At 54.6% G+C, this 54,883-nt stretch carries 62 protein-coding genes, 1 tRNA gene and 2 pseudogenes (2 of these 65 running past the window's edge); 35 read left to right on the forward strand and 30 right to left on the reverse strand.

Annotated elements, in window-relative coordinates; all coding sequences use genetic code 11:
• The 3 genes from ACZ1HV_RS24840 to ACZ1HV_RS24850 all read right to left on the reverse strand — a co-directional run.
• Positions 1–24, reverse strand: the 5' end (the start) of a protein-coding gene (locus ACZ1HV_RS24840; protein WP_472716633.1) for a hypothetical protein. Its footprint begins 354 nt before the window's first position; only the first 24 of its 378 coding nucleotides appear in the window; it begins with the start codon at positions 22–24; its stop codon lies beyond the left edge, outside the window.
• Positions 25–156: 132 nt separating this feature from the next.
• Positions 157–1,842: a DUF4166 domain-containing protein gene (locus tag ACZ1HV_RS24845; protein WP_472716634.1), complete on the reverse strand. Its 1,686-nt coding sequence runs from the start codon at positions 1,840–1,842 to the stop codon at positions 157–159.
• On the reverse strand, positions 1,835–2,272 hold the full coding sequence (locus ACZ1HV_RS24850; protein WP_472716635.1) for a thiol-disulfide oxidoreductase DCC family protein: 438 nt from the start codon (positions 2,270–2,272) through the stop codon (positions 1,835–1,837). The genes ACZ1HV_RS24845 and ACZ1HV_RS24850 overlap by 8 nt, the downstream gene beginning before the upstream one ends.
• A gap of 163 nt (positions 2,273–2,435) precedes the next feature.
• On the opposite strand from ACZ1HV_RS24850, the gene ACZ1HV_RS24855 reads away from it, so the two are divergent.
• Positions 2,436–3,650, forward strand: coding sequence for a GTP-binding protein (locus ACZ1HV_RS24855; RefSeq protein WP_472716636.1), 1,215 nt, complete (start codon positions 2,436–2,438; stop codon positions 3,648–3,650).
• Positions 3,647–4,273: a DUF1826 domain-containing protein gene (locus ACZ1HV_RS24860; RefSeq protein WP_298822259.1), complete on the forward strand. Its 627-nt coding sequence runs from the start codon at positions 3,647–3,649 to the stop codon at positions 4,271–4,273. The genes ACZ1HV_RS24855 and ACZ1HV_RS24860 overlap by 4 nt, the downstream gene beginning before the upstream one ends.
• Positions 4,274–4,317: 44 nt before the next feature.
• Here the strand turns inward: ACZ1HV_RS24860 and serA are convergent, their stop codons facing one another.
• The gene (serA, locus tag ACZ1HV_RS24865; RefSeq protein ID WP_298822260.1) at positions 4,318–5,562 is read right to left on the reverse strand and encodes a phosphoglycerate dehydrogenase; all 1,245 of its coding nucleotides are present in this window, start codon (positions 5,560–5,562) and stop codon (positions 4,318–4,320) included.
• A 153-nt stretch (positions 5,563–5,715) separates the two neighbouring features.
• Positions 5,716–6,048: a helix-turn-helix domain-containing protein gene (locus tag ACZ1HV_RS24870; RefSeq protein ID WP_298822269.1), complete on the reverse strand. Its 333-nt coding sequence runs from the start codon at positions 6,046–6,048 to the stop codon at positions 5,716–5,718.
• Between the two features lie 56 nt (positions 6,049–6,104).
• Here ACZ1HV_RS24870 and ACZ1HV_RS24875 point away from each other — a divergent pair, with 56 nt between their 5' ends.
• Positions 6,105–6,521 (forward strand): SRPBCC family protein, encoded by a 417-nt coding sequence (locus ACZ1HV_RS24875; protein ID WP_298822261.1) that lies wholly within the window; start codon positions 6,105–6,107, stop codon positions 6,519–6,521.
• A gap of 23 nt (positions 6,522–6,544) precedes the next feature.
• The gene (locus ACZ1HV_RS24880) at positions 6,545–7,000 is read left to right on the forward strand and encodes an SRPBCC family protein (RefSeq protein ID WP_298822264.1); all 456 of its coding nucleotides are present in this window, start codon (positions 6,545–6,547) and stop codon (positions 6,998–7,000) included.
• A 27-nt stretch (positions 7,001–7,027) separates the two neighbouring features.
• Here the strand turns inward: ACZ1HV_RS24880 and ACZ1HV_RS24885 are convergent, their stop codons facing one another.
• The 3 genes from ACZ1HV_RS24885 to ACZ1HV_RS24895 form a co-directional block, all read right to left on the reverse strand.
• Positions 7,028–7,852, reverse strand: coding sequence for an arylamine N-acetyltransferase family protein (locus tag ACZ1HV_RS24885; protein ID WP_472716637.1), 825 nt, complete (start codon positions 7,850–7,852; stop codon positions 7,028–7,030).
• Between the two features lie 82 nt (positions 7,853–7,934).
• Entirely contained in the window at positions 7,935–8,507 is a 573-nt protein-coding gene (gene ilvN / locus ACZ1HV_RS24890) for an acetolactate synthase small subunit (RefSeq protein ID WP_152500852.1), read from the reverse strand.
• Positions 8,508–8,533: 26 nt separating this feature from the next.
• Complete coding sequence (locus tag ACZ1HV_RS24895; protein WP_472716638.1) at positions 8,534–10,309, reverse strand: acetolactate synthase 3 large subunit; 1,776 nt, start codon at positions 10,307–10,309, stop codon at positions 8,534–8,536.
• Positions 10,310–10,955: 646 nt separating this feature from the next.
• On the opposite strand from ACZ1HV_RS24895, the gene ACZ1HV_RS24900 reads away from it, so the two are divergent.
• A tRNA-Lys gene (locus ACZ1HV_RS24900) sits at positions 10,956–11,031 on the forward strand.
• Positions 11,032–12,180: 1,149 nt separating this feature from the next.
• On the opposite strand, the gene ACZ1HV_RS24905 is transcribed toward ACZ1HV_RS24900, so the two are convergent.
• Complete coding sequence (locus ACZ1HV_RS24905; RefSeq protein WP_472716639.1) at positions 12,181–12,453, reverse strand: hypothetical protein; 273 nt, start codon at positions 12,451–12,453, stop codon at positions 12,181–12,183.
• Between the two features lie 127 nt (positions 12,454–12,580).
• Here ACZ1HV_RS24905 and ACZ1HV_RS24910 point away from each other — a divergent pair, with 127 nt between their 5' ends.
• From ACZ1HV_RS24910 to ACZ1HV_RS24930, 5 genes are all read left to right on the forward strand, one after another.
• Positions 12,581–13,060, forward strand: coding sequence for a hypothetical protein (locus ACZ1HV_RS24910; RefSeq protein WP_472716640.1), 480 nt, complete (start codon positions 12,581–12,583; stop codon positions 13,058–13,060).
• Positions 13,050–13,415, forward strand: a complete 366-nt coding sequence (locus ACZ1HV_RS24915) for a hypothetical protein (RefSeq protein WP_472716641.1) — start codon at positions 13,050–13,052, stop codon at positions 13,413–13,415. The genes ACZ1HV_RS24910 and ACZ1HV_RS24915 overlap by 11 nt, the downstream gene beginning before the upstream one ends.
• A 1,034-nt stretch (positions 13,416–14,449) precedes the next feature.
• Positions 14,450–14,743: a hypothetical protein gene (locus ACZ1HV_RS24920; protein WP_472716642.1), complete on the forward strand. Its 294-nt coding sequence runs from the start codon at positions 14,450–14,452 to the stop codon at positions 14,741–14,743.
• A gap of 70 nt (positions 14,744–14,813) precedes the next feature.
• Positions 14,814–15,167, forward strand: a complete 354-nt coding sequence (locus ACZ1HV_RS24925) for an SH3 domain-containing protein (protein WP_472716643.1) — start codon at positions 14,814–14,816, stop codon at positions 15,165–15,167.
• Between the two features lie 238 nt (positions 15,168–15,405).
• A complete protein-coding gene (locus tag ACZ1HV_RS24930; RefSeq protein ID WP_472716644.1) occupies positions 15,406–15,729 on the forward strand; it encodes a hypothetical protein in 324 nt (107 codons plus the stop codon).
• A 464-nt stretch (positions 15,730–16,193) separates the two neighbouring features.
• Here the strand turns inward: ACZ1HV_RS24930 and ACZ1HV_RS24935 are convergent, their stop codons facing one another.
• Both ACZ1HV_RS24935 and ACZ1HV_RS24940 read right to left on the reverse strand, forming a co-directional pair.
• The gene (locus tag ACZ1HV_RS24935; RefSeq protein WP_472716645.1) at positions 16,194–16,427 is read right to left on the reverse strand and encodes a hypothetical protein; all 234 of its coding nucleotides are present in this window, start codon (positions 16,425–16,427) and stop codon (positions 16,194–16,196) included.
• Positions 16,428–16,466: 39 nt separating this feature from the next.
• Positions 16,467–16,787 (reverse strand): hypothetical protein, encoded by a 321-nt coding sequence (locus ACZ1HV_RS24940; RefSeq protein ID WP_472716646.1) that lies wholly within the window; start codon positions 16,785–16,787, stop codon positions 16,467–16,469.
• A gap of 236 nt (positions 16,788–17,023) precedes the next feature.
• Between ACZ1HV_RS24940 and ACZ1HV_RS24945 the strand changes: the two genes are divergently transcribed.
• Positions 17,024–17,749, forward strand: a complete 726-nt coding sequence (locus ACZ1HV_RS24945; protein WP_472716647.1) for a LuxR C-terminal-related transcriptional regulator — start codon at positions 17,024–17,026, stop codon at positions 17,747–17,749.
• A 34-nt stretch (positions 17,750–17,783) separates the two neighbouring features.
• Here ACZ1HV_RS24945 and ACZ1HV_RS24950 read toward each other — a convergent pair whose 3' ends face one another.
• The 5 genes from ACZ1HV_RS24950 to ACZ1HV_RS24970 form a co-directional block, all read right to left on the reverse strand.
• Complete coding sequence (locus ACZ1HV_RS24950; protein ID WP_472716648.1) at positions 17,784–18,575, reverse strand: YeeE/YedE family protein; 792 nt, start codon at positions 18,573–18,575, stop codon at positions 17,784–17,786.
• A gap of 11 nt (positions 18,576–18,586) precedes the next feature.
• A complete protein-coding gene (locus tag ACZ1HV_RS24955) occupies positions 18,587–18,871 on the reverse strand; it encodes a hypothetical protein (protein ID WP_472716649.1) in 285 nt (94 codons plus the stop codon).
• Positions 18,872–19,052: 181 nt separating this feature from the next.
• On the reverse strand, positions 19,053–20,108 hold the full coding sequence (locus tag ACZ1HV_RS24960) for a YeeE/YedE family protein (protein ID WP_472716650.1): 1,056 nt from the start codon (positions 20,106–20,108) through the stop codon (positions 19,053–19,055).
• Positions 20,109–20,149: 41 nt separating this feature from the next.
• The gene (locus tag ACZ1HV_RS24965) at positions 20,150–20,533 is read right to left on the reverse strand and encodes an ArsR/SmtB family transcription factor (RefSeq protein WP_152500863.1); all 384 of its coding nucleotides are present in this window, start codon (positions 20,531–20,533) and stop codon (positions 20,150–20,152) included.
• Between the two features lie 76 nt (positions 20,534–20,609).
• On the reverse strand, positions 20,610–20,909 hold the full coding sequence (locus ACZ1HV_RS24970) for a hypothetical protein (RefSeq protein WP_472716651.1): 300 nt from the start codon (positions 20,907–20,909) through the stop codon (positions 20,610–20,612).
• Between the two features lie 81 nt (positions 20,910–20,990).
• On the opposite strand from ACZ1HV_RS24970, the gene ACZ1HV_RS24975 reads away from it, so the two are divergent.
• From ACZ1HV_RS24975 to hemA, 13 genes and pseudogenes are all read left to right on the forward strand, one after another.
• Positions 20,991–21,731 carry a cytochrome c biogenesis CcdA family protein gene (locus ACZ1HV_RS24975; RefSeq protein ID WP_298819191.1) on the forward strand — a complete coding sequence of 247 codons (741 nt, stop codon included), beginning with the start codon at positions 20,991–20,993 and terminating at the stop codon, positions 21,729–21,731.
• A gap of 16 nt (positions 21,732–21,747) precedes the next feature.
• The gene (locus ACZ1HV_RS24980; RefSeq protein ID WP_472716652.1) at positions 21,748–22,308 is read left to right on the forward strand and encodes a thioredoxin family protein; all 561 of its coding nucleotides are present in this window, start codon (positions 21,748–21,750) and stop codon (positions 22,306–22,308) included.
• Positions 22,309–22,460: 152 nt separating this feature from the next.
• Entirely contained in the window at positions 22,461–22,934 is a 474-nt protein-coding gene (gene soxX, locus ACZ1HV_RS24985) for a sulfur oxidation c-type cytochrome SoxX (RefSeq protein ID WP_472716653.1), read from the forward strand.
• 22 nt (positions 22,935–22,956) lie between these two features.
• Positions 22,957–23,379, forward strand: a complete 423-nt coding sequence (gene soxY, locus ACZ1HV_RS24990) for a thiosulfate oxidation carrier protein SoxY (protein ID WP_152500867.1) — start codon at positions 22,957–22,959, stop codon at positions 23,377–23,379.
• A 25-nt stretch (positions 23,380–23,404) separates the two neighbouring features.
• A complete protein-coding gene (gene soxZ, locus ACZ1HV_RS24995; protein ID WP_298819203.1) occupies positions 23,405–23,734 on the forward strand; it encodes a thiosulfate oxidation carrier complex protein SoxZ in 330 nt (109 codons plus the stop codon).
• A 39-nt stretch (positions 23,735–23,773) separates the two neighbouring features.
• Complete coding sequence (gene soxA / locus ACZ1HV_RS25000) at positions 23,774–24,625, forward strand: sulfur oxidation c-type cytochrome SoxA (RefSeq protein WP_472716654.1); 852 nt, start codon at positions 23,774–23,776, stop codon at positions 24,623–24,625.
• A 91-nt stretch (positions 24,626–24,716) separates the two neighbouring features.
• Entirely contained in the window at positions 24,717–26,414 is a 1,698-nt protein-coding gene (gene soxB, locus ACZ1HV_RS25005; protein ID WP_472716655.1) for a thiosulfohydrolase SoxB, read from the forward strand.
• Between the two features lie 20 nt (positions 26,415–26,434).
• Positions 26,435–27,706 carry a sulfite dehydrogenase gene (gene soxC, locus ACZ1HV_RS25010; RefSeq protein WP_472716656.1) on the forward strand — a complete coding sequence of 424 codons (1,272 nt, stop codon included), beginning with the start codon at positions 26,435–26,437 and terminating at the stop codon, positions 27,704–27,706.
• Entirely contained in the window at positions 27,690–28,985 is a 1,296-nt protein-coding gene (locus ACZ1HV_RS25015) for a c-type cytochrome (RefSeq protein WP_472716657.1), read from the forward strand. Before soxC ends, ACZ1HV_RS25015 begins: the two co-directional genes overlap by 17 nt.
• Positions 28,986–28,991: 6 nt before the next feature.
• Complete coding sequence (locus ACZ1HV_RS25020; protein WP_298819214.1) at positions 28,992–29,696, forward strand: c-type cytochrome; 705 nt, start codon at positions 28,992–28,994, stop codon at positions 29,694–29,696.
• A 22-nt stretch (positions 29,697–29,718) separates the two neighbouring features.
• Positions 29,719–30,977: pseudogene (locus ACZ1HV_RS25025) on the forward strand (FCSD flavin-binding domain-containing protein).
• 92 nt (positions 30,978–31,069) lie between these two features.
• A complete protein-coding gene (locus ACZ1HV_RS25030) occupies positions 31,070–31,504 on the forward strand; it encodes a DUF302 domain-containing protein (RefSeq protein ID WP_298959648.1) in 435 nt (144 codons plus the stop codon).
• Entirely contained in the window at positions 31,504–32,718 is a 1,215-nt protein-coding gene (hemA, locus tag ACZ1HV_RS25035; RefSeq protein ID WP_472716658.1) for a 5-aminolevulinate synthase, read from the forward strand. The genes ACZ1HV_RS25030 and hemA overlap by 1 nt, the downstream gene beginning before the upstream one ends.
• A gap of 9 nt (positions 32,719–32,727) precedes the next feature.
• Here the strand turns inward: hemA and ACZ1HV_RS25040 are convergent, their stop codons facing one another.
• From ACZ1HV_RS25040 to ACZ1HV_RS25055, 4 genes are all read right to left on the reverse strand, one after another.
• Positions 32,728–33,675, reverse strand: coding sequence for an MBL fold metallo-hydrolase (locus tag ACZ1HV_RS25040; protein WP_472716659.1), 948 nt, complete (start codon positions 33,673–33,675; stop codon positions 32,728–32,730).
• On the reverse strand, positions 33,675–34,589 hold the full coding sequence (locus ACZ1HV_RS25045) for an MBL fold metallo-hydrolase (RefSeq protein ID WP_472716660.1): 915 nt from the start codon (positions 34,587–34,589) through the stop codon (positions 33,675–33,677). The genes ACZ1HV_RS25040 and ACZ1HV_RS25045 overlap by 1 nt, the downstream gene beginning before the upstream one ends.
• A gap of 286 nt (positions 34,590–34,875) precedes the next feature.
• Positions 34,876–36,069 carry a GlxA family transcriptional regulator gene (locus ACZ1HV_RS25050; RefSeq protein ID WP_472716661.1) on the reverse strand — a complete coding sequence of 398 codons (1,194 nt, stop codon included), beginning with the start codon at positions 36,067–36,069 and terminating at the stop codon, positions 34,876–34,878.
• Between the two features lie 344 nt (positions 36,070–36,413).
• Complete coding sequence (locus ACZ1HV_RS25055; RefSeq protein WP_298819230.1) at positions 36,414–37,427, reverse strand: LacI family DNA-binding transcriptional regulator; 1,014 nt, start codon at positions 37,425–37,427, stop codon at positions 36,414–36,416.
• Positions 37,428–37,535: 108 nt separating this feature from the next.
• On the opposite strand from ACZ1HV_RS25055, the gene ACZ1HV_RS25060 reads away from it, so the two are divergent.
• The 4 genes from ACZ1HV_RS25060 (at position 37,536) to ACZ1HV_RS25075 (ending at position 43,522) form a co-directional block, all read left to right on the forward strand.
• A complete protein-coding gene (locus ACZ1HV_RS25060) occupies positions 37,536–39,863 on the forward strand; it encodes a DUF1989 domain-containing protein (RefSeq protein ID WP_472716662.1) in 2,328 nt (775 codons plus the stop codon).
• Between the two features lie 33 nt (positions 39,864–39,896).
• Positions 39,897–40,868, forward strand: a complete 972-nt coding sequence (locus tag ACZ1HV_RS25065) for an ABC transporter substrate-binding protein (RefSeq protein ID WP_298819235.1) — start codon at positions 39,897–39,899, stop codon at positions 40,866–40,868.
• A 73-nt stretch (positions 40,869–40,941) separates the two neighbouring features.
• A complete protein-coding gene (locus tag ACZ1HV_RS25070; RefSeq protein WP_298819238.1) occupies positions 40,942–41,991 on the forward strand; it encodes a quaternary amine ABC transporter ATP-binding protein in 1,050 nt (349 codons plus the stop codon).
• Between the two features lie 10 nt (positions 41,992–42,001).
• Positions 42,002–43,522, forward strand: coding sequence for an ABC transporter permease (locus ACZ1HV_RS25075; protein WP_472716663.1), 1,521 nt, complete (start codon positions 42,002–42,004; stop codon positions 43,520–43,522).
• 161 nt (positions 43,523–43,683) lie between these two features.
• Here the strand turns inward: ACZ1HV_RS25075 and ACZ1HV_RS25080 are convergent.
• Positions 43,684–43,809 (reverse strand): annotated as a pseudogene (locus ACZ1HV_RS25080) (LysE family translocator); the annotation flags it as partial.
• A 400-nt stretch (positions 43,810–44,209) separates the two neighbouring features.
• Between ACZ1HV_RS25080 and ACZ1HV_RS25085 the strand changes: the two are divergent.
• Positions 44,210–44,989 (forward strand): hypothetical protein, encoded by a 780-nt coding sequence (locus ACZ1HV_RS25085; RefSeq protein WP_298819242.1) that lies wholly within the window; start codon positions 44,210–44,212, stop codon positions 44,987–44,989.
• A 353-nt stretch (positions 44,990–45,342) separates the two neighbouring features.
• On the opposite strand, the gene ACZ1HV_RS25090 is transcribed toward ACZ1HV_RS25085, so the two are convergent.
• The 9 genes from ACZ1HV_RS25090 to ACZ1HV_RS25130 all read right to left on the reverse strand — a co-directional run bounded on the left by ACZ1HV_RS25090 (position 45,343) and on the right by ACZ1HV_RS25130 (position 50,798).
• Entirely contained in the window at positions 45,343–45,606 is a 264-nt protein-coding gene (locus ACZ1HV_RS25090; RefSeq protein WP_152500882.1) for a hypothetical protein, read from the reverse strand.
• Positions 45,603–46,067 (reverse strand): hypothetical protein, encoded by a 465-nt coding sequence (locus tag ACZ1HV_RS25095; RefSeq protein WP_298819246.1) that lies wholly within the window; start codon positions 46,065–46,067, stop codon positions 45,603–45,605. The genes ACZ1HV_RS25090 and ACZ1HV_RS25095 overlap by 4 nt, the downstream gene beginning before the upstream one ends.
• 206 nt (positions 46,068–46,273) lie before the next feature.
• Positions 46,274–46,849 carry a dihydrofolate reductase family protein gene (locus ACZ1HV_RS25100; protein WP_298959664.1) on the reverse strand — a complete coding sequence of 192 codons (576 nt, stop codon included), beginning with the start codon at positions 46,847–46,849 and terminating at the stop codon, positions 46,274–46,276.
• On the reverse strand, positions 46,846–47,304 hold the full coding sequence (locus ACZ1HV_RS25105; protein ID WP_472716664.1) for an SRPBCC family protein: 459 nt from the start codon (positions 47,302–47,304) through the stop codon (positions 46,846–46,848). Before ACZ1HV_RS25105 ends, ACZ1HV_RS25100 begins: the two co-directional genes overlap by 4 nt.
• Complete coding sequence (locus tag ACZ1HV_RS25110) at positions 47,301–47,675, reverse strand: ArsR/SmtB family transcription factor (protein WP_298959668.1); 375 nt, start codon at positions 47,673–47,675, stop codon at positions 47,301–47,303. Before ACZ1HV_RS25110 ends, ACZ1HV_RS25105 begins: the two co-directional genes overlap by 4 nt.
• A 183-nt stretch (positions 47,676–47,858) precedes the next feature.
• Entirely contained in the window at positions 47,859–48,140 is a 282-nt protein-coding gene (locus tag ACZ1HV_RS25115; RefSeq protein ID WP_472716665.1) for a hypothetical protein, read from the reverse strand.
• The gene (locus ACZ1HV_RS25120) at positions 48,137–48,916 is read right to left on the reverse strand and encodes an MBL fold metallo-hydrolase (protein WP_472716666.1); all 780 of its coding nucleotides are present in this window, start codon (positions 48,914–48,916) and stop codon (positions 48,137–48,139) included. The genes ACZ1HV_RS25115 and ACZ1HV_RS25120 overlap by 4 nt, the downstream gene beginning before the upstream one ends.
• 125 nt (positions 48,917–49,041) lie before the next feature.
• Positions 49,042–50,316: a malonyl-CoA decarboxylase gene (locus ACZ1HV_RS25125; protein ID WP_298819256.1), complete on the reverse strand. Its 1,275-nt coding sequence runs from the start codon at positions 50,314–50,316 to the stop codon at positions 49,042–49,044.
• 95 nt (positions 50,317–50,411) lie between these two features.
• Positions 50,412–50,798: a YciI family protein gene (locus ACZ1HV_RS25130; RefSeq protein ID WP_472716667.1), complete on the reverse strand. Its 387-nt coding sequence runs from the start codon at positions 50,796–50,798 to the stop codon at positions 50,412–50,414.
• 104 nt (positions 50,799–50,902) lie between these two features.
• On the opposite strand from ACZ1HV_RS25130, the gene ACZ1HV_RS25135 reads away from it, so the two are divergent.
• The 6 genes in view from ACZ1HV_RS25135 to ACZ1HV_RS25160 are tightly spaced (at most 30 nt apart) and all read left to right on the forward strand, a layout consistent with a single transcriptional unit that may run on beyond the window.
• Positions 50,903–51,784 carry a fumarylacetoacetate hydrolase family protein gene (locus ACZ1HV_RS25135; RefSeq protein ID WP_298959675.1) on the forward strand — a complete coding sequence of 294 codons (882 nt, stop codon included), beginning with the start codon at positions 50,903–50,905 and terminating at the stop codon, positions 51,782–51,784.
• Positions 51,781–52,461, forward strand: coding sequence for a malonic semialdehyde reductase (locus ACZ1HV_RS25140; protein ID WP_298983994.1), 681 nt, complete (start codon positions 51,781–51,783; stop codon positions 52,459–52,461). The genes ACZ1HV_RS25135 and ACZ1HV_RS25140 overlap by 4 nt, the downstream gene beginning before the upstream one ends.
• Before the next feature lie 10 nt (positions 52,462–52,471).
• Entirely contained in the window at positions 52,472–52,927 is a 456-nt protein-coding gene (locus ACZ1HV_RS25145; protein WP_472716668.1) for an OsmC family protein, read from the forward strand.
• Between the two features lie 30 nt (positions 52,928–52,957).
• Complete coding sequence (locus tag ACZ1HV_RS25150) at positions 52,958–54,043, forward strand: C4-dicarboxylate TRAP transporter substrate-binding protein (RefSeq protein ID WP_298819266.1); 1,086 nt, start codon at positions 52,958–52,960, stop codon at positions 54,041–54,043.
• A gap of 30 nt (positions 54,044–54,073) precedes the next feature.
• Positions 54,074–54,634, forward strand: a complete 561-nt coding sequence (locus ACZ1HV_RS25155; protein WP_298959681.1) for a TRAP transporter small permease subunit — start codon at positions 54,074–54,076, stop codon at positions 54,632–54,634.
• Positions 54,631–54,883, forward strand: the beginning of a protein-coding gene (locus tag ACZ1HV_RS25160) for a TRAP transporter large permease (RefSeq protein ID WP_298819270.1). The gene runs 1,055 nt beyond the window's last position; the window shows 253 of its 1,308 coding nt (coding positions 1–253); the start codon lies at positions 54,631–54,633; its stop codon lies beyond the right edge, outside the window. The genes ACZ1HV_RS25155 and ACZ1HV_RS25160 overlap by 4 nt, the downstream gene beginning before the upstream one ends.

The raw sequence follows: 54,883 nt of genomic DNA on the forward strand, positions 1-54,883 counted from the left end.
GGGTTGGAACGTGTCTTCGGTCATTTTCTTGCTCCCGGTTACAGACTGCAAGTCTGTCTACCCGGTGCTCTTTGAAACCGTTGGGAGAAAATCGGCAGTTTTTCTGCAATTGATCGCGGTTGACGAAAATGGATGCCAACAATTGACGCTGGAGGGTCAGGGTTGTTTTGCATTGGCCGGAGACAGCCAACCTTGATAGTGCACGAGGTCTCCAAACCATGGCAGCGAGATCTTCACGTCAAACCGGAAGCGTCCGTCCAGTTCAAATTCGCTGGCTTCACTGACGGGAAGGAGCCACAAGGGCAGCGGGACGCCAAACACCTTACCGCGTGAGACCGGATAGCAAAGCCTTGTTCCAGTTCGCGTCAGATCGATCTCAAATCGCATTGGTCCGAAGCGCTCATAAACATGGCCTTGTCCCAACCGGTCTCTAGGCGACAACACGGACTTGAAGATCTTTCCACCAAAGTTGCGTTGCCAGACTTCTTTGCCACCACGTCGTTCAATCGTTACTTCAACAGGTGTTCGTTCGCGTGCAGGGGGAAATCCAATGATGTTGCAAAGAATGTTGCCCAAGAAGGAACGGCCACGAGACACCTTGGCTTCACCAGTCCACCTATGCCGGTCAAATACGGTATGGAGTGCCTTAACTGACATTGGCAAAGAATTGAACTGATTGCCCAATGCCTCTTGGAACACGGTTGGTTTTGGGTCGGCAGCCTCAAAACAGGATACCTGAAGACCTGCTATGGCAGGTTCAATCTCCTTAAGTTCAATTTCGCCCAGGCAGGCACGCGCGCCCGGCGATACCTGACCATTCATCAGGCGCATACATAGAATTTCTGCAGCAAGTGCGGGCACTTGAGGTCCGTCGCCATCGTTGGCAATCAATGTCCAGCTTTTGCTCATTGGAGCGCCTTGAGGATTGAGACCGGACAGTTTGACCTCCATGCCGCCGCGATCGGACCCGAATGGTTTCAAAAAGTTCGCAGCAAGCTGGAGAAACCGGGCCATTGGAACCAGGGTACGAACGAGCTTCAGGCGAACTCCCCAGGACAGAAGCCAAAGCCCAAGGTGCATGACGGAAAGCTCCAATCCGGCCCGGAACAGCACAGTCCCGGCTCCAAAATGCTTTGGAAAGAGTGCAAGGTCGGGCGCGCCAATAAACGAAGACCAGCGCGGCGGAAGACCGTCTTCACCGGCTGGACCGATTTTTCGGCGTGAGAGACCTGACCAACCGGGGAGAGTTTCGATCTGTCCTGAACGGGTGACCGCAAGCGGATGGCCTGCTTGTGCCAGGATTGCCTGGATGACCGAAAGTCCTCTTGGAGCCTTGTTGCCGGGCAGCAGTGTGGTTTCGATGAGATCGATCCGTGAAAACGCAGGTCTCAAAGCTTCAACTGCTGTTGACGACAACGCGGGTACACTTGAAACGCCGGAGAGCAGAACAAGATCTCGCTTCTTGGCACTCTCGTCGAGGCAATCTATGCCCCTCGTGAACTCGGCGTCGTCGGAAAGGTCAAGATAGTGACTGCCTGCTTTGAGAGCGGCTTCGGCAACCCGATAATCGCCTCCTTGATAGGATTGAAATGGACCCGCAGCGTCGACAATCACGAAGGGCGATAGTTTTGCGAGACTGTTTTGAAAATCGCCTGCCGAGCTGTCCAGATGCACCGGTCTGCCGCCATGGATACGACAAAAATCTTCCGCTTTTTCAATGCTCCGTCCTGCGACAATGACATCAAACAGGTTTTTGCGCAGTAGAGCCGCGGCAAGTTTGCCACCGAACACGCCATAGCCGCCGAGGACAACGATCCTTTTTGGAGAGCCGGTTTCAGTCAATCAGCCTGTCTTTCAACTCTTTTGAGGGGAGGGGGCATGAACGGCGACCAAAACGATACCGGTTTTGTGCGATCCGGTCATAAAGCCAATTCCCAACACTGGTGGGTAGGAAATCAAAAACAGCCAGCAGCTTACATGGCCATCCTATGCTGCGCATGGCTGCGGCAAATGAAGCCATCTTTGTGTATGCCGTGCCGCCGACAATGACGATATTTGTCTCCATGAGATCGGCATCAAGGCCATATTTTTCGTAAATTGAGCGGCCGGTTTCAGAATGGGCGTCAACAAATCTGAAACCCGCGTTTTTGTCGTGTCTTGCCATAAAACGCGCAAACCCTGAGCAGACCAGGCATATGCCGTCAAAAACGATCAGATTGCCTTGTGGCACAAGCCCGTGGGTGGTCTCGTCGGATTGAACGCCGGATATCATGCTGCCCCTTGAGTACAGATTATGCGCGTCATAGTGCTCCGGTTCCCCGGTGTATCCGATCTGGCACAACGCCGCAGCGTTTTTCCTTCCGAAACCTGCTTGCCTCCCACGCCATTTCAGATTATTTGTAACGTAATAACATTACATTTTGGTTGGAGAGGCCATGTCAAATAAACGCTTGCCGGTTACTGTGCTCTCGGGATTTCTCGGAGCTGGAAAAACGACACTGCTCAATCGCGTGCTCAACAATCGCGAAGGTCTCAAGGTTGCGGTCATCGTCAATGACATGTCCGAAGTGAATATCGATGCGGATCTTGTGCGCGCTGGTGGTTCTGAGCTCAGCCAGACCGAAGAGACCCTGGTTGAAATGTCAAATGGGTGTATCTGCTGCACATTGCGCGATGACCTGCTGATTGAAGTCCAGCGTTTGGCATCAGAGGACAAATTTGACTATCTTCTGATTGAATCAACAGGCATTTCAGAACCCCTGCCGGTGGCGGCAACTTTCGAGTTTCGGGATGAAGCAGGGCAAAGCCTGTCCGATGTCGCCCGACTTGACACGATGGTTACAGTTGTCGATGCGGTCAATTTGTTGAATGACTTTTCAAGTCGCGACTTTCTGCGCGACAGAGGCGAGGTCCTGGGTGAAGAAGATGAACGCACACTCGTGCATCTTTTAACCGACCAGATCGAGTTTTCCGACGTTGTCGTTCTCAACAAGGTCAGCGCTGCGCGGCCGGAACAGGTTGATGCAGCCCGCAAGATCATCCGCAGCCTCAATGCCGATGCACAGATCCTTGAGACAGACTTTAGTGACATTCACCCCTCGGAAGTGCTCGATACGAAATTGTTCGACTTTCAGAAGGCACACGAACATCCCTTGTGGGCCAAGGAGCTTTATGGGTTCGCCGAACATATTCCCGAGACGGAGGAATACGGCGTCACATCCTACGTCTATTGGGCCCGTCGTCCTTTCGATCCCGCGAAAATCCATGCAGTGCTCAATAGCCCGCTTGAAGGTGTCATCCGGGCCAAAGGTCATTTCTGGGTTGCCACACGACCGGAATGGGTCGCGGAGTTCTCGCTGGCCGGTGCGCTTTCCAGCGTCAGCCCGATCGGAACCTGGTGGGCATCCGTTCCGCCGAGCCAGTGGCCCCAGGATCCGCGAGCACACGCCTACGCCAGGTCCAATTGGGTCGAGCCTTTCGGGGATCGGCGTCAGGAACTGGTTTTTATCGGCTCGGGTATCGACTGGCCGGAGATCAAATCAAGGCTGGATCAATGCCTTCTTGCCGAAAGTGCCGGTGAAGATCTGAGTGCCTTCCGGCAATTGCCGGATCCTTATCCGCGATGGCGCCGGGTGGAAGCAGCGGCATGAGTGTCTCAAAAGCGATTGGTAAAACGCCCTATCGGGTAGCGAGCGATGTCATGATCGGACGTGAGCCGGAGATCCTTGCTGATATCCATCTGCAGGGAGTGGCCGCGTCGATCTGGGCGAGGCCCTGCGATCCCGCGTTTGTGGACTGGGTCGATGGATTGCCGGTGGAATGCCTTCCGGAGTTGAGGACGGCAGTGCCGGTGCATCTGGCGGAGGCGGCTGCAATTGCAGCCTGTGAACAGGCAAAAATCCCCTCAAGCTCAGAACGCGACATGTTGACCGGTGATATTGCGGCACTCGCATTGATGCTGAGCAAAACGCTGAACGTCCGGCAGATGCGGATACGGCTGGACGTGTCAGACGAGATGATGTGCCCGAAGTTTCATATGGACAATGTTCCGGCGCGGTTGCTTTGCACTTACCGGGGGCCCGGCACCGACTATGTCCCGCAGGAAGATCTGTCTGAACCGTCACGCATCAGGAGTGTGAAACGCGGTGCGGTCGCCCTGTTTCGTGGCGGCGCATGGTCCGGTGAGGAGCGCACCGGGCTTTTGCACCGATCTCCCGCTGTCGATGAAAGCGTTGGAGCAAGACTGCTTCTCGTGATCGATCCTGTCGACTGAGAGCGACCCCGCCAATGGAGGCGGGGCCTCATCTGTTTTGCTTCTCAGACCCGGTTGAGCAACCTTGCCCTGATCGTGTTGGGCAGGCTGCGAATTTCTTCCAGGATTTCGACCGGCTGTTCGACCGGTGTGTCGACGTCCAGCACCACATAACCGATGTCCTGATGGGACTGCATGTGCTGGGAAAAGATGTTCAGGTTGTGCCGGGTAAAGAGGTCGTTCAAAGTTCTCATGGCACCGGGTGCATTGTGATGCACCTGAATGAAACGCGTCGCGTCCGAACCTCTTGAGAGCTGCACCTGAGGGAAGGAAACCGCACCAATGGTGGAGCCGACATCGGAGTATTCCACCAGTCGCTTGGAAACTTCTTCCCCGATCCGGTCCTGGGCTTCTTCCGTCGAGCCGCCAACATGGGGGGTCAGAATGACATTGTTCAGGCCGCGCAGCGGGGAAATGAACTCATCCTTGTTGGATTTCGGCTCGACCGGGAAAACGTCAATCGCAGCGCCGGCCAGATGGCCCGACTTCAGAGCGTCAGCAAGAGCATCGATATCGATCACCTGACCACGGGCGTTGTTGATCAGGAACGCGCCCTTTTTCATGGCAGCGATTTGTTCGGCCTTGAACATATTGCGTGTTCCAGGTGTATCGGGAACATGCAGGGACACAACGTCTGATTCACCAAGCAGCGCATCCAGACTATCGGTCGGTATGACGTTGCCATGCTGGAGTTTGTCGACCAGGTCAAAATAAATGACCCTGAGGCCCATGGCTTCAGCAAGGTTGGAAAGCTGTGTGCCGATATTGCCGTAGCCGACGATCCCGAGCGTCTTGCCGCGAATTTCGTGGGATCCGACCGCGCTTTTCAACCAGCGGCCCTCATGGGCTGCGGTCGATTTCGGGAAGACGCCGCGCATCAGCATGACGATCTCGGCAATCGTCAGCTCGGCGACTGATCGGGTGTTCGAAAATGGCGCGTTGAAGACCGGTATGCCACGGTTCAATGTGGCAGAAAGATCGACCTGGTTGGTGCCAACCGAAAAACAACCGACGGCGACAAGGCTCTTGGCTGCCTCGAGAACTTCTTCCGTGACCTGAGTTCGAGAGCGAATACCAAGGATCTGGACACCCTGCAGTTTCTCGATGAGGGCATCCTGCTCCAAGGCACCCGGCAGGACTTCCACATTGGTGTAGCCGTTCTTTTCAAGAACCGCGCGCGCTGTTGGCGAAATGCCTTCCAGCAGCAGCCAGCGGATCTGATTTTTCGGCCGGGAAAGACCATGAATCATGGGCGTTTTGCCTTCTCTTGTCCTGAAGTTGCCATGGGACCGAAGCAGCGTCTTCGATGGCATAAATTGCCGGTGTCGTATACGCGCTCGTTTGCGTCGCGTCTAGGTCGGCAAACGTCAATAAGAAGGATGTTCCGGACAAAATTTCCAGCTTCAGTTCAGCGGCGTTTCAAGGTCTGCGCGGAGCCTGGCCAGCAACTCGACAGCGCTTTCTGCATATTCGCCGATCCAGCGGTCATAGATGTCTCTGATCGGCAAAACATTGAGATGATTCCAGCGTTCGCGCCCCTTGCGCTGAACGATAATGAGATCGGCAGCTTCCAGAACGCGCATATGCTGCATCACCGTGCAGCGATCCAGCTCAGGGAAGGCGGAACAGAGTGTGCCTGTCGTTTGAGGACCACCCTTCAGGAGATCCAGCATCCTGCGTCTGCGCCTATCGGCCAGAGCCTTGAATATTCGGTCTGAATCATCGCTGCTTGACATGTTATAAAAATATAACATGATAACTCATGTTGCAAGACACACGAAGGCGAGTTGCCATGTCTGTTGTTCAAATCGACCTTGCAAAAAAGTGCCATGCACCTGCAGAGCGCCTTTGGAACATTCTCGTAAGCCCACGTCTCTGGTGGGGTGAGAGCGTTGTTCTGGACCTGGTTTCCGGCGGCAGGTTTTATGAGCCTTGGAAAGACGCAGCTGGTGAACACCATACCCACGGGCAGGTTCTTGAGATCCATGCGCCGAATTTCCTGTTGCTGAAATGGTGGGATGAAGACTGGTCATTTGAGACTGAAGTCAGCTTTCTGATCTCGGTTTTGAAAGCAGGGAGCCACATCAGGCTTGTTCACAGTGGGTGGCAGGCTGCGCCTGAAGCAGAGCAACGAGACCTGGTAAACGCGCACAGGCGAGGGTGGAGCTATCACCTTGAAAACCTGGTGACCTTTGCCAGCAAAAACTGAAGTGGTGAAGGGAGAATAAGACCATGTTGTCGTTCAACGTATCCGGCCGGATTTCCAAACCGGTGTCTGACGTTTTTGAGGCCGTCGTCAATCCAGGCCGTTTGTCAGGCTATTTCACCACTGGCGGCGCTGAGGGGCGCATAGAGCCGGGTGCAACTGTCTTGTGGAGCTTTGCCGAATTTCCCGGTCAATTTCCAGTCAGGGTGAGTGAAGTCATCAAAGATCGGAAAATTGTTCTTCACTGGGCGTCTGATGAACAGGCTGACGGCGAAGACCAGGGCGAAACCACGGTTACAATGGAATTCAGCGAACTTGATGATGGCAGGACACTTATAACCATCAGCGAGGAAGGCTGGGGTGAAACTGCCAAAGGCAGCAAGGCGTCCTACGGGAACTGCGAGGGTTGGACGCAAATGCTGTGTTGTCTGAAGGCCTTTGTGGAGCACGGCATAAATCTGCGCGATGGCTATTACGCGTAAGAAACCTGCCGTCCGCGAAGGAAACCGTTAGCTGGTGACAGCAGGCGGAGGCAGGGTGGCGAGACGTTTGGCAGTCGCTTCGATGTCGGCATCGTTGTACCCAAGACCGAGGTCTTCACGCATAAATCTGGAAAGGTCGCTTGAGGTTAAAATGGTGCGTGACGCCTTGACCCCGTTTGACGTAAAGCCTGCAAGGCCATTTTGAAAGCTGATCCATCCGTCATCGGTCAACCGGTAGAACTTGATGGAAGACGAAAAGGAAATCTCCGGCCATTTGGCGCAAAGGTAGTTGGCAGCCTGCACGTCAACCTGCTTGGGTGACACCCGGTCGAACCCATAAAGCGACACCCAGCCTGCGGCGGTCTTTCGCTCAAGAACTTCTTCGTTTTCAGCAGCGTCAAACCGTATACGGTAAGTCTGGTCCCGGACGGGTTGCTCCTCGCTTGTAGAGAGGTTGATCGGTTCAGCCGGTGCCTGGCCGCCAAAGCCGGCATCCAGCAGCCAGTCGGCTCCATCCATTTCAACGATATGCGCCTGATGTGAGCGAACGCCGCCTTCTTCAGCGCCCATTCGGACCCGGGCAAGCACCCGTTGACTGGGAAGGCCGAGGGCTGAAAGGGCCCTGTCCAGCAAGGCATTCAACTCGAAACAATAGCCGCCTTTGCGGTCCAGCACGAGTTTTTGCCAGAGGGTTTCGTCGTCAAGATCTGGCACCCGTCCCAGGAAAGGCAAAACGTTTTCAAATGGAATGGAAGCGATCTGGGCCGCTTGAAGCTTCCTCAAGCCTTCAAGAGTGCTCGGGTGCTCGTGAAGACCTATTCGGGCGAGATAGGTTGAAAGATCAAAAGGCATGAACACTCCAAAAAGAAGCAGGCCAGCTGCATATAGGCAGCCGGCCTTTCTACTTAAAGCTCTTGGATTTTGGTGCCAGAGGTCAGAGCCCCTCAGGACCACGCTGGACGGCAGCGACACCTGTGCGGGAGACTTCAACCAGGCCAAGCGGTTTCATGATGGCGATGAACTGCTCGATCTTGGACGTGCGTCCCGTGATCTCGAAGACGAAATGATCCGTGGTCGCGTCGATCACGGTTGCCCGGAAGGCATCGCCGAGGCGCAGTGCTTCAAGCCGCTTGTCGCCGTCACCAACAACTTTTACCAAAGCGAGTTCGCGTTCCAGGGGCTTGTCCTGGTTGGCCCGGCGGGCGCGCACCGTCAAGTCGGTCACCCGGTGTACAGGCACCAGGCGATCGAGCTGATGACGGATCTGCTCGATGATCATCGGTGTTCCCGTCGTCACGATTGTGATCCGCGAAAGATGCTTTTCGTGCTCGGTTTCCGACACGGTCAGACTGTCGATATTGTAGCCCCGGCCGGAGAAGAGGCCAATCACGCGGGCGAGCACGCCCGGCTCGTTGTCGACGAGAAGCGATAGCGTGTGGGTTTCGATCTCATTGCTGACTTCCGCTAGGAAATAGGCGGAAGGCGCATCTACATTCTGTGCGTTCATGTTTAAAAATCCTTTGCCTGGCCGCCTTAGACGAGAGACTTGCCTTCAGCACTGATTGCGTTGGCAACTGCTTCGTCGTTGGCTTCGTCCGGCAGCAGCATTTCATTGTGGGCCTTGCCCGAGGGGATCATCGGGAAGCAATTGGCGAGATTGGCGACGCGGCAGTCAAAAAGGACCGGTTTGTCGATGGCGATCATTTCCTCGATGGCACCGTCCAGGTCAGCCGGTTTTTCCACCCGGAAACCAACGCCGCCATAAGCTTCCGCCAGTTTTACGAAGTCGGGCAGGCTGTCGGTGTAGGAATGGGACAAGCGGTTGCCGTGCAGCAGCTGCTGCCACTGCCGCACCATGCCCATATACTGGTTGTTCAGGATGAACGCCTTGACCGGAAGGCCGTATTGAACAGCGGTCGACATCTCCTGAATGTTCATCAGGATCGAGGCATCACCGGCAATGTCCACACAAAGCGCATCGCGGTGGGCAACCTGAGCGCCAATGGCGGCAGGCAGGCCGTAGCCCATTGTTCCGAGCCCGCCGGACGTGAGCCAGCGGTTTGGCTCTTCGAAACCGTAAAACTGGGCCGCCCACATCTGATGCTGGCCAACTTCAGTGGAGATGAAGGTCTTGCGGTGCTTGGTCAGTTCATAAAGCCGCTGGATTGCGTGCTGCGGCATGATCACATCTGAATTGGGCTTATAGGCAAGTGAATTGCGGGCCCGCCATGCATCGATCTGCTCCCACCAGGCTTTCATTGCGCTTTCATCCGCCTTCATGGACGAAGAGCGCCAGATGCGTACCATATCTTCAAGCACATGACCGACGTCGCCAATGATCGGCAGATCGACATTGATGGTCTTGTTGATCGAAGAGGGGTCGATATCGATATGGATCTTGCGTGAATTCGGCGAAAAGGCATCGGTGCGCCCGGTGATGCGGTCGTCGAAACGTGCGCCGATGCACACCATCAGATCGCAGTCATGCATCGTCATGTTGGCTTCAAACGTACCATGCATGCCCAGCATACCGAGCCAGTTGTCTCCAGAAGCCGGATATGCGCCCAAGCCCATCAGTGTCGATGTGATCGGGAAGCCGGTCAGCGAAACCAGTTCACGCAGCAGTTGGCAGGCTTGCGTGCCGGAATTGATCACCCCGCCGCCCGTATAAAGGATCGGTTTCTTCGCAGCAGCCATCAATTCAACTGCATGGCGGATGCTGGCGGCATCCCCCTTGACCTGCGGTCGGTAGCTCTTGTGGGCGGCTGCGGGGTTTGGCGTCGGCCCCTGATACGTTCCGGTCGCGAATTGTACGTCTTTGGGGACATCGACAACAACCGGACCGGGACGGCCGGAGGTCGCGACGTAAAACGCCTCGTGCAGAACGCGGGCCAGATCTTCGACGTCGCGTACGAGCCAATTGTGCTTGGTGCAGGGACGGGTTATGCCGACTGTATCGCATTCCTGAAAGGCATCGTTGCCGATGAGGTGGGTCGGCACCTGCCCGGAAATGCAAACGAGCGGAATGCTGTCGAGCATCGCATCGGTCAGCGCGGTCACCATGTTGGTCGCACCTGGGCCGGACGTGACCAGCGCAACGCCCGGTTTGCCGGTGGAGCGGGCATATCCTTCGGCCGCGTGGCCAGCGCCCTGCTCATGGCGCACAAGAATGTGCTCAAGGCCTTCCTGCTGAACGATCTCGTCATAGATGGGAAGCACTGCACCGCCCGGGTAGCCGAAGATCGTGTCAACTCCCTGGTCTTTCAGCGCCTGTATGACCATTTCGGCGCCGGTCATTTCCCGTGTCATTCGTTCTCGTCCTCAATTCAAGCACCTGAAATAGTCAGGTTTTGGCTCGTCAGTTCTTGTTGTTTCCTCATTCGCATGCGGCGTCAAAGGTCCGGTTGGTGTCTAGGAAGAAGCGCGGTCAGGAGGCGGGTACAAAAAAAGGCCCCTTGGGGAGCCTTGGTCGCGCGCCATACTGTCCGTCCGGGATTATCCCGCCGCGGAGGCGCGCTTTCCTACCACTACTAGAATGAGCGACATCATCATGTCGTCCCGGTCCTTTGATGCTTGCGGGCGTTTGAGGCCCGGTTTTGGACAGTGTGGCACCTTTTCGTACCGCCTTGATCAATCGGCCTCTTTCAGCCTCTGGATCCATGACACAAGCCAGGCTGTCCGCCCGGTCTTGATGCGCTGCACCCTAGTGAGGCGGATTTGGCGGGTCAAGCCCCAATTTCGATTATTGCGCTAAAGATCGCAGATGTTTTTGAATGTTACGGGAAGCGTCCGGTCAGATTGCAATCTTTGCTCAAAGTTTCCTGGAGCCTGATCCCGTCATGTCTCTGTCGCCCATTCTTCAAAAAAGTGTCTCAACTTCCATTGCTTTGATGCAGCACGCCCTATATACAGCCCATCTCCTTGCGAGCCGCACTTATGTGGTGAACGCGACGATGGGTGTGTAGCTCAGTTGGTAGAGCAGCTGACTCTTAATCAGCGGGTCTGGGGTTCGAGCCCCCACTCACCCACCAAATCTTTCTTATTGAAAAGAAAAGAATTTTCACGACAAAGCGCAATTTGTGCGCCGTGAACAAAGTGGAAATATCCGATTAGTTCCGATATAAATCCGATGTCGGATCGGATGCTCTGTTCCTGTTCTGTCTGAATTGGTGCCTCGCAAAGGAGCCGGAACGGTGCAGGACGAAAGGTTTAAGGTCCGCAAGTACCAGATTGACAAGATGTCTCTGTGCACCGATTGCGATCAAGAGTGGTGGGGCTCTGACTGTGAAGCGAAGGCCAAAAAGCACGCACTTGAAACCGGCCACATCACCACGCTTCACATCACAATGGATGTAGCGCGTTTCGAAAAAGAAACAGATTCATAAGGAGCGAAGACATGTCGGGTTGGCTCATCAAAGGCTTCGACGGCCTAAACAAGATCTTTGAAAAAGAGATCCCAGGATACTCACAAGACGAGGTTTTGGTGATCCTTCAACGCCTGTACTGCCGGTCATTGTCTCATGACGAAATAGTTCGCGCGTCTTTGCGAAAGAGGAATAAAGCGCGCGTTGGTCATCTTGACCGCATTGGATCTGGCGAACCCATAACCGTGGGGGAAAATCCGATATTCCTTGCGGAAAAACTGTGACTCATAAGGAGCCGAACGCGGTGCAAAGGCGAGACAAAAACTCTTCCGGGCTAGATTCCGAGCAACGGCTATTGATCAAGATGCTGTACGGTTTCGGATTGATCGGTTTTGTCATTTTAGTCGGCGTTTCGTTCGTCTTGTACAGAACGATTGTGTGACTCATAGGGAGCCGGAACAGTGGCTAATGACCCGGATGAAGAGCATGAGGAAGCATACCGCCTGTGTTCTGGGCTCTATGGGAAATGCCTCTGTCAATCGCGTCGAGATGGTCCGTGCGACTGGATGGCCAATGAAGTCATGAACGGTACGACAGTGGCAGATGCTGAGCGCGAAATGATCGTCTGCCGAGATGTTATGAACGAAGAACCTTGGTGAAATAAAGGAGCGGCTGTACTCGCAAAAATGAAACGTGACTCATAAGGAGCCGGGCGTACCGGCTCCCAAACGAATTCGATCGCTTCTTCAATGCTGACTTAGTTTGCGCAGAAGTAAATAATACCAGTAGGTTGCTCAGTAGTTACTTTGGAGAGACTTACGCCACCTTGGTAACCGCACCACTCTGAAGTATTGGCGCATGCATTGTCAGGTTGCCCGTTGTTCCTATCCGTGAAGCAAACTGCAATGTTGCCAATCTCTCCATTTGAGGAGCAGTGTTCTTTTTCGGAACCGGCCCTTTCGAACAGGTGGAATAGCCATCACTATAACTACCGGGGTGCCCAATTCCGTGCCATTCCGGTGCCGCAATTCCAGCGGTTGAAGATAGAATCAAAAAAACGACAGCGGAAAAATGTGAAAATAACTTCATTCTGTCCTCCCATTTCCAATATTTGTATTAAAAGTAGTTCAATAGCTGTACGCAACCAAAAACTGCGTTCTGTCAGGCTGGCTTGATTTTGGTATTGAATAAACAATTAGACCCACAAGGAGCGGACATGCGGCCTGACTATTCCAGGCAATACCAACCACTAAAACCAGAATATCCGATCAACCCATGGCTGTTGGGTATTGGAGTATTCTTTGTTGCGATGATCTTGTTGAACATCTTCTTTGGTTTACCTCCTGTTTGCCGCGACGGTTGGCACTCTTCATCCATCGGGTCACGAGGGGCATGTTCCCATCATGGTGGTGTCGTTTCTCAAAATGGTTGGATTTTCTGGGCGAGTGCTGTGATAAGCGCCGCCGCAGTTTTTCTGATGGATGCCAGAGCGAAGGCCGTCGCTAGAGCCAAAGAACTTGTACGCTTGAAGCGATTTGACGACTATCCGGTGCCAGATGGTTACGATGCTAAAGAATACAGAGATCTTCTGGCTGTCGGTTTTTCTGACCTCGAAACACAGAAGATTATCGCTGCACGCCGTCCCAAGAACGCCAGTGCCAGAGAAGCTAGACCAGAAACTAAGCGTGACTCATAAGGAGCGTTTCAAAGTGGTGTCATTTAACTTTAGCTTCATTGGTTTTGAGTTTCAGCAAACCATCCAGGCGCTTAAGACCGCGTACCTAGCAGCTGAAACGAGTTTAACTAAACAAGTAGCTGATACCGAGAAAGCGCTAGAAGAATATGTTCAAGGCAACGAATTTATTGGTGAGATTGTAAATGACGTCGTCGCTTGGGAACAAAGTCAAATTCTTGAGTGCGAAATACAAAGTTTAAAACAGGCAATTATGGACCTGCGAGATCTCGTTCGTTCCAGCAATTTATCATGCTTGGGAGCGCACGCTAAAGAAGGCAGATACAGGTGGAGGTGGCTACCAAGAACGCGCACGTAACCTAGGCTGGGACGTGCATGAACGTATTGAGGAGTCCGGCTGCTTTGCAACACGATCAAGCACAACAGCGAGCAGGCAGGGAAAGACCTAGCCGATAATTGGCCTGATGTACTCAAAGTCAATGGGAAAGATTGGTACTCGCGGATATCGCTTCAAAAAACGCAAATGGAAGAGATCTTCGAGGTCGTTTTAAAATCAGGACCTAAAAACCTGCTGGTGAAGTAGCATCAATCAATACCGGCTTGATTAAATTAAATTTGGAAAAACATGCTCAAACTGAGGAGCCGATGCACGATGATAGAAGTCGTAAGTCAGGGAAAAACGGTTGATAAATGAGTAAAAAAGATTCTATCCACCGTGGCGCAATAGCCCTTTTTACACTGTGGGTCGTTTACCTCTCAGCGGGGATGTATGACAGCGCTTCAAAATTCGCATTTGGCGCTACTTTCTTTCTGATATTGGCAACTGTGTACTGGTTGATCATGTTGCTGAAAACTCGAAACCTGAGACATGAAATCGTGTCGAAGGAGCGTGACTCCTAAGGAGCCGACATGTCGGACAAGCCGGAAATACCTGCGCACGTACAGCGATACAAACAGAACTTAGAATTCTCCATGGATGCCCTAAAGCAAGCTCTTGAAGATGCGCGTGCACCCGGTGCTACATACGGCTATGTTCGCGTGGATCCCGATGGTTGTTTTGAACGAATAGATCCTAGTCGAGTTCGAGTTGAGCCTGAAACACCAAGAGGTGACGATGGCTGCCAGGATAGTGACTCATAAGGAGTGAACCAGATGCCATATGAACCGGGGATGTCAGTTCAGCACGACCAGTTAAATTCAAAGGCGATCGTTACGTTTCGCGGAGAGAGGGTCGAACTCCCGCTGCGCGAGAATACATCTGCCGAAGCAACACGTGTTGGCGAGGTATATTGCAGAAAACGTGGCTGGTCAGGATAGGAGCGGATTAAACCGAATGGCATCTTTGGTTTGATCCGTTTCAGCAAATTATACCGAACTACAATGGAGCGGGTCATGGCCAAGAAAGCTTCAAAGAAAGCATTGTTTGCTGCTTTAGCGATGGGTATTTCGTCATCTGGATTTGCAAGTGAATGGCAAGCGGTTCCAGGCTCAAGTTCTGCAGCACTTGGAGCCGGAGAAGGTATATTGATTTCTTCAAACGGCCTAAGTTGGCCAGACGGTCGACAAGCTATAGTAACTTTCTGGCGTATAAAAGATAGTTATCCAGTCATTCGCTGCATTGCATATTTTAACGCTGACATGCAGTTCACTGGCGAGACGTGTACCATTTCCCGAGATCGATATTAATTAGTGTTAAATCACTCATGAATGCGCAAATTTTTTAGTACGTAAGTGACTCATAAGGAGTCTTTGATTAATGCCAAGGTTGATTTGTTCAATTGCACCAGCAATGTTTTTGTTTGTTCTGGGAGCGACTTGGCCAGCCTATGTTCAGGCATGTGCTGACGGCCCGGACTATTATGATGTCACAGATGTTTTGGAAAACGATCATCTGAACGTGCGCTCTGGGCCGGGAACCGGTTTTGGGGTTGTTGGCGTTCTGCCACCGAACGCAACAGCTCTGGAGAATCTTGATCAAGTCCCTATTACGTGTGACGACGCCTCTAATCTCAATCAATTTGAGCGCGGCAATTACTGGACTAAGATCGCCTGGAAGAGCGGCAACGCTCTCATTGTTGGTTGGGTAAAGACCAAATTTTTGACCGAGTAATTTACGCCACTATCGACACCCGCGATGCAGGCGGCTGTTTGTGTTTCGAAGGTAGGGGACGATGGTTTCAAAGGCAAATAAAGCAAGTTTACTTGTCCTCTTGTTGCTTCTTCTGTCCTGGGTCTGGACCTCGACAGGTGGGCTGCCTGCTAGCAACGATATGAGGCAACCGGGTTTTACCTACGCGTGTGATATGATTTGGATTTATCAGTGTTTCTTTTAGGGAGCGGCTGAGAAAATGTCGAAAAAACTATTGGTCGCAAGCGTTGCCTTTCTTTCTTGCAACTTTGTTGCACACGCTGACGACGCCGCTTTCAATACGGGGAAAATCTCCGCAATTTTGGAGAACTGCCCGGCTTGGAAATTGACTGAAGACGCTGCTAACGGCCCTTGGCCCTACCTGGTTGACGAGTACGGCGAAACCGATGAATTTGCTGCTGGACGAGCAGACACCATGAAATACATCCAGAGCAGAGGCAGCGCAGAGTTAAAGCAAGACTGCGAAGAATGGTTTCAGGCAATGTATGCTAGCGGCATTAGGTACTTCGAAAGAAGACAGTAAAGAAGTCGTCAGTTGGTGGTGATCTGCAAATAAATTGTGACTCATAAGGAGCTGAACCGATGGAGATTTGGCCTGATGAGAACGATGCTTCGAAGGCTTTGCGCATCAAGTTCGTCATGGCAGTTCTTTGCGTTGTTATAATAGGCGGGATTGTCGTCAAGTGTGCGACGTAACCATTCGAGGTCGAGTTTTAGGGCATTATTGAAACGGATGCCGTGTGTCTCAGCAAAGATGATTTGCCTCGAATTGCGGATGCGGGAGGAATATTAGAGAGGCTATCGAGGGGGCAAAATCTCGAACAGGCAATTCCAAAAAGTTGTGCTGATCATGTCTCACGCAAGGGCGCAATTCGAAAACAATTCAGCCTCATAGGGAGCCACCAAACGGCTCAAGGGTGCAAGCGGCCTTGATCGTTTTTTCCGCCTTTGCGGTAAGGCAGATACGGTCGAACCTTCCTGTTCGCGTCATTTCTGTTTGGAAAAGAGAGCCAGCATTGCGGCGCAGTCTGTGTCGCTTGGGTTTTCGGACATCACGGCGGCGCGGGCGGCTTCTTTGCTGACGGTCTGACCTGAGCTCTTTCCCAATTCGATATAGAGCGAGACCAGCTTTTCGCAGGTTGGTTTGGTGTCTGTTTCGCTGGCTACTGAAACCGCGGCGGACAGTGAAAGGGTGAGTGCTGCAAGGCACAGCATCTTCATGGTCGTGTTTCCTTGAATGAAATGGAAGCTTAAAAGACGTCAGTTCGATTTCGGGCCACAGGAAAGATCACCTGTCTGATAGATCTGAACTTCACTCACGGTGTCTGCAGGCAAGCGCACAACAAAAGTGCCTCGTTCAGAATCGACCAGCATTTCGCCGGGGCCTTCGACCGAACACAATTGCCGCGCGTTGCCGGCGTCTTCTTCGCACCGTATTTTGCCGTCAGTCGCACGCACCACGATGTCTTTGTATTCCATCAGCATGATCGCCTGTTCCAGGCGTTCATAGTAAAGACTGACGTCGGAAATGATTTCGCATTCAGCTGCCTCGGCGGCGGAAGAAACCGGCGAAAGCGCCAAGGCAAAAGCCCCGAAAATGCCAGAAAATAGACCGGGTATGAGGGCTCTGCGGACTGGGGAAAACACTTTTGTGTTTAAATGAAGCTCGACTTTTGAGCGGTTCTTGACTTGTGTGATCACAGAAAATCCTTCTCTCTGCCATCGACACTAACGCGGCGTAAAAAACGCTCAAGCTATGGATTTCATTAGCTGAGCGCCTAAAACATTCTTTTAGTCCGGGAGAAGATCGTCACGAAATGAAGAAACTGGAGCAGTTTGCCGACCAAGTCTTGTCGGCCGATAGCCCACAGGCAGCTTGGGAAAAAACGATCGGATTTTTTGAAAGTTTCGGTTTCAAGGGGGCTGTTTACGGCCAGCGCAGACGAGACATCGTGCCGACTGCCGATGATATCTGGTTTTCCGATCAGTTGACCGAATGGAAGGCTGCTTACTTCAAGCAAAAGGACTATGAGCGCGACCCGCTCTTCATTTACGCGCCCAACCTGCCCAGTCAGTTCATGACCGGAATTCATTTTCTGCCGGATCATGCGTATCTGACCGAGGAAGACATTGCTGTCATTCGCCGTGCCGAGGAACATGGCCTGACGTCCGGGATTGCGCTCAGAATGTCGCGAGAGGACGACCCGGTTGTCAAAGGGTGGAATCTTGTCAGCGACTTGTCACGGCCTGACATTGAGGCGGTCAACGAACAGTTTGGCACATTGCTTCACATCTGTGCGGCGATTGCGCACCACAAGATCGGCCGCCTGGAAAACCTGTCGCAAGCCAGCCTGAGCAACCGGGAACGTGAATGCCTTCTTTTGCTGGCCAAGGGCTATAGAACTGCGCGGATTGCCGAGCATATGTCGATCCAGGCGGTCACGGTCGATCTGCATTTGCGCAACGCACGGGCAAAGCTTGGAGCGCGCACGCGCGAGCAAGCGCTGGCAACCGCGATCGTGACCGGGCGCATTCACCTTTAAGAACCGCGCAGACTGACTGTGTGTCGTTCGCCAGTCAGTCGAAACTAGCATGTGCCGGTCCTATTCTTGAGAAAACGGACAGCCGAGCGAACACATGGTCGGTGACCACAGCGGACATCCAGATGCCGATCAACGTCAGCCATGCCGTGACTGCGAAGATGGACGCCCCCGTGATGCCGGCGCCAACGGCGCAGCCTCCTGCCAGCATGCCGCCAAACCCCATCAGTGCTGCACCGGTCAGATACCGGGCCATGGAAGGACCGCTTTCAAAACCCTGCAAGAGGAGTTGTCTTGTCAAAAAGGCCGCCAGAAAAGAGCCGAGGAACACGCCGGGCACAAGGCCGGTGTTGAAGTCTATTCCTTCGAAAGGGGAGGACAGGAAACGCATCAGCATATCGGCTGAGGGGCCGGTGAAGGTAACGCCATCAACCGGGACCGGGTCGAAAGCCTGCCGTGTCATGGAGGTGGTGAACCACAGCGCCAGCGGAACCGTGAGGCCGGCTCCGATGGCGGCTGCCGTTTGCCAAATGGAGCTGCGGTTGCGCCAGGCGAATGCGAGACCGGCCAGGAACCAGAGACCGCCGAAGAGGAATATGGCGCTGTCCGTCATGCCGAGAAAATAGCTCAGATTGTTGCCACCCGTATCCACCGTTGTCCAAAGACCGGAGAGCCAGTCGCGCATTGGTTTGAGGCTGCCGTAAAGACTGGCCTGGGCGACAACGGCAAATACCAGCCCGGACAGCAGGGCACGCAGGTTTCCCGTTGCAGAAAGCACCAGAAGACGGCTTGCGCATCCGCGGGCCATGACCATGCCTGCGCCGAACATCATCCCCCCGATCAAAGCACCGGAAAGGCTTTGGGGGAGGCAAGCTGGCGGGTTTCGCCGGTATCGATTTCACCGAAACGTGCCAGAACCTGTGTGGCAATCAAGGCGCTTGAAAAGGCCAGGAGCCAGATGGGCAGACGGTCTGCGGGCCGGCGCCGTGAAAACTCCAACGCAGCGGCGCGCAGGCAGAAGCGGCTTTGCTGCGCGAGCGCACCGAACAGCACACCAACCAGAAGTCCGCCAAACAAAAGCACCGTCGGTTCTGAAAGTCTGTCAAGGATATGCGTCAGGTCCATGATCAGTCCTCTGCTGCGGGATCGGTGCTCTCAGTCGTTAAATGTTCCAACAGTTTTCAAGATCGGGATCCGGTGTGCATTGACCGAACTCAAGAAAGTATAGAAAAATTCGATATTATGAATATGATTACCGCTAAGGGTGCGTTAGCGGTTGACAGTTCTTCAAATGGGACGGTTTTGTCTATTCAGCCGGGGCAAAGCCGGTGATGAGTTGTTTGAGGCCGATTGCTGCCCCTGCAAATATTGCAAGGAACGTTACCGGAGCACTGAAAGCCAGCACGGAAAATGCGGAAATCCCCTGTCCGACACTGCAGCCAATCGCCAAAATCGCCCCCGGTCCCATGATCGCCGCGCCGGTTATCTGACGACGCAGTTCTCGCGGGTCCTCGCAGGCCTCCCACCGGAAGTGTCCTTTGGAAAAGGAGCCTAGAAACGCGCCGATAATGACGCCGATAACCGACCCGACGCTGAAGGACAGAGTGTTTCCGGATGCGGTCATACCGTAATAGATAGTGTCGCCAATCGGGGCAGCGAATGTGTGTGTTTCAATAGGTTCCGCCTCAAAGCCGGTCATGGCGACCCAATACGTCCCGACCCATCCGGAGACGATGGCAAGGCCAACTACAGCGCCCCAGAAGATCTGGTGCGGCGAGTTGCGGAATGCAGAGTTGCTGAGCGTGAATGCGATGATCAGACCGCCAACGATGACGCCCGTGACGACAGGTGCAACGCCGAAACCGGCTTCAAAAAACTGGCTGATCCCTTGCGGCGTTTGAGCGCCTGTTTCGACCGGGAAAAGCCAGACACGGAAATGAGCCAACGGGCCGGACATTACGAAGTAGGCGGACAAGCCCATGACAAGCACAATTACAAAGGCTCTCAGATCCCCGCCGCCAAGGCGCGCGAGTGCTCCATAGCCACAGTTTCCGCTGAGCGCCATTCCATAGCCGAACAACAAGCCTCCAATGATGGATCCAAGCGGGTTCCAAACCCTGTCCAGATAAGCTGTGCTCGCGCCTTCAAGGTAACCGGTAGACATTGCGACATGCGAGCCGATGATCGCAATTCCAATCGCAAAAGCCCACATGCGCAGGCGGCCGTCATCCGACCCATAGAGGAAATCCTCAATGGCGCCGAGCGTGCAAAACCTTCCTATGCGTGCAGCCAGCCCCAGGGCAATTCCACCCAGGAGACCGATGAGCGCAACAGTGTTGGCTTCTCCGAGAACCTCAAGCAAGTCCGGCTCCTCCCATAACCGGGCGCTGCTAACGCGTACGGTTATTCCTCTCGGCAGAACAGGTCATAAACGACTTCCATGATTTGCTTCGGGCGATTGTCTGTCAAGCTGTAGTAGATGGCCTTGCCTTCGCGCCGGGGCGTAACCAGTCCCTCAAGCCTCAGACGTGTCAGCTGCTGCGAAACAGCGGCCTGTCTTGCAGAAAGCAGATTTTCCAGTTCGGCGACGGACTTTTCTCCCGATGCCAGATGGCACAAGATCATCAGGCGGCCTTCGTGGCTGATGGCCTTCAGGAAGTTTGATGCACGCTGGGCGTTCTTCATCATCCTGTCCATGTCTTCGGCACACATATCGGCGTCGAATACCGGCAAGCGAGAAGCGCTTTTGGTTGAGTTTTCGGGTGTGCCTGGCACGTCAGCAGTCATATTTGCTTAACCTGTCTGTTCCAGTGGAATATTTGCCTTGCTGAACATCATGCTGAGCAGGCTCCAGAAAAAATCCTCACCGGGGTATCCCTCGATCTCGACCGACCTCAACGCCATTTTGCACGAGAATGAAGGTTGGTGTGAAGCGGACCTTCTTGTCAAAGGTGACTTCGGGTTTTTCACTATACAAATCATAGCGTTTGAGCGGGGCTGTCTTGCCTTCTGCCGTCTTGGAGTAGATGTGAGCGATCTCTTCATCCCATTTGGCGCACCAATAGCAGCCGTCTTCCTCAGCCATGAGCAAGTATGTTTCCGCCGCTGCGGAAGCTGGTGCAAACGCGAGCAGCAGAACGAAGAGCGCCTTTAGAAAAGTCAATATGTGTCCCCAATTGACGAACCCGCACACTTAATCATAATCTAATTTATGAATATATCAAGCTGAGAAGCAGTTCATTCCATGTTCGAAATTACCTTTTTTGGCGCTTTAGCGGCAGGTTTTTTGTCATTCCTGTCGCCATGCATCCTACCGATTGTACCATTCTATCTCAGCTACCTGGCTGGCGTTGGAATGAATCAGGTGGATGGAGGAGAGGCCGTCACCGGCGCGGTGAAACTCCGGGCGTTCCTTGCGGCCTGCTGTTTTGCGCTTGGCGTGATCACTGTTTTCATGGGTCTGGGTGCCACGGCTACGACATTCGGCCAGCTTGTGCGCGACTATTTCGATGTGTTGCGATGGCTGGCGGCCGCGATCATCATCGCGATGGGCCTGCATTTTCTCGGGGTCATTCGGATCGGCATTCTCTATCGGCAGCTGCGGGTGGAGACCGGCAACTCGGCAAATGTCGGTCTGGCCGGCGCTTTTGTCGTTGGTCTGGCCTTTGCGTTTGGCTGGACCCCGTGCGTCGGCCCGGTCCTGGCCGCCATCCTGTTCACAGCAGCCGGTCAAGAGACTGCCGGGCAGGGGGCATCTCTGCTGTTCGTCTATGGCGTCGGCATGACGTTTCCCTTCATTGTTGCTGCGCTCTTCATCGGACCGTTCATGTCTTGGATGGCAAGGTTTCGCAAATATCTGGGCCTCATTGAAAAACTCATGGGCGGGCTCCTGATCCTTTTCGGCGTTTTGATCGCCACAAACTCCATCAACGTTATCGCTCAATGGATGCTGGAATACGTTCCCTGGTTCAGTGCCATTGGCTAATCGAGGAGAAGTCACGATGACACGTTTGTTTGCTGCAATAGTCGCAATCCTCCTGTCCTGTCAGGTGTTTGCTGCCGAAATTGGAGATGACGGCCTGCACAAGGCAGACTGGATGCGCGATACATTCAAGGACCTCTCTGAAGACCTTGAAGAAGCCAATGCCGAGGGCAAGCGGCTTATGGTCATCGTGGAGCAGCGCGGCTGTATCTATTGCCAAAAAATGCATGAGGAAGTCTTCGTGGTACCGGAGATCGAGCAATATATCGAAGACAATTTTTTTGTTGTGCAGATCAATATGTTCGGAGACGTGGAAGTCACCGATTTCGATGGAACAACACTGCCGGAAAAAGACATGGTCAAGCGTTGGGGTGCTCTGTTTACCCCGAATATCTATTTCTTCCCCAAAGATGTGCCCGATTGGGCTACAGCAACACAGGCGGCAGTTGCAAACATGCCGGGTGCATTCGGGCGTTGGACGACGCTGAACATGCTGAGCTGGGTGGTCGAGGAAGGCTACAATAGTGATGAGCCTTTCCAGAAATACCATGCTCGAAAGTTTGAAAATCAAGGTAAATAGCGATCAATTGCAGGGCGACATTTTGTTCTCCAAATTGCTGCACTTGCGAACAGATAGATAAATTCATCTAATTGAATTTGTTATTGCGTAAAAAGGAATATGTGATGTAGTGTCGCACAAACGGTCGATGAGAATCGTCTGAGGGAGGGCGCATGAAACACGCAATTATCGGCTTCACAGCTATGCTTACCGCATCCTCGGCATTTGCCGAGGCGGTTAAACCAACTGACGTTGTCTTCGTAGACGGAGCCGTTGAAACGTCGCTTTCCGGAGTGGCCGGAGACCCCGCAGTGGGGGCGGAAATCATGAACAAGGGTGCAGGAAACTGTATTGCCTGCCATCAGGTTTCAGCGCTTAGCCATCTTGCATTTCACGGCGAAATTGGACCTCCACTCGACGGGGTCGCGGATCGATGGACCGTCCCTGAACTGCGGGGCATCGTTGCGAATGCCAAGGTGATGTTCGACGGCAGCCTGATGCCCTCATTTTACAGAACCGAAGGGTTCATTCGCCTGGGAGACGCTTACACAGGCGAAGCCCATGGAGACGGCGAAGTGCAGCCATTGCTGACGGCACAACAAGTCGAAGATGTCGTCGCCTTTCTTGTAACGCTCAAGGAACAATGACTTTCCTGAAATGGAGACCAACATGGAACTGACACGGCGAAAAATTCTGGCGCTCGGCTCCAGCACTTTCGCGCTGGCGAGTTTGACGAGCCTGCCCGTATTTGCCAGCACGACCGATGACGAGATCGCGGCGCTGACCGGCGGTGCAGAGCTTGGGGAAGGGGCGATCACGCTGACGGCCCCGGAAATCGCTGAAAACGGAAATACGGTGCCGATTGCATTTGATGCGCCGGGCGCTGTGGAGGTCACGCTATTTGCCGATGGCAACCCGGTACCAAACGTTGCAACATTCAAATTCGGTCCCTTGAGTGCCTCGCGAAGCGCTTCAACCCGTATCCGCCTTGCAACGACGCAGGACGTCGTCGCTATCGCGAAGATGGAAGATGGATCCTTCCAGACGGCAAAAGCGAACGTGAAAGTGACCATTGGCGGCTGCGGCGGCTGATCCTCAGGGTATTAGGAGAATTATCATGGCATCTGGTGTGAAACCCCGGGTAAAAGTCCCGAAAAAGGCTGCCGCCGGCGAGACGATCACGATCAAAACGCTGATCAGTCACAAGATGGAAAGCGGCCAGCGCAAAGACGATGACGGCAACATCATTCCGCGCTCGATCATCAACCGCTTCACGGCCGATTTCAACGGTCAGAACGTGATCGATGTGACGCTTGAACCGGCCATTTCCACGAACCCTTATTTCCAGTTCGAGGCGGTGGTGCCGGAAACCGGTGAATTCAAGTTCACCTGGTATGACGACGATGGATCTGTCTACGACACGTCAAAGAAGATCACTGTCAACTGATCTTCCGATCCACCATACGTCTTGGAGAGGGAGGAAGGCGTGCATAAAAAGACAATAGCAATTTGCTCGGTGGCCGCATTGGTCATGATGCCGGGGGCGGCGGTATCGGGCCCTGATGACGACAGCCTGACAATCAATGACGAGATTTCCATTGTTACGGAGGTTGAAGCACCAGCTCACGCCGAAAATCTTTCAACGATCTATTCCGGCTGGCGCTTTCGTTCGGACGAGACCCAGGCTTTTCAGATGGACGATTTCGACAATCCCGGCATGATCGGCGTCGAAAACGCAATGGTCGATTGGGAAACCGTTGACGGAACTGAAGGCAAGTCCTGCGAGAGCTGTCACGGTGCTCCAGAGGATATGGCGGGTGTGCGTGCTGTTTATCCGAAGTGGAACGAAGAAAAGGGCAAAGTGACCACTCTTGAAATGGAGGTCAACAATTGCCGTGAAACGCGCATGGGCGCTGAGAAATGGAAATATACCGGTGGCGACATGACCGATATGGTCGCACTGATTTCTTCCGTCTCGCGCGGGATGCCGGTCAATGTTGCTATCGACGGACCTGCCAAGACCACGTGGGAACAGGGCAAGGAACTCTACTATACGCGTACCGGCCAGTTGGAACTGTCCTGCGCCAACTGTCATGAGGACAGTTATGGAATGATGATCAGGGCAGATCACCTGAGCCAGGGACAGATCAACGGGTTCCCGACCTATCGGCTGAAGAACACAAAGCTCAATTCCGTGCACGCACGGTTCAAGGGTTGCGTGCGCGATACGCGTGCGGAGACCTACAAACCCGGTTCGCCCGAGTTCGTGGCCCTTGAGCTCTATGTTGCCACGCGCGGAAACGGACTGAGTGTCGAAGGACCGTCCGTCCGCAACTAAAGCCTGTTCAGGGCCCCAACCAACAGGCGGGGCCCTTTTCGTAATATAAATATTCACTTATGCGCATATGTTTAATGGAGCCAATGAAAACATGATTTCGCGTCGCGATTTTCTTCAAGTCGGAATGGCGGCTTCGGCAATTGTCGGAGCGTCCGGTTTCGGCAATTGGGCTCGATTGGCGGCGCAGCAATCGTTGACGCAAGACCAGCTTCTTGAATTCGAGACTTTCGGAAACGTTTCGCTCATTCACGTCACGGACATCCATGCCCAACTCAAGCCGATCTATTTTCGGGAGCCGTCGGAAAACATCGGAGTGGGCAGCAACAAGGGTGCGGTGCCGCATGTAACGGGTGAGCAGTTTCGCAATCTTTATGGGATCCAGGATGGCAGCCCAAGCCACTACGCCTTGAGTTCCGGAGATTTTTCATCGCTTGCAAAAACCTATGGCCGGGTCGGAGGGCTTGACCGTGTTGCCACCGTCATCAAGGCCATTCGGGCCGAGCGCCCGGACGCCATTCTTCTTGATGGCGGGGACACATGGCACGGCTCATACACCTGTTTCAAAACAGCGGGTCAGGACATGGTCAATGTCATGAACGCGCTGAACCCGGACGCGATGACATTCCATTGGGAGTTCACGCTCGGCAGTGAACGTGTCAACGAAATCGTGGAAAGCCTGCCGTTTGCAGCGCTGGGCCAGAACATCTTCGATGTCGAATGGGACGAACCGACGGCATTGTTCCCTCCTTACAAGATGTTCGAACGCGGCGGCACCAAGGTCGCCGTCATTGGTCAGGCCTTCCCCTATATGCCAATTGCAAATCCGGGATGGATGTTCCCCGAATACGCGTTCGGCATCCGGGACGAGAACATGCAGGCCATGGTCGACGAAGTCCGAGCCAAAGGCGCGGAATGTGTCGTTGTCCTCAGCCACAATGGCTTTGATGTCGACAAGAAGATGGCGACGGTCGTTGATGGCATCGACGTCATTTTATCCGGGCACACGCATGATGCATTGCCGGAACCTGTTCTGTCGGGAAAAACCATCATCGTGCCCTCGGGGTCCAACGGCAAATTTGTGAGCCGGGTCGACCTCGATATCCGCAACGGACAGATGCTTGGCTATCGCCACAAGCTCATTCCTATCTTCTCCGATGTGATCGAACCCGATGCTGAAGTCTCGGCATTGATTGACGAGCAAAGGGCTCCCTATCTGGCTGAAATGTCTGAGGTTGTCGGGAAGACCGACAGTCTTCTCTATCGGCGTGGCAACTTCAATGGCACCTGGGACGATCTCATCTGCGACGCGTTGCTTTCCGAACGCGATGCAGAAATTGCTCTCAGTCCTGGTGTGCGCTGGGGACCGTCGCTGATCCCGGGTCAGGACATCACCCGTGAGGACATCTTCAATGTGACGTCCATGTCCTACGGACAGGCCTATCGCACCGAAATGACCGGAGAGTTTCTGAAGGTCGTTCTGGAAGACGTGGCCGACAACATTTTCAATCCGGACCCCTATTACCAGCAGGGCGGTGACATGGTGCGCACCGGCGGGCTTGGCTACCGGATCGATATCGGTCAACCGCAGGGCAGCCGCATTTCGAACCTGACCCTGTTGAATTCAGGGGAAGCGGTCGACCCCTCGCGGTCCTATGTGGTCGCCGGTTGGGCAAGTGTGAACGAAGACACCGAAGGACCGCAGATCTGGGACGTGGTCGAAAACCACATTCGCAAAGTCGGTACAGTCACCGCGAAACCGAACAACAGTGTGGAAGTCATTGGCGCATAGTTGAGGCAGGGAGGCCTTTTATGGGCAGCAAAAAAGTAACATCCCGCAGAAATTTCCTGAAAGGAAGTGTTGCGATTGCGGGAGCGTCAGTAGCGGGCGCTGCAAGTGCTAATAGTGCAGACCCGTTGATTACCGATGTTCAGGACTGGGCATCGATCACTGGGGTAGGCGTCGACGAAACGCCTTATGGTCTTCCAATCAGCTTTGAAAAAGATGTCGTTCGCAGGAATGTCGAATGGCTGACGGCATCGCCGATTTCGTCGATCAATTTCACGCCGATCCACGCACTCGATGGCACCATAACTCCGCAAGGCTGCGCCTTTGAACGGCATCATTCCGGGGCCATTGAACTGCGAAAGGAAGACTACAGGTTGATGATCAACGGCCTGGTCGACACGCCGCTGGTCTTCACCTATTCGGACCTGGAACGGTTTCCCAGGGAGAACCACGTCTATTTTTGTGAATGCGCCGCCAACACCGGTATGGAGTGGGCAGGTGCCCAGCTTAACGGCGCACAGTTCACCCACGGCATGATCCACAATATGGAGTATACCGGTGTTCCTTTGCGTACGCTTCTGAACGAAGCCGGTCTGGTTGCAGCCGGAGACCTGAAAGACAAGTGGGTCTATGTGGAAGGTGCCGACGCTTCGTCCAACGGCCGTTCCATCCCGATGGAGAAGGCGCTCGACGATGTCCTTGTTGCCTTCAAGGCCAACGGCGAAGCATTGCGTATGGAGCACGGATACCCGGTGCGCCTCGTTGTTCCCGGATGGGAAGGCAACATGTGGGTAAAGTGGTTGCGTCGGATCGAAGTCTCCGATGCCGCGGTGGAAAGCCGAGAGGAAACGTCGAAATACACCGACGTTTACGAAGACGGGACCGCTCGCAAATGGACCTGGGTCATGGATGCGAAATCGGTGATCACGTCCCCCAGTCCGCAAATGCCGATCGACCACTCGACTGGGCCAATGGTCATTTCCGGCCTGGCGTGGTCAGGCCACGGCAAGATTACGCGCGTTGACGTGTCCAGGGACGGCGGCATCACCTGGGAAGCCGCACGGCTCGGAAAACAGGGCGATACAAAGGCTTTAACGCGCTTTTATCTGGATACCGAATGGGACGGCAAAGCAATGCTGCTGCAGTCGCGCGCGATGGACGAGACTGGGTACGTCCAGCCGACCAAACAGCAGCTCCGGGAAATGCGCGGCGAAAACTCCGTCTATCACAACAACTGTATCCAAACCTGGTTCGTGGATGAAAATGGGGTCGTCGAGAATGTCGAAGTCTCTTAATCAGCTTGTTCTTCCGATTGCCGGCGGCACGGCGCTTGCCATTTCAGCCGCGCTTTTGGTTGCGAACCTGGATTACGGACAAAACCAGATTGAATCGCTCGAACGGCGTGTCGAGCAGGTGTCCTTGCAGGCCGAGGACGCAAGCAAACGCGCCTCGGAAGAGGCACAAGTCGTTACCGAGCTCAGAGCAAAGATTGAAGAAATCCAGACCTCTGCAAAGGAGCAGATGGCGAGCGGCGAAAATCTGACGGAATATGCCCCGCGCAACGATGGCAAATTCGGTCTTGGACGCGAGGCCGTTTCAGAAGAAATCGCTGCATGGGATGTTGATGTTCTGCCGGACGGACGCGGTCTGCCGGAAGGGCGCGGCGATGCCTATACCGGAGAAGAAGTTTTCGCGGACAAATGCGCATCATGTCATGGCGATTTCGCAGAAGGGGTCGACAACTGGCCCGTTCTGGCAGGTGGTTTCGACACCCTGGCAGACAAGGATCCAGTGAAGACAGTCGGGTCCTACTGGCCGTATCTGTCGACGGTTTGGGACTATGTTCACCGGTCCATGCCATTTGGCGAAGCGCAGACCCTGACCGCAGACGAGACCTACGCGATTGTCGCCTACATCCTCTATTCCAATGACCTTGTGGACGACGATTTCGAACTCAGTCACGAAAACTTTGCAGACTTCGAGATGCATAACAGGGATGGCTTTGTGGTTGATGACAGGCCAGAGCTTGAATACGCAAAGTGGCGCACCGAGCCTTGCATGGAAAACTGCAAGCCAAGCGTTGAAATAACCATGCGGGCGACGTTCCTGGACGTGACACCGGAAGATGGTGGCGAGTCGGTCATGAACCATGCCACTGCCCAGGATACACCGACCTTTGTTGCCACTGCGGCTGCGCCCGAAGCAGTGGAAGGGGACGCCGATGGGGGCCCCGCCTCATCGCCGGCCATAGATCCGGCCCTTCTTACTTCGGGCGAGAAGGTCTTCAAAAAATGTAAGGCCTGTCATGCTGTCGGTGAAGGGGCGAAAAACAAGTCGGGCCCTCAGCTGAACGGTCTGATCGGCCGTCAGATGGGTTCCGTGGAGGGTTTCAAGTATTCCAAAGTTTTTGTGGCCGCGCATGGTGAAGGCCGGGTCTGGGACGAAGCCGCATTGGTAGAATTTCTAGCAAAGCCGAAGTCCTACATGAAAGGCACGAAAATGGCCTTCTCGGGATTGAAGAAGGAAGACGATCTGGCTGCCATCACCGTTTATCTGAAGTCATTCGGAGAATAGTGCGCGATGCATCTCGTTCAGCTCCTTTCAGCTATTGCACTTGCCGCCTTCTGCACAACGGCGGTTGCCGATGAATTCGGTGATCCAGTCGCAGGCGAAGAGGTGTTCAGAAAATGCAAGAGCTGTCATCAGTTGGGCGAGGGCGCAAAACACCGTATTGGTCCGCATCTGAACGGTCTCTTCGGACGCAGGGCCGCCAGTCATGAGGACTTTCGATATTCCAAGGCCCTGGTGCGTGCCGGAACTGGCGGGCTGGAATGGCATGCCGATACCCTGGATGCGTTCCTGGAAAGCCCGCGCAGGCTTGCAAGCGGCACACGTATGAGCTTCGCGGGTCTCAAGAAGGCAGAGGACCGGCTGAATCTGATTGCCTATCTGCGGTCGTTTTCAGACAGCCCGGCCAACATACCGGAGGCGGACCCGACGGCGAGCCCTACGGATCATGACCTTGATCCGGCCATTCTCGCGCTCAAGGGCGATCCGGAATATGGCGAATATCTCAGCAGCGAATGTACGACCTGCCACCAGGCCGATGGCAGAAATGACGGCATTCCATCCATTGTCCTGTGGCCGGAAGAAGATTTTGTGCTTGCGATGCATGCCTACAAGAACAAGACGCGGGCACATCCGGTGATGCAGATGATGGCGGGACGGCTGAACGCGGAGGAGATAGCGGCGCTGGCGGCCTATTTTTCAGCGCTCGAGCAATGACAGTGCATTTAGGGAGGATAAAATGACACTGAACAGACGGCAATTCATAGGCACTACGGCGGCAGTGGCTGCGACGCTTTTCGCGCCCATAGTCAAGGCACAGGGCAAACCGCGCGTGGTGGTCGTTGGCGGAGGCGCTGGTGGTGCGACTGCGGCGCGCTACCTTGCAAAGGACAGCAAGGGCGCAATCGATGTCACCTTGATCGAACCGACCCGGAAATACTATACGTGTTTCTTTTCAAACCTCTATCTTGGTGGCTTCAAGGAAATTGAAGACATCGGGCACACCTATGGCGGGCTCGCCGCAGGCGGCGTGAACGTTGTGCATGACTGGGCAGTCGGCGTGGACCGGGATGCAAAAACCGTGAGCCTGGCGGGCGGCGGAACCGTACCCTATGACAAGCTTATTCTCAGCCCGGGGATCGACTTCGTGGAAGGCGCTGTTGAAGGTTGGGGCCTCAGTGCGCAAAACGCGATGCCGCATGCTTACAAGGCTGGCTCGCAGTCTGAGCTTTTGAAAGCGCAACTGATGGCGATGCCGGCAGGCGGCACGTTTGCAATGGTCGCACCCCCAATCCATTTCGCTGTCCGCCAGGACCTTATGAGCGTATCTCGATGGTGGCCCACTTCCTGAAACAGAACAATCCGACCGCAAAAATCATCGTTGCTGATCCGAAGCCGAAGTTTTCCAAGATGGCGCTTTTCCAGGAAGGCTGGGCCAACCACTATGAAGGAATGGTCGACTGGATCGGTGAGGATTTTGGTGGCGGAAACGTTTCGGTTGATCCTGACGCGATGACGGTCACGATCGATGGTGAGGAAACGAAGGTTGATGTTTGTAATGTGATCCCGGCCATGAAGGCTGGCCGCATTGCGGAACTGGCGGGCGTAACGGATGGTAAGTGGGCTCCGGTAAACGCTGCGGACATGTCGACAAAAGCGGATGCCGACATTTACGTACTCGGAGATGCCTCAAGTCAGGGTGACATGCCAAAATCCGGCTTTTCGGCAAACTCGCAGGCCAAGGTTTGCGCGAACGCCGTGCGCGGGGCACTGACCGGTTCCAAAGTCTTCCCGGCGAAGTTCTCCAACACCTGCTGGTCTCTCATTGCTCCGAACGATGGGGTTAAGGTCGGTGCCACTTACGAGGCGACACCGGAGAAAATTGCCAAGGTCGACGGGTTTATCTCTCAAACCGGTGAAAGCGCGGATCTGCGCAAGGCGACCTACGAGGAGTCTGAGGGCTGGTACACGGGTATCACCACAGACATGCTCGGGTAGGCTGATAGCTCAGCGTCCCGGACCCAAGTCGAAACGGCTATCCGGGACGCTGCTCCGGGCAAAGTTTGCCCAATCCGAAAGAGGATCAAGTAATGAAAACTGTCGTTCTTGCTGCAACGCTCGGCCTTGCGCTCAGCAGCGCTGCCGTGGCCGAAAAGCCTTTCACCTATCCATTCGACGGTTCTTTTGAGGATGCCACCTTCGCGGTCGAAAGCGCGATCGTGGGACAGGGGCTGGTCATAGACTATGTCAGCCATGTCGGGGCAATGCTCAATCGGACCGGATCCGATGTCGGCAGCGATGCCACGATCTTCAAGAATGCGGACATCTTCCTGTTCTGCTCCGCTGTGATTTCACGGCAGGTCATGGAAAAGGATCCAATGAACATCACGCATTGTCCATATGGGATCTTCGTCATGGAGACCGATGAGGGTGTGATGATCGGGCACAAGGATTATCCGGAAGGGTCCATGCAGGCCGTGGAGAACCTGATGCAGCAGATCGTTGCAGAGGCTGTTGGCAACTGATGGACTACGGCGCTTTCTTCCGATCCGAGCTGAATGCGCTCCGCGAGGCCGGTAACTATCGTGCCTTTGCCGAGCTGGAACGCCACTGTGGCAGTTTCCCAAGTGCGACCTGCCACAATGGCCCTGGTGAGGTCACCATCTGGTGCTCGAATGACTATCTGGGCATGGGCCAGCATCCGGCAGTGCTGAGTGCGATGCATGATGCGCTTGACAGATGCGGTGCAGGTGCCGGCGGAACCAGAAACATATCCGGCAATACGCATGATCATACGTTGCTGGAAGCCGAAATTGCTGATCTTCATGGCAAAGAAGCAGCATTGCTGTTCACGTCCGGTTATGTGGCGAACTGGTCGGCGCTTGGAACGCTCGCGTCTCGTATTCCGGGTTGCGTGGTTTTGTCCGACGCTTTGAACCACGCTTCCATGATTGAAGGTATCCGTCACAGCCGCGCCCGGAAGGTTATCTGGAAACACAACGATCTGGAAGATCTGGAAGCCAGGCTCGCGGAGCTTCCCGTTGAACAGCCGAAGCTCATCGCGTTCGAAAGCGTCTATTCCATGGATGGCGATATTGCGCCGATTGCCGCCATTTGCGATCTGGCGGACCGATATGGCGCCATGACCTATCTCGATGAAGTGCACGCGGTCGGCCTCTACGGTCCACGCGGTGGAGGGATTGCGGAGCGGGAAGGGCTCATGAACCGCTTGACGGTGATCGAAGGAACGCTTGGCAAGGCTTTTGGCGTTGTCGGCGGTTACATTTCGGCCTCAGCGGAACTCTGTGATTTTGTGCGCTCATTCTCCAGCGGTTTCATTTTTACCACCGCTTTACCGCCTGCCGTCGCGGCCGGTGCCGCGGCATCGATAAGGCATCTGAAGAATAGCTATGTCGAGCGCCAACAACAGCAAACCAACGTGGCTCAGGTGAGACGACGTTTCGATGCCATTGGACTGCCTCATCTCGACAATCCGAGCCACATCATTCCGGTGATGCTCGGTGATCCGGTCAAGTGCAAGCTGATTTCCGACGTGTTGATGAAAGATCACAGGATCTACATTCAGCCGATCAACTATCCGACCGTGCCCAAGGGCGCCGAACGACTGCGCATCACGCCGTCGCCCGTACACACTGCTTCGGATATTGATCACCTCGTCGCGGCGCTTGAAGCGTTGTGGACGCGATGCGAGCTCGCTCGTCGTCCGGTCGCCGCTTAAGCCGCCGGACTATTCAAACTCCATCTGTTCATAGACTCGGCCGGCGTTTTTTGTCGCAAGTTCTTCATACGTGTCCAGATGCGCATAGGGTGACTGGTCCACATAGTAGGCGTCGGCCAGGTCGCCGCCTTCTTCAAGATGGTCGCCGATCTTGCCGCGCAGGTAGATCAGGTAATCACGGGTGTAGCGGCGGACCTGCGCCATGTTGGTCGGGTGGCCGTGACCCGGTATGACATAAGTGGCATTCAGTGCCTCAAATCCGCTTTCCCAGGTTTTCAGCCAGTCCGCGACAACCGTGTCCTCAAAAATCGGCAGCATGCGCTCGTGGAATGCCATGTCGCCCGCGATGACAAGGCTCTGTTCCGGCAACCAGACTTGCGTGTCGCCAGGTCCGTGTGCCGGGCCCAGATGCAGAACCTCGATGCGGAACGCACCCATTTCGATGATGCGTTTGTCTTCAAAGGTTTCGGTTGGCGGAGCGACAAAGGTGCCTTCGGCCTTGTCCCGGTTATACCTTTTCATGCTTTCGAGGATCTGGTTGCCGCGCTCCTCGATTTCATGGGCAGCGTCGACATGCGCAAGAATGGGTACGCCTTGCTCCGCCCAATAGGAGTTGCCGAGCATTGCATGCCCCTGGCCGTTTTCATCAATAACGAGTTTTACCGTCTGGTCGGTGACGGCTTTGATTTCCTGATGGAGAGCTTCGGCAAGAATGTAAGCTGCTCCGCCGTTGACGACGATCACTCCATCGCCGGTAACGATGAAGCTCAAATTGTTGTTGTGACCGGAGTTTTCGTAAGTTGGCGGAGCGGTGGCGCCAATGGCCGACCAGACATGAGGTATCACCTCGACCGGCTTTGAATAGAGCGCTGATCCCGGATACTGATCGGGAATGTCTTCGCTGGCGTGCGCTGAAATCGCTAGACAAAGTGAGATTACCAGTCCGATTGCACGCATTAGAAAGCCTCCGGTAAAAAGCGGTATCCGTTGGCGTCATGTTCTACACGCCCCATGCCGCCACCCGGCAAGTGAAAGCCGGCAATCTTGAGGTCGTCGGCAATGATCCGGTCCAGAAGCGCTATGCGTGTCGAGGCAGCGACCTCGGCGTCCTGATCGGAACCACTCGGCCATTCCGGCTTCATGAATGCAACATGGTGATTGCCGATGGCGTCTCCGACGACCAGCGCAGCTTCAGTTCCGCTTCGGACCTCGAAACTCATATGCCCCGGCGTGTGACCGGGCGTTGAAACGGCCTGAATGCCCGGCAAGACTTCCTGGCCTCCGTCAAAGAATTCGACCGAGTCCTCAATGGCTTCGAAGCGGCGTTTTGCGCCGACAGCCATCGCAGCCCGCGCTTCCCCTATCGTGTCGACCGTTTCCGGGTCCCACCAATAGTCCCACTCGGCGCGGCCGATCATATAGGTTGCGTCATAAAACAGAGGTTCGTCGAATTCATCCAGCAGCCCCCAGATATGATCCGGATGGGCGTGCGTGAAAATGACGTGGGTGATATCTTCCGGCGCAACGCCAGCCAGTTCCAGACCTTCCAGAAGCTTGCCTGCCGAGGGCTGGAAATCTGGGCCCGAGCCAACGTCGAACAAGACAGTTTTGTCTCCATCCCGGTAAAGGGAAACGTTGCAATCCGGTTTCAATGTTGCCTCGGAAATACCGGCCTTCTGCAAAATAGGTGCGAGTTCGTCCCAGGGCATTGGCTCAAAGACAAAACTGCCCGGTAAGGTCAGATGTCCGTCGCTAACCGTCGTCAAAACCCCGTTTCCGATGGAGAGCTCAGCTTTCGCCAGTTGTGCAAACTGAAAGGACACAGGCAATGCGGCACAGCCTGAAAGAAAGGCACGTCGGGACAGGGGCATCTCTTAAAAAACCTCTATTTAAATTCTTATATTTGAATATGTATGAAATACAGTGTCTGCACAAGCTCAAATGACGGGAAGAAAATCAAAGGCGTCCCCGGCAGAAAGCCCTGTTCCTGCCGAGATACAGTCATGGAACCCTACGAGATGGAACGACGAATTTGATCCTGGTAAGGGTTCAGCCTGAAATGGAACGCCGCAGATAGGAGGCGGCATGTGAACTCGCTTGCGGACCACTCTTTGATACCGCAAATTTGCTGCCAAGAGACTGAGTCTAATGGCGCAGTCAGGTCAGTTCCGGGCTGAGGTCGATCTTGGAAAACGTACCGGCAGCCGAAATACTGCCATTTGCCAATGAGCGTTCGTCTGCACTTGCAATCTGAGTTTTTTTCCGGCGCTCCCGCGGAGAAAGCCCGTATTTTTCCCTGTAAACGCGGGCAAAGTGGGCCTGGTCGACAAACCCGGTAGAAAAGGCAACCTGCGCCACTGCCATCCTGGTTTTGCGCAGCAATTCGTCAGCCTTGTGAAGACGGATATCCATGTAGTAGCGCATCACGCCGATACCGAGATCCGACTTGAAATTACGCTGCAGCTTGCGAGAGCTGACACCGGCCAGCATGGCCATTTGATCAAGTGTCAGAAGATCGGTGACATGGCTCTCCATCAGTTCAACGGCAGCGGTGACGCAGCTGTTGACGCCTGTGTTGCTGCCCAGATACCTGGATCTGAGCGGTTCGTCCTGACCTCGCATGCCACTGTGCACGAGCCAGTCGCTGACCTTGCCGGCCAGTTCAGCGCCTTGTTCCGATTTGACGATCGCTAGCATCATATCCAAAGAGGCAACCCCGCCAGCACAGGTGTACCGGTTGCGGTCGATCACAAACAAACGCTGTTCCAGATAATAGGTATCGGAGAGGGCATTGAGCTCCTCGAAGTGCTCCCAATGGACCGTGAAACGCCGCTCGTTCATCAAACCGGCTTTTGCCAAAAGCGCTCCGCCTCCGGAGATACCACCCAGATCCACGCCATGTGCAGCGAGTTTGCGCAGTTGGGCAAAAAGACCAGCGTTTTCGGCATCGCCCAGGTTGCTGCCGGCGACGACAAGAAGCAGATCCACCTGATTGGTCAGAATGCCGAGAGGCTCGGTTTCAAAGTAGGCGCCGCAAGTTGCGCGCGCCTTGCCGGCGTTGTGCGAGTAGTAGGTCACGCTGAAAAGGTCTGACCCACTCAGGAGATTTGCCGCCCTAAGCGGTTCGGTCGCCGAGGCGACGGACATCAACGCATAGCCGTCGACGAGCAGAAGCCCGATCTTTCGATGCTGTTTTTCACTTTTTGTGCCAAATTCGTCCTTGGTGGACTTGCCTTGGGGGCTCTTCGTCAGAGCACAATTTTTTCGCAAGGAAACCTGCGTTTGGTTGCCATGACCTTCTCTCAATTCGATTTCGTGGCTGTGGATCGGATTCAGAAAGGCTTCATTCATGTCATGACACCAGTCGTTCTTTGCGCGGAGCGGTACTCTCCACTGTCAGAGCCAAATGGGTCCTGCTTGTGCCCGGCGGCTCGCTATTCTCTTTCATCATCTTACGCGTTCTAAAAACCGAATGGGCGCATTTCTGCGGTTTCAACGACATCGGTCTTTCAACACGAAGATCTGTGTGTGAAAATTTCTTCAATAATTTCACGCGATGAGATGAAAAAATCAACCAATTTTTCATTTCGCATACGAGCGCTCTCGGCAATTTGATCTCGTATATGCCTGGAACGGACATTTTCCCGACGTTGGCACAAATGCAAATTTGAGCATAGAACCACAATCCGCCATGACTAGATTCCAGTTCTGGCGCGGGTGGATTCCCGGATCACCAGATCGGTTTCGAAAAGCCGTTCAGAGGGCCTTTTGCCGTTTTCGATCCATTCTGAAATGGCAGTTGCGGTCGCACGACCCATGCGGACGACCGGAAGATGCACCGTCGTGAGGGCAGGGAAGGTATGAGCCGATCCGGGCAGATCGTCGATCCCGATGACCGATATGTCGTCCGGGACTGCAACTTCCTGGCGCTTCAATTCATACAGAACGCCGGTCGCCAGAACATCTGAGAGGCACAAGATTGCCGTTGGCCTGTCTTCAAGGGAAAGGATTTTGTTTGCTGCTTCGCAGCCGTCTTCTATGGACAGGTCCGCCTCGAAAAAACTCATGCGCGCGGTGTCGTGCCCCTCAAGGCCCTCGAGACGGGCAAGCGTACGGTCGTTGCTGGTCAGGGAACCGTGGACGACCGAAATCGCCGAATGGCCGAGCGACAGAAGATATTCAAGGGCTATCCTGCCTGCACCGGCGTTGTCATAACCGATTGTTGGGAGAAGGAAGTCCGGATCGAAATAGGATGTCGCGACAGCTGGTAGTTGGCAGCGCTCAATGAGTTCAAACAGATCAGGCTCATGTGTGATCCCCGAGACGATCAGTCCTTCCGCGCCGATGTCGACCAGCGTTTGCGCCTTTAGCGCCTCGACGGAGGCATCACCATTGGTCGTGGCCACCACGAGCGACAAGCGATATTCGGATAGCTTCTGCTCCAAAGCCGCCAGATAGCGCGCAAAAATCGCATGGTCGAGGGTCGGGACCAATGCGCCGACGACCCTTGAGCGTCCCGAGTTGATGGCGCGTGCAGCTGCACTCGGGACAAATCGGAGTTCGGTGATTGCAGCATTGACGACTGCCTTGGTTTTTTCAGCAACGCTGTCGGGCGAATTCAGGACACGGGAAACAGTCGCAACAGAAACATTTGCCAGTTTTGCAACGTCCCTGAGATTGGCGCGTTTGCGGTATTTGGGATTGTCCATGCGCCTCCGAAACTGCCTGAATTCAAATTCTGCAACAAGAGAGACTTGACATATGTGATGGGTCTTAACAAGCTATGTAACTAGTTACATATGGCGGAAATGCTTAATATGCGCAGCCAGGCAGTACTTTACGCGTTCAATAACGTTGGCCATGAGACGCCGGGGAGAAAGTTTCCCGGCTTCAGGAAACCGACGCAGACCAGAACTTATGTGCTGTCTCCGCGCGAGGCAGTTCACCTGAAGGTGCTTCCCGGCGATCTCCTGTCCTTTGACGGTTTTGCCGGTGCCGGTGATCTTCAGATTGTCGCCTTTTCCGAGGCCGGAGACGAAGCGCTCGCAGTGCTTGGGCTATCCGCGTCTTCTGAGCTAGACATTCAAAGTTTTGACAGCGCGGAATTTTGCGGCTGGGTCGCGGCCCAAGGCGGTGGAGAGCGACTGTCTTTTGGCGCTCATCTTCCAAAGGCATCCGTTGAGCCTATGGTCTTGAAAGCCGAAAAGACCGCAGACATCTGGTTGGTGAGGCCTGCAAGCACGAATGACCTGATCAGCGGCGCAGCCGGCGGCGTCCTGTCCGTCAGTCACTCTCCTGCAGCTCCGGTCGGGCGACCGTTGCCCTTGCCGCTCGGCGACGTCCGAGAAGAATTCACGGTGCAACGGGGAACAGGTGTCGCCTATGAGCTGCGAGAAGGCGAGATCGTCCAGATCATCGATATAGAAGGACAGCAGTGCTCCGACTTCATGGCGTTCCGTTCCGACGGCCTTCATGGCGGTCAGGAATGGATGATTGACAGCACCGCAACGCGCTCGATGGTGAGGCGTTCCTACCCTGAGCCTGGACTTTTCGACAAATTCTACGATCGCGAAATGCGTCCTATGCTGAATGTGGTGCAAGACACATGCGGGCGTCACGACACATTTGGACTCGCATGCACGGGTCGCGGGTACGAGGAGCGTGGCTTTCCCGGCCATGTGAACTGTTCTGACAACATGTCCAATGCGCTGGCTCGTTATGGGGTTGGGCGCAGGTCGGCATGGCCTGCCATCAATTTCTTCTGGAACACCTGGGTCGACCCACATCACCACACCATCCAGACAGAAGAATCTCATTCGCGCCCCGGCGACTACGTCGCCATGAAGGCGATGGCCGATATGGTTTGCGTATCAACCGCCTGCCCGGATGACATAGACCCGATCAACGGGTGGAACCCGACTGATATTCACGTGCGTATTTATAGGCCCGATCAACCGATCCGTAGGGCAGTGGCCTATCGCGAAAAGGAAGATGCTCCGATGACAATCAGTCAGAACTCCGCATTTCATGAGCGGTTGACGTGTCTGACGCAGCAATTCGCACCTGCAAGAAATCTCTGGGCTCCTGTCAGTTTTCCTTCCCATGGCACACTCGGCGAATACTGGGCCTGCCGGGAAGCGGTCACGGTTCAGGACATGAGCGGACTGCGCAAATACGACATCATCGGACCGGATGCTGCAAAGCTGATGCAGCTTGCCACCACGCGCAACGTTGAAAAGCTCGCAGTCTGGCGCGCGTATTATACCTTGATGTGTGATGACAGCGGAACCGTCATCGACGATGGGACACTGTTGCGGCTCGGCCCGGAACTGTTCCGTTGGTGCTGCGGATCGGAAGAAAGCGCTCGCACCCTTGAGGCGTTGGCGCGGGACCGCGAATTGCATGTCCGTATTCAGGACAATCGTGATGCCTTGCCCAACCTTGCTCTGCAAGGGCCCAAGTCGCGGGATTTATTGCAAAAGATCGTCTTCACCCAACCGCACGTCCCTTCGCTGGACCAAATGAAATGGTTCGGCCTTACCGTTGCCCGGCTGAACGACCGTGAAGGTGCGCCGTTCCTGCTGTCACGCACCGGCTACACCGGAGAACTCGGGTACGAAATCTTCTGTGCCAAGTCCGATGCGATCGAAATCTGGGACGCAGTCATGGCTGCCGGTGAAGAATTCGGCATAACCCCGATGGGAACCGCGGCCCTGGAAATTATTCGGATCGAAGCCGGGCTCGCAGCCCGCAATGCCGAATTTGCGCCGGGTATCGATGCCTATGAAGCCGGTTTGGGCTTTGCGGTGGACCTCAAAAAAGAAGACTTCACCGGGAAAGATGCACTTGAGAGAAATGCCCGTGAACCGCGCCGGGTGCTGAAGGGCCTCTTGATCGACAGCGACGATGTGCCGTCACACGGGGCTCCAGTTTATGCCGGCGAGCGACAGGTTGGTGTTGTGACTTCCGCAACGCGGTCACCGACGCTGGAGCATGCGATTGCCATGGCTCGGATTGCTGTTGAATACGCCGAAACCGGAACAGAACTTGAAATCGGCCAGCTTGACGGACGCATGAAGCGTCTTGGCGCTGCGGTTTCCGACATCCCTTTCATAGACCCGCAGCGAAAGCGGGCACGCGCCTGAGAGCGTACACAAAACCTACCAGAGGAACGAAAGATGAAATACGGAACGAAATCATTATTAGCGGCCACATTGATCATCGGCCTCGGCACTTCCGGTGCGAATTCGCAGGACAAAGTCATGGTGGGCGAGCCCAGCTGGCCAGGAGCCAAGATCATGGCCAACCTGATCGGTCAGGTCATCGAAAAACGGCTCGGTGGTGAGGTCGGATATGCTCCTGGAGCCAATGCAGTCATTTTCGCCGCGATGGATGGTGGTCGTGGCGACATAGACGTGCACCCAGATGTCTGGCTGCCGAACCAGTCTTCGTTCACGGACGAGTATGTCGATCAGAAGGGAACCGTTGCCCTTTCGGCCGGCAGCTATTCCGGCAAGACGGGGTTCTGCACACCGACCTATATGGCTGAAGAGCACAACATCAAATCCGTCTTTGATCTAGCCACTCCGGACGCCCAGGGGCTGTTCGATGGCGACGGCGACGGAACCGGAGAAATCTGGGTGGGCGCTTCCGGATGGGCGTCGACAAACGTGCATAAGGTCAAGGTGCGGGACTATGGCATCGAGACATTTCTGGCGCCGACAACCGAAGACGAAACCGTCTTTTATGCTCGTCTGAAAGACGCGGTCGATCAGAAGAAAGGCGTTGTGTTCTATTGCTATAAGCCGCACTACGTGCACGCGCTTTACGACGTCACCATGCTTGAAGAACCCGAGCATGATCCAGAGCAGTTCACGATCATTCAGCCGGACCAGGACGCCGACTGGTACAACAAGTCGAAGATCACGACCGGTGATCTCGTCAAGACCGTCAAGGTTGCCTATTCAAAGTCGCTTGACGAAAGAAATCCAGCAGCAGCGCAGTTCCTTGCCAACATCAGTATGGATGCGGATCACCTTTCGCAGCTGACTTATGAAGTCGTGGTCAAGGGCGGCGAGATCGATGAAGTCGTTGCCGCCTGGATTGATGGGAATGGTGAAGTTGTCGATGGCTGGCTCGGCCTGAACTAACACTCCCACAGGTCACGCCCTGGTGCCGGTTGGCGCCGGGGCTGCGCCTCCTTTTTGGAAAAAGGAGACAGGTGTGTCTGACGATATCGCAATCGATGCAAGGTCTGTTTGGAAAGTGTTTGGGGGGCGGGCCGAAGAAGCTCTGCGCGCCATTCATGCCGAGGGCCTGTCAAAAGCTGAAGTTCTTGAAAAATACGACTGTGTGGTCGGCGTCGCTGATGCGACCTTCCAGATCAACCGGGGTGAACTTTTCTGTATCATGGGGTTGTCCGGGTCCGGTAAGTCGACCTTGGTGCGCCACGTAAACCGGCTATTGGAACCCACAGCCGGTCACATCCTGGTCAATGGCCAGGACGTGGTTGAGATGAACCCCGCTGAACTTCGCAGGTTGCGAAATCACAGGGTCGCCATGGTGTTTCAGAATTTCGGTCTGATGCCCCACCGAACCGTGCGTGACAATGTTGCCATGCCCCTGGAAATCCGTGGCACCGGCAAAGCACGACGCTGGGAAGAGGCTGACAGGGTCCTGGACCTGGTCGATTTGAGCGGCTGGGAAGACAAGTACGCGCATGAACTGTCGGGCGGCATGCAGCAGCGTGTCGGGCTGGCGCGCGCCATTGCCTCCGACCCGGATATTCTGTTGATGGACGAACCCTTCTCAGCACTTGATCCGCTCATTCGCAAGCAGTTGCAGGATCAGTTCATGGAGCTGAGCGCGAAGCTGAACAAAACGACCATGTTCATCACTCACGACCTCGATGAAGCCATTCGGATTGGCAACAGGATTGCCATCATGAAGGACGGTCAGATTGTCCAGATCGGTACGCCGGAAGAAATCATTCTCAATCCGGCAGACGATTACGTCGCAGATTTTGTTGCCGGCATTTCCAAGCTCAACATGATTTTCGCCCATGCGGTCATGAAACCGGTTGCCGAGTTCGAGGCCAAAAACGGCCCGATACCGGAAGGCGCTGGCACGGCACACCCGGACATGGATCTGAACGATCTGATTTCGATCTGCACGGAAGGAGCCGGGGTCGTCCGGGTCAAGGAAAACGGACAGGACCTTGGGGTCATCGACCAGTCGGGGCTTCTGCGAGCTATCCAGAGCAGTCAGGCATGAGGGGCATATCATGAGCGTTGTCGATGAAAATGATATCAGGCCTGAAACCGCTGACAGGCTGAACACGTTGATTGCCACATTCGTGGGCACCGGGCAGGACTATTACCAGCGTACCTTTGCCGTGATGATGAAGGCGCCGGGCTATTGCTTCACGCTCAATTTTGCAGCCGGGTTGCTCGGTCCGATCTGGTTTGGTGCTCGAGGATTGTGGTCCTGGTTCCTGGGATTTCTGGTCCTTGAGACCTTTGCCTACATTCAAATCGGCCTTGGTCTGTTTGGAGATCTGGGAGGGTCACTCAGAGAACGGGCTGCTCAGATTGCGCAAACGCTGGATCTTCGGCAGCAGCAAATTGCCGCGGCAGAAAAGTCGGGCGCGTCGTCGCTTGAAAGCCTTAAACGGGCAGCCAGTTCCCTGGAGACAGCATTGGCGGACGCGCAGGCTGCGGCCGCTGCAGCTGATTCCAGCGGTCTGATCTACCTTGCCTTTGGCCTTGTTGTTCTAATCGGGATCAAGTTTTTAAGCGCATCGTTGGCAAACTGGACACTTGAAGAGCAATTCACGCGATGGCGCTCGGATCAGAGCGTTGCGAGCGGCTGGTCTGTCCAAAGGCTTGCGGTTGCCACAGCACTGACCATTGCCGTCGTCGTGTTGTCGGTGATCAGGTTTGCCCAGCCGGACGCCATCGCAGCCCTTGCCACTTTCCCGACGGATCGCAATTGGCGACTGGGTGTGGGTGACGGCGTGCAGACGGTTTTTGATTGGACCAAGACTGTTGGGAGGGGCTTTTTCGACAGTCTGACCTTTGGCATGCGCACGCTGCTGGACGGTATTGAGGTTGTTCTTGTCGGTACGCCTTGGCCGGTTGTTGCCCTTGTCATCATCATGCTGGCTTACCTATCGGCCGGGCCACGGGTTGCAATCTTCACAGGTGCTGCGCTTGCCTATCTCGGTCTGCTCGATTTTTGGGAAAAGGCCATGACCACGATCGCGCTTCTCGGCGCGGCGGCCCTGATATCGATCAGCCTTGGTATCCCGCTTGGGATCTATTGTGCACGCAGGCCAAGGGTCTTCGGTGTCATTCGTCCGATCCTGGATTTCATGCAGTCCATGCCGTCCTTTGTGTATCTGATCCCGGTTGTGGCCTTTATCGGTTCAGGCAAGCCGGCAGGCGTTGTCGCCACAATGATCTTCGGGAGCCCGCCTGTTATCCGGTTTACGGTTCTTGGGCTTCAGCAGGTGCCAGAAACAGTGCGTGAAGCTGCGCTCGCCTTTGGTGCGACCCCCCGCTACCTGCTTTGGCGTGTTGACCTGCCGCTGGCGCGCAGAACGATCATGGCAGGCGTGAACCAGACAATCCTCCTATCGCTTGCAATGGTCGTCGTGGCATCGCTTATCGGTGCCAAAGGCCTTGGCGAGGATGTCCTGGAAGCTCTGCAATATGCAGCCGCAGGGCAGGGTATCCTCGCCGGGCTTGCGATCCTGTTCTGTGCGCTCATCCTCGATCGCATTGTGGTTGGCGGACGGAACTAAGCCGGCACTGAAGGTTGAAAGGGCGCTAACGAAATTTCAGCGAGCGGGTCACCTCGCTCGCTGAACCATTTGAGAAGCCAACAGCCCCATCGATCGCTTGCTGGACACTGTTTCCGGAAGTGTCTCTTTTCATGTCCGGGAAAGTGCCTTGGGCCGCCCTGAGACAGAGCAAGCAAAGCAAAGAGAATACCTCCAGCACCCCTACCGAGCGCTGCCGCCTGACCATCCCCGCGTGAGTTGGCAATCGAGACGCGGGAAACCGGGACAAAGCTTGGACCCGGGCTCATTGCCCCAGAAAGATGGTTCCCAAAATACTGAAAAGCGCGATGAAGGTCGTCATGCGCGCTCAATGGTTTGTGCCCAACAAACCTGGCCCTGCGCAATGTGTCGGTCAAACCCGGCATCCTGGCTCTGATCGCGACGGCCTCAATGAGGATCTGCCTTTAATCAGGCAAAGGTCTGTTAATGTTGATCATCGGTATTTACCACAAGGTTCATTGATACTGGTATTTCTGGCGCCCCTAGACGTATTTTGTTTATTGCATGAGGCGACGCAGATACCGTGGAAAACGATCCGCTGTCATTTGCTGCCATATTGCAGCTTTAGCGGTCATTCAAGTTGCACGTCCGAAGCAGCGGGGTTGTTCTCTCTTGGACAAGTTAGCGTAACAGTTACCTGGTGGGCACATGGTCAAACTGAGATCCGAGGTCGATCCCATACGTTTGAAGCGCGCCTGGGGTGCGATCGACAGCGCGTTTGCAAAGCAAGGTCTTACGCTGCACCGGGGGCACGACTTCGATCAGATCGACAGAATGGCCGAACGCAGTGGGTTAAAGGTTCTCGAGGCACATTTTTCTCCGCGAACACAGACATTCTCCAGCGGTCGGGCGTTCTGGCTTGGGGTGACGGATGTGAAGGACAAACTGGTTGGCAGAGTGTGCGCACGCCTTGACCAGATCCGTCCTCCACAAACGCTGGCGGACTATTGGCGCAAGCATTTTTATCGCTGCTTTCCGGCAGAAACCGGCGGACAGGTCGAGCTGGCAGAAGAGCAGCCACGCTTTGCTGAAAAGATCACCGGGGACACGGTATATATGGGGGGCACGGAAGTGCGTCCGGAATGGCAGAACTCGCATCTCGGCGGCATGCTTAACCGCATCGCGCAGATTGAAGCGCTCGATGAATGGGACGCGGATTTTTACTACGGCTGGATGGAAAAGCGTGTTTTCAAGGACGGATTTCTAAGGTCGTGTGGCTTCACGCGCCTGCATGCAAATGCGGTGCGCTGGCAGGCCGGTGGACCCATCCCGATTGATAACGACCTGTACCTGGCCGGAAACGAGCGTGATGATGTTCTGGATATGATAGACCAGATCCTGAGTGCTCCTCCAAAAGCCATAGAAGACAGAATATCCGCTCAAAGCCTCCCGGCGTCCGAAACTTCAAAACCAGCCGCTCAAGAGTAAGGTCGGGTGTGTCTTCGCCCATCATGTCGCCGGTGCGCTGAATGTCGTACCAGGGCTCTCCACGAATGGCTGCATGATACCCGGGTGCCACTTTCCGCCGATAGTCCAGTGGCAAAGACGTCGGTTGGTCGGACGGCGGCAAATAGTTTCGGAATGTCGAATCTTTTCCAATGAGCGTGACCGGGGGCACGTCGTCGGGAATAAGGTCCGGACGGAACAGCATCAGCTTCTTGGAAAGATGCGTGACCTGGCTGTCCTGCAGGTAGATACCTTCGTTTTGACGCCAAAACTTGTAGAGAAATTGTGCTTCGTCACCTGCGGCGCCGCTTTCGACCCGGTCCAGTGATAGCTTCTTAACAAAGGAATTCATGTTCTCCGCCCTCGTTAAAAGGCAAGGTTGGCCGATAGCCGTTTTCGATCGCATGTTCGAAGATTTCGCGTTCCGCCAGTTCTGCCAGGTGCCGGCGTTCACTGTCACTCAGGTCTGTGACCTTGTCGTGATCGAATTCGTTCATGCAGTAAAAGTCCAGAATGTAAAGACAGTCATACTGGGCTGCGATGTGAAAGAGCTGCAGGAATGTCAATTGCTCCGCAGTAAAGTCTGCGTTGTTGTTCATGTAAGGTCCTTAATTTCCAAAGCCTCAGGCGTGCCCTGGACAGTCTTTAGAATGTGAAATGTCTGCTCCAGGCGCTCAAACGCGTTTGCACGCAAGGCGGCCGGCTTTCTGTTTTCCAGATCGCAGACGCGGTTATATGCAAAATCAAATAGCTTCTTTGTATCTGTTGGGCGTGCCGGCCCGTCGGAATTGTCATTCACGGGAACAGATGTGTTGTCTGCTGGCCTGACGGTCTTGGGCAGCGGAATGCCAAGTCCCTGATGCAACAGAAGTAGTTCGACCGCTTGCAAACGCTGATGGCCGTTTTTCAACTTCCATAGCTTTGAACTGCTTATCCCAAGTAGGGTATTGATTTGCTTATCGGAATGCTCGGCCAAAATTGCCAGAAACCAGTCGTGGACGAGCTGTTCCAGGTTCTGGACCGCCTCGGATTCGGCGTCTGTCTCAACTTGTAGCGACACGTGCGAGTTCCTGTGTCTAGAATCGATATTTCGAATTTGGTGTAATTTTGTCTAAAATAGACACGGGTTTTCAGAAAAAGCAACGCAACGTTTCTGTGATCGTGACTTAGAGTTCGAAACAATGCTTCAATGGTTAACGAGAAGGCCGCCGTTTCAAGGCGAGGTTCAGTCTGCGATTTGTAAGTTTAAATCGGCGGTCTTGTTGCTCAGCGTTCATAAATACTCATGACAACGCCCGACTGGGTGGCTTCCAGTTTCTTGAGCGTAAATCCACTCAAGGAGCCCGTTTCCTGGAAAAGACGTTTGCCGGATCCGGCAACGACCGGAAATGTCCAAAGCCGAAATTCGTCTATCAGGTCGTGCCGGGCCAGCAGCTGGATAAGTTGCCAGCTGCCATGTACCTGGAGCAAAGGCCCGGTTGATGCCTTCAGTCTTCTGATCGCTGTCACCGGATCGCCGTTCAGTTTTCGAGAATTCGACCAGGTCAACTCATCCATTGTTGTTGTTGCGACATACTTCCTAGCTGCATTCATGATACGGGCAGGGGTGCTGTCCTCCGCTTCCGGCCAGTGGCCGGCAAAAAGCTGATAGGTCTTTCGCCCGAACAGCATGTCATAGGTCTCGTTCATGGCCTCGCGCTGCACCTGTTCCATGACGTCTTGCCAGAAGGGCGCTGCCCAACCGCCTGCCTTAAAACCGCCTGATCGATCTTCATCGGGTGAACTGGGCGACTGCATCACGCCGTCCATCGTTACAAAGGTCAGAATTGCCAGTTTTCTCATGTCGCAGGTCCTTCGATTAAGACGTCGGTTAAAACGTCCAACGTGCTTTCCCAGCCCTCCTGGTGCACCGTGCAGGCCATGTCGTTGGGAATGCCTTCATGTACAATTTTGACTTCGGTGGTCCCGCCGGATTGTTCGAAGTGAAATGTGACGCGCATTGGTACTCCCGCGAGCGGGTCGGGAGCTTCCCAAACCCAGGTCATCCTGATTGCCTGGTCTCGCTCTATTTCTTCGAAAGTGCCCCTGACTACGGGTCTCCTTCCGTCGGGCAATAGCCAGGCCAGGCGATAGGTGCCGCCAATGCGAAATTCGTAAGTCAAAATCTCGACAGGTGTGTCCCGGTTTGGTTTGAACCATCTGGCAAGCGCGGAAGGATCGGCAAATGCTGAAAAAATCCGGCTGCAAGGGGCCGCAATTATCCGGCTGACGATCAACGGAATCTGGGGTTCCATCATTCTGTGACCTCGTCTTTTCGGTCCATTGACTGAAGCTCTGGTTGCGCTTCGGTAACGAAACATTCCAGGTTCTGAAGGGCACCTTCCCAGAACGTTCGATGCCGTGAAATCCAGTCTTCTGCCTGTTTCATGCTATCGGCGACAAGGTGGAAATGGTGGACGCGCCCGTTGACCTCCCGGCGAACAAGACCGGCGCTTTCAAGCACCTTCAAGTGTTTGGAGATTGTTGGTTGTGCGGCGCTGAATGGTGCACGCAGCTCTCCGGCGGACAAAGCTCCGCGGCTTGCAAGCATTGAAATCATCTCGCGTCGGGTTCCATCCCCCAGAGCATGGAAGGCACGGTCGAGGTTGTTTTGATAATGTATAGCCATATGGCTATATTATAGAAGCTGCTCAGTGCGTCAAGACCAGAGCGCCGCAATTGCAATCGGTAGGCCCTGAAGCTGGAAGGCACGCGTTCTCATCCGGAACGATGTGCCGTGGTGGGAGCTGATTAATCGAGAAGGAATTGGGCCTCGGCGCGAGTGCGTCCGAGGCCGATCTGAGACATCGGGTCAGTTGGAGGACGTCAACATCACGGAGGCGAGATCCTGACCAACGGTGGTTTCTCCTTCAAAACCACTCTTTGAAACCGCATCGCGGTAGTCGTCCTCGCTCAGCGCGCCGTTGGGCAGTTTATAGGGGCCCTGACGTGGTGCGCCGACTGGAGGGATCAGATGGGTCAGCATCAAGTGTTTGGCACCGGCCCGCTTGGCGAGATGGCCAAGATCGGTGGCATTGCTTTGCCTGAAGAATATCGGAGGTGGAAAACCTGTACCGCCGTCAGGACCCATCACAGGATGAATGGTCGAATGGACGACGATGTCCGCACCTGCTGCAAGCTTTTCAACCTGATCAGAGGTGGAGGTCTGGCGGGGGGCTTGCGTATGTCGTTACCGGCATCTCCGCCTATGACCACACTGCCGGCTGGCGTGTCGACACGATAGGATGCATGTCCGGCAATGTGAGTCGAGCGAATGGCGCTGACCGACACATCGCCTTTCGACCAGACTTCCTTTGCCTCATCTGTCGGTTTGAAGTCCTTGACGGTAATGAGTTCGGCCGGTCCGCCGGGCAAGCGTTTCTTGTTTTCTGCAAGGCGTTGTGCGATCTCGCCGGACTGGATCAGAGAATCGCCGATATGTTTGGCAAAGCGTGCGCAGCTCAATGAAAAGCCGAGCGGCGATTTCGTCTCCTCACTACAGACAAGGTCGACTTTCGGGCCACCGGAATTGAAATGCCAGCGCAATTGCATCATGTCGGCAAGACCTTCGGTGTGGTCTGAGTGCAGGTGCGTCAGAAAAACCGCATCGAGCTGGCCTACGGGCACACCGGCCTGACTGAGGCGCTGTGTGGTGCCGCGCCCGGTGTCGAACTGCAACCGAACGTCATTGCATTTGTTTTCAACTGAACCGAATTGCACGAGCGTTCCAGCGCCTGCCTGCCCCTTGAATACAGGTGGCCCACCTTGTGTCCCGGTGAGGGTTACTTTCAGGCAGCTTTCTGCCTGAGCGCCTGTGGCAATCAGCAGGCATGCACCTAAGAAAACGGCACCAACCAGTTTCCGTGTCATGTTCACCTCCCATCGATTTATGATTTATTATTCTAATAATATCGATTTTAAGTTTGTATGCAATATTACATCGACAACACGCGGTGCCGTCGCTACGGAAAGGTCAAGGATTTCAGGGATTGCCGTTAGGCAGCCGGTACTTGGTCCTGATTGCTCAAGTCCTGCTTTCTGGCTGAGCCATCCAACGAACGAATTTCCGAACTCGCTGCGATCTCCTGCCGCGTGGCAAAGCCTTCGTGGTTCTGAGGAACTTTGGCAAGGTCATATAGATAATTGACCATAACGCCAGCCGACTGGGATGTGCCCTTTTCGGAAAGATCAGCATCGGCATGAACTGCGTGAACAAGCGCGCCGTTGCCAAGGTGGAAGCGGGCGACAGGATCGAGCGGCAGGCCGTCCTTCCGTTTTGCAGACATAAGATAATGCGCGGCAAGCAGTTTGAGTTGCCTGGCGTCAGCTCCCTCGTATGAAATTCCCTCATGGGTCAGCCAGCGCGTGAGGCCAGGAATGGGTGACAGGGTCACAAAGGTCTTCAAATCCGGCAGCTCGGCGGCAAGATCCGTGGCCACTTGTTTGATTAAGGAATTGCCGAAAGAAATACCGGCGAGGCCTGCCTGACAGTTGGATATGGAATAGAAAACAGCTGTCCTTGCCTTTTCCGCCGTGATCGGTTCGCGGCCTTCTGCCAGCAAGTCCTGAACTGAACCTGGAATGTCGCTTGTCAGGGCCACTTCAACGAATATCAGGGGCTCGTCCGGCATGGATGGATGAAAGAACGCAAAGCATCTGCGATCGACCGGTGCGAGACGACGTCGCAGATCTTCCCAGCTACCGATTTCATGCACGGCCTCATAGGCAATGATCTTTTCAAGAATATGTGCAGGACTTTCCCAGCTGATCGGGCGAAGGACCAGAAAGCCCCGATTGAACCAGGACAAAAACAAATGACGAAAATCCTGGTCGAGTGCCTGTAGCTCGTGATCCGTTCCACCAAGCCGCAATAGATCCGCACGCATCTGAACCAGAATTTGCGTTGCCCCGGGTATCTGGTTCAAGCGGCGGATCAGTTCCTGGCGATCAGGTTCCACTGACGCCATGAAATCCCGATAGGTCTGTTTGCTTGGGCTGGCTTCATAAGCGTCCAGCGTTTCGCGCACCTGGTCCGGATCAATGTTCATGTCTCCGGCAAGATGATGGAAGAAGGTCAGCTTCCCCTCATCGGTCAGCTCCTGGTATCGCAACAGGATCTGGTCGGCAATTGTGAGCCCGGTGACATCACCCGTTGCGCCGACAAGCGCTTCAATGAGGTCCTCAAGCGAACGGCCGTCCAATTGCGCAGTTGGTCCTCTGAAATACCGGCGCTCAAAGATTGTCGACAGCAAATCGCCAAGAATGGTCATGGGCGGCTCCGATCGTCTGACGGCTCTGTTTTATAAGATAGGGGCGTTGAGGCAGCGCGGACACTCCCCCAAAAGGCAATGCCTCCTCCTGGGTGTCAGGAGAAGCTGACCTTCTTGCCGGACAAACCAACGGAAATCGTGAAACTGCCTTCATTGATCAGCCATCGGCGAATGGTGAAGGTTCTGACACCGCGCTTGTGCATTGGATCATTCTCGGCAAGCGCTTTTGCATCTTCAAGTGACGCTGCCCGATAAATGATCATGCCTTCGCCATTCATATCTTCACCTGTCGCGTCAGACACCGGTCCGGCAAAAACCAGTTTCCCATCCTGTTCGAGCTCGGCCTGATAGGCCAGGTGGTCCGGCAGTGTGCCCGGCAGGTCGACATCCAATCCAGCTGGTACGGAATTCACAACAAATAGCTCAAGTGCGAGCGCTCCGCGATCCTTGGCAACACGCTTGTAGTCTGCCCATTTTGGCATGATTGGTCTCCTTCTTTCTGGCACCTTAAAAAAATCGATATTATTTGACAATCTATAAGATAGTCGTCAAAGTATCAAAAATTACAGAAACACCGAGGCGTATAATGCGGTTTATTGTAGGGACAGGTTTGTCGGGGCAGGGTGTCTTTCTCGTCGATGGGGATTGGGCCTGGAACCTGACGGCGATTGACGGACGGGTTGGCACGGATCTGAGGCCGCTGATCGAAGGATTGGTGGATCTGGACAGCCTTGCAGGGCAAAAGAACAAGGTGGACGCTGAGCCGGTCACTTCCTTGACGCCTGGACTTCCGGTCACCCGCCCCGGCAAGATTATCTGCCTTGGTCTTAATTATGTCGACCACATCAAGGAAGGCGGCTACGACGTGCCGGTCTATCCGGCGCTCTTCATGCGGTGCAACACATCCATGATCCCAGCCGGTGCGCCTATGGTCCGCCCGTCGTGCTCCGAACAGCTCGACTATGAGGCGGAGCTGATGGTGATCATCGGCAAGGGCGGCAAGCATATCAGCGAAAAAGACGCCCTCGATTATGTGTTTGGCTATACTATTTTCAATGATGGATCGGTGCGGGAATACCAACGCAAGACCCACCAGTGGACACCGGGCAAGAATTTCGACGCAACAGGGCCGATCGGTCCGGTCATCGTGACACCTGATGAGCTGCCGGAAGGCGCTGAAGGGCTCAAGATTGAGTCTCGTGTCGGTTCTGAAATACTGCAGAGCGCATCCACGTCGGACATGCTCTGGAGCGTTGCGCGCACGATTGCAACTGTCTCGGAATTCTCAACGCTCGAACCAGGAGATCTTCTGGCCATGGGAACACCTCCGGGTGTTGGGCATGCCAAGAAGCCGCCACGCTGGCTACGCCCGGGTGAAACCGTTGAGGTCGAGATCGAAGGCATCGGTGTTTGCGCAAATCCGATTGTCGCGGAAGAGGACCAGGTGACGACGGAGGCGGCTGAATGAACATGATGGCGTCCAAGGCTCCTTCAGGCGAAGCGCTCGCGAAACTGAGGGCGGAAGCGCAAGCAACGATAAGAGAGCTGCGTGACCGGATCGAGACGCTTGACAATGACAGCATCGATCTGATCCTGCGCACAGCCCGTTCGCATTATGCCTGGCAGGACAAGCCTGTTCCGCGAGAATTGCTGGAAATCATTTACGACATCACAGCTGCGGGCCCGACCAGCATGAACTCATGCCCGGCGCGTTTCTTCTTTGTCGAAACGGCCGAAGCCAAGCAGCGTCTGGCCAAGTCGCTGAAGGACAAGAACATCGACAAGATGATGTCTGCGCCGGCTTGCGTGATCATTGCGCATGACGTCGATTTCTGGAAAGAGCTGCCTTATCTTTTTCCTCATGAGGACCGGCGGCCACATTTCATGGACAAGCCGGAGCATTCCGAGGTGACTGCCTTTCGCAATGGAACCCTGCAGGGCGCTTATTTTATGATTGCGGCGCGTGCAGTTGGACTGGACGTTGGCGCCATGTCCGGGTTTTCCAATGCGATAGTCGATGAAGAATTCTTCTCGGGCACATCTCTGAAATCCAATTTCCTTTGCAATCTCGGTTATGCAGACGAAACGGCTCTGTTTCAGAAATTGCCAAGGCTGCCGTTCGACACGGCCTGTAAGTTTCTGTGAGGTTAAGTCTGTGGCCTTGAGGGAAAAAACAGTCGTCAAACTCCGGGTACAGGCAAATGGCCTGTCTCATTCGCGGGCCGATATCGGCATTCGTGATGTCAGCTATTCGATTGATGAGCCGGTAGCACGTGGCGGGACCAATCTTGGACCTGCGCCGACCGAGGCAGCCCTAGGAGCACTGGCTGGGTGCACCAATGTCATCGGGCATAAATGCGCTGCGAAACTCGGCGTCGATATCGGTCACCTGGAAATAGAAATTACCTGCGAATTCGACCGCAGGGGCGTCACGCTGGAGGAAGAGATTGACGTTCCCTTCGTTGCATTGCGTCAGGTTGTGAGCGCCGATGGAAGTCTTTCAGAAGACGATCTTCGGCTGGTCGGCGATGAAGTCGCAAAATACTGTCCCTTGTCCAAACTGTTCGAACAGTCAGGGACCAAACTTGAGACGATCTGGCAAAAAGCCTGACGGTCTCGCTTTCTTTGGGAGGAGAATGCCATGATTGGAAAACTGACAAGACGGAGCGCCTTGGCGCTGGCTTTCCTGAGTGCAACAGCAGTTCCGTCCTTTGCGACGGAAACGATCAAGGCTGTGGTCATTGACGGATATCCGGCTAGAGCGCTTTGGGTGAAGGAGTTCACAAACTTCTTTATTCCGGAAGTCGATAAACGTCTTGCTGAAACCGGCAACTACAAGATGGATTGGCAGGAGAGCTATGGCGGTTCCATTGTCAAACCGAAGGGCGTTCTGGAAGGTGTGAAACTCGGGCTGGGCGACATCGGTATCGTCACGACGATTTTCCATTCCTCCAAGTTGCCAAGTCAGGCGCTTGCGGCCGTAACACCGTTCATTGCTCCCGATTCCCGGGCGGTTGCCAAAGCGGTGGATGAGATTGCCAAGGAATTCCCGACGATGCAGAAGGAATTCGAGGCACAAAACCAGGTTTATCTGGCAACCGGCGTAGTGCTTGATACCTATCAGCTGTTCTCCAAGGAACCGGTCAACTCGCTGAAGGATATCGAAGGCAGCAAGGTTGCAGGAGCCGGCATGAACCTGCGCTATCTTGAAGGCATCGAAGGTGCTGCAGGTGTACGTGGCGGTCTGACCGACTTTTACAACATGCTGCAGACCGGACTGGTCGACAATGCGATGCTTTGGCCGGAAGCTGCGAAAACATTCAAGATCGCGGAAGTGGCTCCATACATGCTGAAAGCCGACCTTGGTGCTGTGAATTCCAAGACGATCACGGTCAACAAGGACTATTGGGATGGCTTGCCGGACGAAGTGAAAAATGTCCTGCAGGACGTGGCTGTTGAATATCGCGACCATGTTGCCGGTATTGCCATGGACAGAGCCGATGCAAGCCGTTCGGCCTTTGTGGAGTCTGGCGGGACCGTCGTTGACTTGGACGCGGCTGAGCGGAAAAACTGGGCGGAAGCCATGCCGAACATTGCCGTCGAATGGGCCGCAGAGCTGGATTCCAAAGGTGAACCGGGCAGCGATATGCTGAAAGCTTATATGACGAAGCTGCAGGAAGCCGGGTACTCACCCGTCCGCGACTGGTCCGCAGAGCTTTCCCAGTAAAGCGCAGACTGCGCAAAGTGGAGCGCCAGAATGTTACGTCCAATTCTTTCTGGCGTTCGCGCCTTCTCCAAGCTTGCCAACTGGGTGGCCATGGGTGCCAACGCAGTTGGCACCCTCATCGTGCTCGCCCTTATCATGGTGGTGAATTACGACGTCGTCGCACGCGGTTTGTTCAATGCACCGTTTCGCGGCGCTGTCGAAGTCGTTCAGTTCTCCATGGTGCTGATTGTCTTCCTGCAACTGCCTGACGTTGTGAGAATGAACCGGCTCACCCGGTCGGACGGCTTTCTGACAATCCTTCAGGCAACCAGGCCGAAACTTGCTGAATCGATCAGGCGGATCATCAACTTTGCCTCAGCTGTGTTCATGACGCTGGTTGCCTATGCAATCTGGCCAGAATTTCTGGAAATGTACGAGACACAGGACTATTTCGGCGTTCCGGGGATCTTCACAGCTCCCTGGTGGCCGCTGAAACTTGCCATATTCCTGAGCGCAGCTCTGTGCCTGATCTTGTTTGCTCTCAAGGCCCTGACCGGTGAGCGGTCCACCGACCCTGTCCGTTACACCAAACAGCCAGAGGATAACGCGTGAGCCCTTTTGAAATCGGCATACTGTCCGTCATCGCGATTGTCGTACTGGTCTATCTCGGTGTTTACATTCCGATCGCGCTTGGGCTGGTGTCCTTTGTCTCGATCGTCTTGATGCGGGACAATTTCGATCTTGCCGTCAATCTGCTCAAGATCGCGATTGGCGACAGTGTGATGGAATACACATTCGCCACCGTTCCCCTGTTTACCTTTATGGGTCTGATTGTCTCCAAGGCCGGGCTTGGAGCCGACA

This window comes from Roseibium sp. JB4-4 (assembly GCF_055693425.1).

Excerpts from the sequence above, each read along its gene's own strand:
- ACZ1HV_RS24850 (WP_472716635.1), bottom strand. The coding sequence starts at position 2,272 with ATGATATCCGGCGTTCAATCCGACGAGACCACCCACGGGCTTGTGCCA.
- ACZ1HV_RS24855 (WP_472716636.1), top strand. The coding sequence starts at position 2,436 with ATGTCAAATAAACGCTTGCCGGTTACTGTGCTCTCGGGATTTCTCGGA.
- ACZ1HV_RS24860 (WP_298822259.1), top strand. The coding sequence starts at position 3,647 with ATGAGTGTCTCAAAAGCGATTGGTAAAACGCCCTATCGGGTAGCGAGC.
- serA (WP_298822260.1), bottom strand. The coding sequence starts at position 5,562 with ATGATTCATGGTCTTTCCCGGCCGAAAAATCAGATCCGCTGGCTGCTG.
- ACZ1HV_RS24870 (WP_298822269.1), bottom strand. The coding sequence starts at position 6,048 with ATGTCAAGCAGCGATGATTCAGACCGAATATTCAAGGCTCTGGCCGAT.
- ACZ1HV_RS24875 (WP_298822261.1), top strand. The coding sequence starts at position 6,105 with ATGTCTGTTGTTCAAATCGACCTTGCAAAAAAGTGCCATGCACCTGCA.
- ACZ1HV_RS24880 (WP_298822264.1), top strand. The coding sequence starts at position 6,545 with ATGTTGTCGTTCAACGTATCCGGCCGGATTTCCAAACCGGTGTCTGAC.
- ACZ1HV_RS24885 (WP_472716637.1), bottom strand. The coding sequence starts at position 7,852 with ATGCCTTTTGATCTTTCAACCTATCTCGCCCGAATAGGTCTTCACGAG.
- ilvN (WP_152500852.1), bottom strand. The coding sequence starts at position 8,507 with ATGAACGCACAGAATGTAGATGCGCCTTCCGCCTATTTCCTAGCGGAA.
- ACZ1HV_RS24895 (WP_472716638.1), bottom strand. The coding sequence starts at position 10,309 with ATGACACGGGAAATGACCGGCGCCGAAATGGTCATACAGGCGCTGAAA.
- ACZ1HV_RS24905 (WP_472716639.1), bottom strand. The coding sequence starts at position 12,453 with ATGAAGTTATTTTCACATTTTTCCGCTGTCGTTTTTTTGATTCTATCT.
- ACZ1HV_RS24910 (WP_472716640.1), top strand. The coding sequence starts at position 12,581 with ATGCGGCCTGACTATTCCAGGCAATACCAACCACTAAAACCAGAATAT.
- ACZ1HV_RS24920 (WP_472716642.1), top strand. The coding sequence starts at position 14,450 with ATGGCCAAGAAAGCTTCAAAGAAAGCATTGTTTGCTGCTTTAGCGATG.
- ACZ1HV_RS24925 (WP_472716643.1), top strand. The coding sequence starts at position 14,814 with ATGCCAAGGTTGATTTGTTCAATTGCACCAGCAATGTTTTTGTTTGTT.
- ACZ1HV_RS24930 (WP_472716644.1), top strand. The coding sequence starts at position 15,406 with ATGTCGAAAAAACTATTGGTCGCAAGCGTTGCCTTTCTTTCTTGCAAC.
- ACZ1HV_RS24935 (WP_472716645.1), bottom strand. The coding sequence starts at position 16,427 with ATGAAGATGCTGTGCCTTGCAGCACTCACCCTTTCACTGTCCGCCGCG.
- ACZ1HV_RS24945 (WP_472716647.1), top strand. The coding sequence starts at position 17,024 with ATGAAGAAACTGGAGCAGTTTGCCGACCAAGTCTTGTCGGCCGATAGC.
- ACZ1HV_RS24950 (WP_472716648.1), bottom strand. The coding sequence starts at position 18,575 with ATGTTCGGCGCAGGCATGGTCATGGCCCGCGGATGCGCAAGCCGTCTT.
- ACZ1HV_RS24955 (WP_472716649.1), bottom strand. The coding sequence starts at position 18,871 with ATGGACCTGACGCATATCCTTGACAGACTTTCAGAACCGACGGTGCTT.
- ACZ1HV_RS24965 (WP_152500863.1), bottom strand. The coding sequence starts at position 20,533 with ATGACTGCTGACGTGCCAGGCACACCCGAAAACTCAACCAAAAGCGCT.
- ACZ1HV_RS24975 (WP_298819191.1), top strand. The coding sequence starts at position 20,991 with ATGTTCGAAATTACCTTTTTTGGCGCTTTAGCGGCAGGTTTTTTGTCA.
- ACZ1HV_RS24980 (WP_472716652.1), top strand. The coding sequence starts at position 21,748 with ATGACACGTTTGTTTGCTGCAATAGTCGCAATCCTCCTGTCCTGTCAG.
- soxX (WP_472716653.1), top strand. The coding sequence starts at position 22,461 with ATGAAACACGCAATTATCGGCTTCACAGCTATGCTTACCGCATCCTCG.
- soxY (WP_152500867.1), top strand. The coding sequence starts at position 22,957 with ATGGAACTGACACGGCGAAAAATTCTGGCGCTCGGCTCCAGCACTTTC.
- soxZ (WP_298819203.1), top strand. The coding sequence starts at position 23,405 with ATGGCATCTGGTGTGAAACCCCGGGTAAAAGTCCCGAAAAAGGCTGCC.
- soxB (WP_472716655.1), top strand. The coding sequence starts at position 24,717 with ATGATTTCGCGTCGCGATTTTCTTCAAGTCGGAATGGCGGCTTCGGCA.
- soxC (WP_472716656.1), top strand. The coding sequence starts at position 26,435 with ATGGGCAGCAAAAAAGTAACATCCCGCAGAAATTTCCTGAAAGGAAGT.
- ACZ1HV_RS25015 (WP_472716657.1), top strand. The coding sequence starts at position 27,690 with ATGTCGAAGTCTCTTAATCAGCTTGTTCTTCCGATTGCCGGCGGCACG.
- ACZ1HV_RS25020 (WP_298819214.1), top strand. The coding sequence starts at position 28,992 with ATGCATCTCGTTCAGCTCCTTTCAGCTATTGCACTTGCCGCCTTCTGC.
- ACZ1HV_RS25030 (WP_298959648.1), top strand. The coding sequence starts at position 31,070 with ATGAAAACTGTCGTTCTTGCTGCAACGCTCGGCCTTGCGCTCAGCAGC.
- hemA (WP_472716658.1), top strand. The coding sequence starts at position 31,504 with ATGGACTACGGCGCTTTCTTCCGATCCGAGCTGAATGCGCTCCGCGAG.
- ACZ1HV_RS25040 (WP_472716659.1), bottom strand. The coding sequence starts at position 33,675 with ATGCGTGCAATCGGACTGGTAATCTCACTTTGTCTAGCGATTTCAGCG.
- ACZ1HV_RS25045 (WP_472716660.1), bottom strand. The coding sequence starts at position 34,589 with ATGCCCCTGTCCCGACGTGCCTTTCTTTCAGGCTGTGCCGCATTGCCT.
- ACZ1HV_RS25050 (WP_472716661.1), bottom strand. The coding sequence starts at position 36,069 with ATGAATGAAGCCTTTCTGAATCCGATCCACAGCCACGAAATCGAATTG.
- ACZ1HV_RS25055 (WP_298819230.1), bottom strand. The coding sequence starts at position 37,427 with ATGGACAATCCCAAATACCGCAAACGCGCCAATCTCAGGGACGTTGCA.
- ACZ1HV_RS25060 (WP_472716662.1), top strand. The coding sequence starts at position 37,536 with ATGCGCAGCCAGGCAGTACTTTACGCGTTCAATAACGTTGGCCATGAG.
- ACZ1HV_RS25065 (WP_298819235.1), top strand. The coding sequence starts at position 39,897 with ATGAAATACGGAACGAAATCATTATTAGCGGCCACATTGATCATCGGC.
- ACZ1HV_RS25075 (WP_472716663.1), top strand. The coding sequence starts at position 42,002 with ATGAGCGTTGTCGATGAAAATGATATCAGGCCTGAAACCGCTGACAGG.
- ACZ1HV_RS25085 (WP_298819242.1), top strand. The coding sequence starts at position 44,210 with ATGGTCAAACTGAGATCCGAGGTCGATCCCATACGTTTGAAGCGCGCC.
- ACZ1HV_RS25090 (WP_152500882.1), bottom strand. The coding sequence starts at position 45,606 with ATGAACAACAACGCAGACTTTACTGCGGAGCAATTGACATTCCTGCAG.
- ACZ1HV_RS25100 (WP_298959664.1), bottom strand. The coding sequence starts at position 46,849 with ATGAGAAAACTGGCAATTCTGACCTTTGTAACGATGGACGGCGTGATG.
- ACZ1HV_RS25105 (WP_472716664.1), bottom strand. The coding sequence starts at position 47,304 with ATGATGGAACCCCAGATTCCGTTGATCGTCAGCCGGATAATTGCGGCC.
- ACZ1HV_RS25110 (WP_298959668.1), bottom strand. The coding sequence starts at position 47,675 with ATGGCTATACATTATCAAAACAACCTCGACCGTGCCTTCCATGCTCTG.
- ACZ1HV_RS25120 (WP_472716666.1), bottom strand. The coding sequence starts at position 48,916 with ATGACACGGAAACTGGTTGGTGCCGTTTTCTTAGGTGCATGCCTGCTG.
- ACZ1HV_RS25125 (WP_298819256.1), bottom strand. The coding sequence starts at position 50,316 with ATGACCATTCTTGGCGATTTGCTGTCGACAATCTTTGAGCGCCGGTAT.
- ACZ1HV_RS25130 (WP_472716667.1), bottom strand. The coding sequence starts at position 50,798 with ATGCCAAAATGGGCAGACTACAAGCGTGTTGCCAAGGATCGCGGAGCG.
- ACZ1HV_RS25135 (WP_298959675.1), top strand. The coding sequence starts at position 50,903 with ATGCGGTTTATTGTAGGGACAGGTTTGTCGGGGCAGGGTGTCTTTCTC.
- ACZ1HV_RS25140 (WP_298983994.1), top strand. The coding sequence starts at position 51,781 with ATGAACATGATGGCGTCCAAGGCTCCTTCAGGCGAAGCGCTCGCGAAA.
- ACZ1HV_RS25150 (WP_298819266.1), top strand. The coding sequence starts at position 52,958 with ATGATTGGAAAACTGACAAGACGGAGCGCCTTGGCGCTGGCTTTCCTG.
- ACZ1HV_RS25155 (WP_298959681.1), top strand. The coding sequence starts at position 54,074 with ATGTTACGTCCAATTCTTTCTGGCGTTCGCGCCTTCTCCAAGCTTGCC.